The organism is Nocardia niwae NBRC 108934 = DSM 45340, from assembly GCF_001613465.1.
GTDB lineage: Bacteria > Actinomycetota > Actinomycetes > Mycobacteriales > Mycobacteriaceae > Nocardia > Nocardia niwae.
Genome location: NZ_BDCK01000028.1, coordinates 57,672 through 109,513 on the forward strand (window position 1 = coordinate 57,672; position 51,842 = coordinate 109,513).

Consider the following 51,842-nt stretch of genomic DNA (forward strand, 5'->3'; position numbering starts at 1 on the left):
CCGCGGCCCGGCGTGAGCACACCGACGAGAAGCTGCTCTGGGTGAAACCGCCCATCCGGCCGTGGGCTTGATTGTCTACGAAAACCACACCGCTGCAAGACTTTCCACGTCTACTACGGATTTCCGTAGAGTAGAGCCATGTATCCGCCGCCCCGGCCGTCGCGATGACCGAGCGCAAGCCGCCGAAGCAGACCTTCGAATCGTGGGTCGACAAACAGATCCGCGAGGCGGCCGAGCGCGGCGAATTCGACAACCTGTCCGGCACCGGCAAGCCGATTCCCGGAGCGGGCACGGCCTACGACGAGGACTGGTGGCTGCGCGGATATCTGCGTCGCGAAGGCGTCGGCAGCGAGGCGCTGCTGCCACCGTCGCTGCTGTTGCGACGTGATATCGAGCACCTGCCCGACGAGGTGCGCGATGCGACCGGCGAACGCGAGGTGCGGGCGGCCGTGAGCGAACTCAACAAACGCATCGTGGACTGGCTGCGGATGCCGGAAGGGCCGTTCGTGCCGATCGCTCCGGTGAACGCGGACGACATCGTCGAGCAGTGGCGGACAGCGCGCGCGGCGGCGCGGCCGAGCCGCGAGCAGCCGAACCGCCGGATCGCCGTGCCCACGCGAGCGCAGGACGACGAGGTGACAGCTCGCCGTCGCCGGTGGTGGCGCCGATGGCGGGGACACGACAGCGAAACCGGGTAGCGCGGCGCCCGCGCTCACGCGCCGAGTTCGGTCACCTGCTCCACCTCGGCGATCACCTTCTCCGCCAGCGCGCGCAGCACCTGAGCCTCGTGCGCGGTCATCGGCTCCACGAAGACGCGACGGACCAGATCGACGTGGTTCGGGGCGGCCCGCTCCAGCGCCACGCGCCCTTCCGGCGTGAGTTGCACGATGATGCCGCGCGCATCCTCCTCGGCGGGCCGCCGCTCGACCAGGCCGCGCGCGTCCATCCTGGCCAGATGCTTGGACAACCGGCTCTTCTCCCAGCACACCTCGGCGGCCAGTTCCTTGGCGCGCAGACAGCCGTTCGGGGCGGCGGACAACGCCACCATCAGCTCGTAGTCCGCCAGAGACAGGCCGTCCTCGGCCAGCCCGGCGGAAATCGCCCCGTCCAAACGCTGGCGCAGCCGCACATAGGCCTGCCAGGTCGCCTGCTCGTCGTCACTCAACCACCGGACCATGGGAATGAAGTGTAGTCATCGTTGGTTGACATGGACACCAACTCCCTCAGGAGGTTCCGATGCCCGCCGTCACCGTCCCCGACATCATGGTCCTGCCACGCCTGCCACGCCCCGACGCGACCCTGCGCGAGCGGCCGGTCCGCAGCGTGGCCACCGCGCACAAACAGCGTGAGGGCGCGGGATTCGAGGTGCGCAGGCCGTTCCCCAGCATGGATCTGCGCACGGCCGACCCCTTCATCCTGCTCGACCAGATGGGCCCGGTCGCCTACGAGCCGCACGAGGCGAAAGGTGCGCCCTGGCATCCGCACCGGGGCTTCGAGACGGTCACCTACATGCTCGACGGCACCATGGTGCACCACGACTCACACGGCGGCGGCGGCGTCATCGGCGAGGGCGACACCCAGTGGATGACCGCGGGCTCGGGCATCCTGCACGACGAGGTGCCACCGGAGGAGATGGTCGCCTCGGGCGGGTGGTTCCACGGCGTCCAGCTCTGGGTGAACCTGCCGCGCGCACTGAAGTTCGCCGCCCCGCGCTACCAAGACCTGCGCGCTCGCGAGTTGACCCTGGTGAGTTCGCACGACGGCGGAGCGCTGGTGCGGCTCATCGCCGGGGAGGTCGGCGGGTTCACCGGTCCCGGATCGACCTACACGCCGATCGCGTACGCCCACGCGTCGATCACGCCCGGCGGAATCCTGGAAACACCGTGGCCGCAGGAGTTCACGGCGATGGCCTACGTGCTCTCCGGCAGCGGCGCCGTCGGCGCGGAACGCAGGCCGCTGCGCGAGGGACAGCTGGCCGTCTTCGGACGGGGCGACGCGATCAGCGTGACAGCCGATGCGCGCCAAGACAATCGGACCGGAGCGCTGGAAGTGCTGCTACTCGGCGGACAGCCGATCCGGGAACCGGTCGTGCAGTACGGGCCGTTCGTGATGAACACCCGCGCCGAGATCATCCAAGCGATGGAGGACTACCAGGCCGGACGCATGGGAAACATCCCCGCGGAGCACATCCGCGGCGCGGAGACGACCGCCTGAGCGACGAGAATGGGTGTGATCCCCTAATGCCCTAGTTCCATCCCCCCGAGGTTGACAAGAGAGCGGCCCGTCACAACAGTGGATGCGGCGTCCGGTCGGGCGCCCATCCACCGCAGCAACCACATAGAGGAATACATGAACGTTCGCCGGCTCTCCGTCAGCGCGGCTGTCGCGGGATTGACCTTTCTCGCGGCTCCCGCCGCCCTAGCCGCCCCTCCGTCCGGATCCGCCGGAACCGGCTCCTCCGCCGTCGACACCGGCTCCGCCGCGACCGGTTCGGCCGGTCTGTCGCAGACCGGTTCGGCCGGTGGCGCCTTCGCCAACTGCGACGACGCCCGTAACGCCGGCCGCGCGCCGCTGTTCCGCGGCGAGCCGGGCTACGGCCCGCACCTGGATCCCGACGGCGACGGCTTCGCCTGCCCGACGGTCTGAACCGACCGCGAAACGACGACACCCGGTGGGCGATGCCACACCGGGTGTCGTCGTTTTCCAGCTCAGCGGAAGATTTTGAGCAGCACCAGCCCGACCACCAGCGCGGCGGCGCCGATCAGGCTGTATTTCACCTTCGGCTCGTTCAGCTTCCCGACCACGATCTGCTTGGTGTCGTCCGCGATGCGATGCGGGTCCGCGCGTACCGCGAGTTCGTCGAGCGTGCTCGCCAGCCGAGTGCGGGCGGCCTCGATCTCCTGCTCGATCCGCTCGGTATCCCTTGCCACGTTCCACCCTCCTGTTGTCGATTGCCGCGCCCGGTGCACGAATCACGCCGCATGCTCGGCCGTCCGTGCGGCACCCGGGGCTCGCGGACGAGTCTATCCGCCGCCACGCCGCCTCAACCGGCCGCGCGAGGATCTCCGGTCATCCCCTTCGGATACCGTGCTGGAGGTGACCACCAACCAACGGCTCTCCCCGGGCGACACCGCCCCCGAGTTCACGCTCCCCGACGCCGACGGCAAGAACGTCTCGCTGTCGGACTACCGCGGTCGCAAAGTGATCGTGTACTTCTACCCCGCCGCGAGCACGCCCGGCTGCACCAAGCAAGCCTGCGATTTCCGCGACAATCTGGCCGACCTGGACGGCGCCGGCATCGACGTGGTTGGCATCTCGCCGGACAAACCAGCCAAGCTGGCCAAGTTCCGCGACGCGGAACAGCTGACCTTCCCGCTGCTGTCGGATCCCGACCGCGCCGTGCTCACCGCCTGGGGCGCGTACGGCGAGAAGACCATGTACGGCAAGACGGTCGTCGGCGTCATCCGCTCGACCTTCCTGGTGGACGAAGCGGGCAAGATCGCCGTGGCGCAGTACAACGTCCGCGCGACCGGCCACGTCGCCAAATTGCGCCGCGACCTGTCGGTGTAGCGGCGAAAAGCCCGGCGCCACACGGGCGCCGGGCCGAGGGTCGAGCTGGGCTCGGGGGGCTCAGGCCTGCCAGACCTGCTGGGCCGCCCATTGCGCCATCAGGCGGAGATGCTCGTCCCACCAGTCGGCGGCTTCCGGGGTGAACGCGGCGGGCGGCGGCGCCTCGCCGGGGAACAGCAGCGCGCCGTCGGGCGCCCCCACCTTGCGATCGGACGGGACCCCGGTACCCGGCACCAACGGCTCCGGGCCCTCGGTCGCCGCCCCATCCGTGGCGTCGGCGGCGACCAGCGGCAGCGGAAGATTTCGCGGGGCGACGCCCCAGCTGTGCTGTGGAAGCTGCACCCCGGCCGTGGAGGCGTCGAACCCGGAGCCGAGTGGCCCGTCCGCCTCGGTATCCGCGGGTTCGACGGGCTCGACCGCATGCCCGGCACCGGTGCCCTCGATCCGGGCGTCCGCCACGACGACGGTCGGCGTCGGCCGTGCGGGATCGTTCAACAGATAGCTTCCGCCGACGACCATCCCGCTGGCCAGCACACCGGCCGCCGCGAACACCGCCACGCCGCCACGCCCCCGCTGCGGCTCGCTCACCGGCCCGGCGTAGCCGTCCTGCTCCAACCGCGCGCTCAACGCAGCCCCGGCAGCGGACGCGAAAGCTCCGACCGTACAAGGGATCACCGGCGCCCCGAACGTCTCGACCGCGGTCAGCACCGCCGACCCGGCGCCCGCCGAACCGATCAATGCCACCGCGTCGGGCCGCGCGGCGGCCGCCTCCAGCTGATCCCACGTGGCCGCGACGCCCATGCCCAGCGACCGCGGCGTCGCCCGGCCCGCTTGCCCCACCGCGGCGAGCACCCGGCGGCGGCCGCGGTCGACCAGGGTGAACGCGTGGTACCCCGGCACCACCTCGCAGATCAGCAAGTTGTCGTAAGCATCGAGCCAGGTCATCATGCTCGCCACGCTCAGGTGGGCCGATTTCACCGACACCATCGAGGCGCTGTGCCACGGCCCGGCCGCCAGCCGGGTCACGATGGCGCGCCGCTCCGCCGGGTCCCGGTAGGCGACCGCCACGCCGCCGATCTCCCGCTCCGAGCCCAACCCAGCGGCCAGCGCGCCGAGCGCGGTCTCGACCGCCGCGGCCACCTCCGCTTTACCGTCCCCGTCCGTTCGCTCCACCCGGCGCAGCAGCACCCGGTCGGCCAGCTTCTTGCCGTCGGCCAGCGCCACCGCGTGCACGGCACCGCGTTCGGTCGAAACGCCGAGAGTCACCACAGATTCAGCCACCACTGATCACGCCTTCCCTCTGTGCATTGACCGAGCTCATGTGCTTGCCGAAAGCCATGAGCCCCATGGATTCCCCTGCTCGGAACACACGTCGCGATGCACGCGCGCTCGGTATGTGTTCGACACCACATCGGTTACGGATGGGTTGCGGAAATCGAGTCACCGAGACGCGAACGACGGATGCGCGTATCGCACGCTTGTCCCTACCGTTAGCCTGGATGCGTGGAAGTACGCGCGGAGGCCAGGTCGAAGCACCGTCTGGACCCTGCGTTGGAGCTGCAGGACGACCCACAGGAGCTCATGCCGCGACGCCGGCCGACGCAGGAACGCAGCAAACGAAAGTTCGACGCCCTACTCCAGGCGTCCAGGGAACTGCTCGTCGAGGTCGGGTTCGAGTCGTTCACCTGTGAAGAGGTGGCGGCCAGGGCGGAGGTGCCGATCGGCACGCTGTATCAGTTCTTCGCCAACAAGTACGTCATCGTCTGCGAGCTGAATCGCCAAGACCTGGTTGCCGTTTCCCAGGAGCTGGCCGACTTCCACGGCGAGATCCCGTCGCTGGACTGGCTGCGGCACATGAACCAGTTCGTCGACCACCTGGCCAACCTCTGGATGACCGACCCGTCCCGGCGGGAAGTGTGGCTCGCCATGCAGTCCACGCCGTCCACCCGGGCCACCGGCGCGATCCACGAGAAGCAGTTCGCCGAAGTCGTGTCGCAGATGCTGCGGCCGCTCACCCCGCGCACCCCGCGGGCGCGGCGCACCATGATGGCCGAAGTGCTGGTGCACGTGGTCTATTCGATGCTCAACTTCTCGGTGCAGGACGAACAGAGCAGCGCCGAAGCGGTCGCCGAGCTCAAACGGCTCATGGTCGCCTACCTGCTCGTCGCGGAGAAGGAATCGCGCACCGGCAGCGAACGATGACGGTGGTCCCGGCGGGCGCCGGGACCACCGCGCGGCTCATCCGGCGCTGTCGCGGCCCTCGATGAGGTCTGCCAGTTCGCCCGGGTCTTCCAGCACCACCATCGCGGCGGCGGTGTCGCCGTCGTGGGTCAGCGACAGGTGAACCCGTACCCGGGGCAGGAATTCGGCGGCCAGGCCGTGCAGCTTGATGCTCGGCCTGCCCCACGCGTCGTTGACCACCTCGATCAGCGGATAGGGGTTGTCCCCGATCTGCGGGCGGCGGGCGAACCGGGACGATGCCCAGGCTTTGAGCACCGCCTCCTTCGCCGCCCACCGCGCCGCGTAGCTGCGCGCCGGGTCGGTCCCTTTGCTCTGGCAGTAGCGCCGCTCTCCCGCGGTGAAACTTTCCCGGAGCATGGTCGTTCCCGCGCGTTCGAGCTGTTCGGCGAACTCGGAGATGGTCACCAAGTCCAAGCCGATACCGAGGATCGTCATAGGCGGGCAGCCTACGACGTGCTCGGCGAGCCCGCGCGCGGACCCGGCGCGGCGAGTTGCCCCGCCGCGCTTCCGGTTACGCGCATCCGATGCCGTTCGCCCGGTAGGCGCCGTCCTGCGCCAGGCGCGCCTCCGGCGAGAGCAGCACGTCTGCCTCCAGCTCCCGGGCCCGCTTGGCCGGGGTGCCGTCCCCGCCGAGCCTCCGATCCGCGGGACGCTCGTACAGCGGCGCGCCGCCGCACATCGCCTCCACGAACCGCTGCCGGCCGGACAGCTGACGCTCCTGCGCCCTGCGCTGGTACTCCTCGCGCTGCTCCGGCTCGATGGCCTGGATGAACGCCTCCGGATGCACGACCGCCAGCAGACCGTTCACATGGCCGAAGCCGAGTGAGGTCACCAGACCGGCCTTGAGCGGAAGGCGATCACCCAGCCGCAGCGGCTCGCGCAGCCACACCAGGTGTGGGAAGGCCTGCATCTTCTCGTCGACGCAGTCGAGGCTGCGGTTCGGCGGGATGACGCCCTGCTCCAGCACCTGGCACAGGCCGATGAGCTGGAAGGCGGCCGCACCGCCCTTGGCGTGGCCGGTGAGGCTCTTCTGCGAGACGACGAACAGCGGAGCGCCGTCCGAGCGTCCGATGGCCGTGGCGAGGCGCTCGTGCAGCTCCGACTCGTTCGGGTCGTTGGCGGCCGTCGAGGTGTCGTGCTTGGACACCACGGCGATCTCGTCCGGGGTAACGCCCAGCTTGCGCAGCTCGGCCGCCAGCCTGGACTCCCTGCCGCCGCGACCGGCGCCGAGTGCGCCGAGGCCCGGGGCCGGGATGGAGGTGTGCACGCCGTCCGCGAAGGACTGCGCGTAGGCCACCACGCCCAGCACCGGCAGGCCCATCTCCAGCGCGACGCTGCCGCGCGCCAGCAGGACCGTTCCGCCACCCTGCGATTCGATGAACCCGCCGCGACGGCGGTCGTTGGCGCGGGAGAAGTACCGGTCGCTGATGCCCTTGGCGCTCATCGCCGCCGAATCCGCGGTGGCCGACATGTCACCGAAGCCGACGATGCCCTCGATGCCGAGGTCGTCGTAGCCGCCGGCCACGACCAGATCGGCCTTGCCGAGCCGGATCTTGTCGACGCCCTCCTCGACCGACACCGCGGCGGTGGCGCAGGCCGCCACCGGGTGCACCATCGCGCCGTAGCTGCCGACGTAGGACTGCACCACGTGCGCCAGCGCCACGTTCGGCAGCGCCTCCTGGAGGATGTCGTTCGGGCGCGACTCACCGAGCAGGTTGTCGATGTACAGCGAGCGCATCGAGGACATGCCGCCCATACCGGTGCCCTGCGTATTGGCGACCAGCGAGGGATGCACCCAGCTCATCAGCTCCGCCGGGCTGAACCCGGAGCCGATGAACGCGTCCACCGTGCAGACGACGTTCCACAGCGCGACCCGGTCCACCGAGGCGGCCATGTCGGGCGAGATGCCCCAGATGGTGGGGTCCCAGCCGGTCGGGATCTGGCCGCCGACGGTGCGCGAGAGCTTGGCCCGGCGCGGCACGCGGATCTCGGTGCCCGCCTTGCGCGTCACGGTCCAGTCGCCCGAGTCGGCGACCGGCGTGATCACCGTGTGCTCCGGATCGGCGGCGTGGAAGGCGCGGGCCTCGGCCTCGCCGCCCACCGTGAACGACAGGTCCTGGTCGAGGAAGACCGAGGTCATCAGCGGGGCAGAGTTGTCGGTCATGGCGCCGTCGTCTTCGTAGCGGCGCACACCGCAGCGGGCGACCACGGCGTCGTGGTAGCGCTCGGCCAGCTCGTGCTCGGGCACGTAGTCACCGGACGCGGCGTCGTACCAGCCCGGCTTCGGGTCGTTCTCCCAAGTGACCATGCCGGTGGTCCAGGCGAGCTCCAGCACGCCCGCCGCCGACAGCTCGTCGGAGACCTCCATCTCGAAGCGGGTGCGCGCCGAGCCGTACGGGCCCAGCTCGCCCGCGCCGACGATGACCACCATGTCGGCCGGATCCGCGGTCACCTCGCCCCACTCGGGCACCGGCAGCGCCCAGGTCACGGTCGGCGGCGCGGGCAGCGCGGCGATCGTGCGACCGGCGTCGTCCTCGGTGTCCTCCTCCGTCTGCTCCGCGGCCTGCTTGGCCAGCGCGGGCAGGTCCAGCTTCGCCCTGGCCAGCCCACCGGTCAGGTCGATCTGCTGCGGGCCGCTCGCGGTCACCTGACGGGCCCGCGAGGTGCACCACTTGAGCAGCTCGTCGGCCATCTCGGTGGTGGACCAGGTCTGCACGCCGGCCTTCTCGACCGCCTCGACCATCGGGTCGTTGTGGCCCATCAGACCGGTGCCGCGCACCCAGCCGATCAGCGCGTGCACCAGCGTGACCCGGGCCGACCACGACTTCTCGGCCCGCCACTTGGCGACCACCGCGTCCAGCGCCGCCTTCGACTCGCCATAGGCGCCGTCGCCGCCGAACATGCCGCGGTTGGGCGAACCCGGCAGCACCACATGCAGTTTCGCGTCCACGTCGTACTCGGCGCCCAGCTTGGACAGCCCGCCGATCAGCCGTTCGACCGACCAGAGCAGCACGCGCATCTCCATTTCGGCGCGCGCGCCCGCGTCGGCGAGATCACCGGCCACCCGTGGCGCCGCGAACGGCAGCAGCAGGGTGGGGGTCATCGCGTCCTTGATCTTGATCTTCGCGCCGCCCGCGCTGTCGACCTGCTCGGTGCCGATCCAGTCGATCAGGGCGTCGACGTCCTGGTAGGACGCCATGTTCGCGGGCACCACCCACAGCGCCGCGCCGTGGCGGGCGTTGTCGCGGTACAGCTTGCGGTAGAAGGCGAGGCGCTCGTCGTTCAGCGACGAGGTGGTGACCACCACCGTGGCGCCACCACTGAGCAGCCTGCCGGTCGCCGCCGCGGCGATAGATCCCTTGCTGGCGCCGGTGATCACCGCGATGTCCGAGGACCACAGGCCCGGCTCTTCGGTGCTCAGCGCCGCCTCGGCGATGCGCTCGTACAGGCCTGCGAGCACCGAGCGCGCCTCGTGCATCGCGCGCTTGCGCCACCAATTCGCATGGGCGGCAACAGCCTCGCCCGCCCCGAGGAATCCGGTGACCGGCCCGTTCGCGCTGCCCGAGTCGTCGGCCAGCCACAGCCGGGCCAGATCCTCGCGCGCCGTGGCCCACCGGTCGTCCAGCAGGACGACCTTGCGAGCGTCGAACGCGGGCGCGACCAGACGCGGCCAATCCGAGCCGAGCTCGGCCGACACCAGGTCGACCAGAGAGTCCTCGGTCGCCTCCGGTGCGGAGACCCGCTCGGACAGGCCGAGCTGTTCGAGCACGACCCGCGCGGCCGTGGCCAGCACGCCGTCACGTCCGGTGATCTGCTCGGTGAACTCGCCCAGCGCGGCGGCGTCGACGGTCGCACCGCCGCCACCGCCCGCGGAGGGCAGCGACACCGCGACGCCGCGACGGGCCGCGACGGCCTGCACGGCGGCGTCGACGGCCGCGTCGACGGAGGCGGCGTCACTCAGCGCGCCGGAGACCAGCCCGCCCAGGTCGCCACCGCGCACACTGGTGCCTTCCCTGGTGCCGAGCGACACTTCGGCGGTCACGTGGCTGGCCCACCCGTCACCGAGTTCCCAGACCTTCGTGACCCGCTCGGCGATGGCGGCCGGACGCTTGCCGGACGGACCGAACACCTTGCGCAGGTGGTCGCCGATGGCGTCGGTGAGCACCGTGCCGAACGGACGGTAGGTGCGGGCGAGCCGCTCCACCGTCGCGGACAGCGCGCCCATGTCGGCGTCGGCCGCACCGTCGATCGCGCCGAGCGAGAGTTCGGCGCCGAGGTCGACGAGCAGCTGGTTGCGCCGCGACGACACACCGTCGCACAGGCCCTCGATGGTGTCCACCGGGCCGATCTGGTCCAGCCGGAGCTTGGTCCACAGCGCGATCAGCACGCGCGTGGCGTCGGCGGCGGTGAACGCGATGTCGTCCGGACGCGGGCCGCCCGAGCTCGGGGTGGGCGCGGCCACGGGGGCTGCGGCGACGGCCGCTGCCGGAGCAGCGGCGGCCGCGGGCTCCTCGATCGGCTCGTCCACCGGCGCGGGGTCGGTGTCGGTCGCGTAGACGATGGCCGCCTCGCGCTCGATGTTGAGCACCTCGACGGTGGCGCCGCCGAACGCGGGCAGCTTCAGCGTCTGGGAGGCCAGGTTGGCCACCGTCGGCGTGGCGCCGAGACCGATCTCGACGAACCGCTCGATTCCGAGGCCGCCCTGCGCGGGGTCGGTGAACAGCAGGTCCTGGGTCTCGATCCAGCGCACCGGGCTGGCGAACTGCCAGGCGAGCAACTCGATCAGCACCACGCGGCACAGCTCGGTCGGCCGCGCCGCCCAGCTGTCGAAGTCGGCCAGCACGGCGGCGAGCGGCTCGGACGGCACCAGATCCGCGATCTCCTGGACGAACGCCCGCTCCAGCGAGAACAGCCTCGGCACCAGGTTCGGAATGTAGCGGCCGACCAGCACCTCGGGGCGCAGATCCACCGGCAGCAGCTGCTCGAGCTTCTGCCGGAACTCCGGGACGCCCTTGCGCAGCACCGTCGAGTGGAACGGCACATCGATGCCGGGGACCAGGATGAACGCCCGCTTGCCGCCGAATTCGGCACGGCGGCGGTCGATCTCCTCCTCCAGCGCGTCGAGCCCGGCCACCGTGCCCGCGATCGCGTACTGCGATCCGCGCAGGTTCAGGTTGACCACCTCGAGGAACTCCCCGACCCGCTCGCCGACTTCGTTGACGAAGCCGACGACCTCCGCGTCGGGCAGCCCGATCTGCGAGGGCCGGATCGCTGCCATCCGGTAATCACTGCGCCCCTGCGCGTCCCGCGGCACCAGCTCGTGCATCGCGGACCCGCGCTGGAACACCACCTCGAGCACCGCCTCCAGCGGCAGCACTCCGGCGACGGCGGCGAGCGCGTTGTACTCGCCGACCGAGTGGCCCGCCAGCAGCGCACCCTCGACGAACGCGCCTGCCTCGCGCAGCTCCGCCACCTGGGCGACACCGAGGGTCGCCATGGCGACCTGGGTGAACTGGGTGAGGTGCAGCACGCCGTCCGGGTGCCGGTGCTCGACGCCGCGCGCCTTCAGGTAGGTGGGGTTGTCGCGCACCACGGCCAGGATCGAGAAACCGAGCGCGGCACGGGTGTGCTTGTCCGCGCGGTCCCAGATCTCCTTGGCCGCCTTCGACCGGGAGCGGGCGTCCAGCCCCATCCCCTTGCGCTGGATGCCCTGTCCGGGGAAGGCGTAGACGGTCTTCGGCGCCGCGGTGCGACCGGTCGCGGTCATCACCAGTTCACCTTCGGTCCGGCAGGAGACCTCGACGATCTCGCTGCCCGCGTCGACGGCGACGCGCTCGACGCGCACATCGATCTCCGCGCCGGGGCGAACCATGCCGAGGAATCGGGTGGTCCACGCGGTGAGAGTCCGCGCGGGGACCGAAGCCGCCGGATCCACCGCGGACACGACGTGCTGCGCGGCGGCCGAGAGCCACATGCCGTGCACGATCGGACTGCCCAGCCCGGCGAGCTTCGCGGCGGAATCGCTGGTGTGGATCGGGTTGTGGTCGCCGGAGACGGTGGCGAAGGCGTGCATGGTGCGCGGCGCCACGATCGTCACGTCGCGACGACGCCTGCGCGGGGTGTCGGTGGCCGCGTCGGACACCGTGCCCGCCGCGCGCGGCGGATCGGTGAGTTCGCCCGCGCCGGTACGCCCGCGAATCGCGAAACGTTCGGTGAGGGTGGCCAGCACCGGCATGGACATCCCGGTCTCGGGCTTGTCCAGCATGGCGGTGATCCGCACGTGCACCTCGACGACGCGGCCGAGGTCGGTGTCCAGGGTCTCCCCGGCCTCCGCGCGCACCGCCAGCACACTGGTCTCCGCGGGCAGCTCGCCGGCGAGGTGCACCTGGTGGTCCAGGTGGACCAGGTCGAGCATGCCTTCGATGACGCTCTCGTCCTTCGCGGTGCGGGTCGCGCCGAGCACCGCGAACACGGCGGGCCAGCAGGCGCCGACCAGCACGTCCGGCACGGTGCGGCCGAGCGTGCTCAGCGCGGCGGGCAGGCCGGAGCCGGTGACTCCCGCGTGGTCGGCGATCAGATCCGGCGTCCAGGCCAGGTTCACATGCGCGACCTTGCCCTTGACCTCCGGCAGATCCTGGCCCGCGGCGACCGCGAGCAGCGCGGACATGGCCTCGTCGGCGTCGGCCTCGGTGACGACCGGGGCTCCACCGTTGTAGATCGAGGTGGGCACGGTGATCCGGATGCGTACCGCGTTGCCCGCCAGCAGCGGAACGGTCAGTTCCAGGTAGGCGTGCTCCGGCTCGGGGCCGGTGGTCTCGGCCAGCGTGGCGCCGGTGGGCGGGTGCACCGCGCCCTTGCCGTCGACGACCCATTCGGACAGGTCGCCGAGCCGGTGCACCGGGCTGATCGTGGTGCGCCCGGCCCACTGCACGTCGGGAGCGGCGAGCACGGCGTCGATCGGGCCGCTGGTGATACCCGCCGTGCGGCGCGCGTCCACGGCCGCGGGCGCCACGCCCGCACGCACCAGGGAGTACGCGGTGTCCTGTTCGAAACGGTCGAGCAGCTCGCCGACCGGCTCGTCTACCCGGGTGATGCCCGCGACCGAGACGGTGCCGGGAATGACGCACACCTGATCGGCCGAGTAGCGCGGATCGTGCGCCTGCCACAGCGAGTCCGAGCGCCACCAGCGGCGCACGTCCGCGTCCACGACCGGCACGAAGTTCACCGGCTTGCCCGGGGTCTTGCACAGCGCGATGAAGAACGGGACGTCGGCGGGGTGCAGCAACGTCTGCGCCGTGGCGGGGTAGGCGTCCTTCAGGGCGCACAGCGCCGCGACCGGGTCCTCGAAGTCGTCGTCGCTCGCGAACAGCGTCGGGATCTCGCCGCGGTCGGCCGGGTGCAGCCGGGATTCGGTGCGGCGCATCATTTCCGCGAACCGGTCACGCCAGGTGATGTCCAGCCACACCGAGCGGGTGGCCTCGGCGATCGCGTCGCCCAGGTCGCTGCCGCAATCGAAGTCCTTGCGGCGGTCCAGCCCGACCGCCAGCTCGACGTAGCGCTCCAGCCAGTCCTGGTAGGTCATGGTGGCCAGGTCGCCGAAGTACGGCTTGGCGGTGGCGTTCAGCGCCGCGATGATCTCGTCGCGGCGGGTGGCGACCGCGTCGGCGTCACCGGCCACCTCGTCCAGCAGACGCCCGGTGCGCGAGGCGGCGTTGTCGATCTCGTGGATGTCGGCGCCCAGCTGGCTGCGGCCCGAGGCCATGCCGCCGGACGCGGTGCCCGCACCGACCCAGTCGGGAGTGCCGGGGGTGTCCACCAGCAGTTGCTTGACCTCTGGCGCGGTGGTGGCTTCCAGCGTCGCCATGGCCGCCGTGCCGACCAGCACGCCGTCCAGCGGCATCACCGGGTAGCCGTGCCGAACCGCCCACTGGCCGGTGAGGTATTCCGTCGCCCGCTCGGGCGTACCGATGCCGCCGCCGACGCAGACCACCACGTTGGCGCGGTTGCGCAGCTCCGCGTAGGTGTCCAGCAGCAGGTCGTCGAGGTCCTCCCAGGAGTGGTGGCCACCGGCCTTACCGCCCTCGATGTGTATGATCACCGGGTAGTCCGGAACCTCGTCGGCGATCCGCAGCACGGCCCGGATCTGGGCGACGGTGCCCGGTTTGAACGCGACGTGGGCGATGCCCGCCTCGGTGAGTTCCTTGATCAGCGCGACCGCTTCCTCCAGCTCCGGGATGCCCGCGGTCACGATGACGCCGTCGAACGGGGCGCCCGCCGCACGGGAGCGCTGCACCAGCCGCTTGCCGCCCAGCTGCAGCTTCCACAGGTACGGATCGAGGAACAAGGAGTTGAACTGCACCGAACGACCCGGGTGCAGCAGCTTCTGCAGCTCGGCCACCCGGTCGGCGAAGATCTGCTCGGTCACCTGTCCGCCGCCGGCCAGCTCCGCCCAGTGGCCCGCGTTCGCCGCGGCCGCGACGATCTTCGCGTCGACCGTGGTGGGGGTCATGCCCGCGAGCAGGATCGGCGAGCGTCCGGTCAGCTTGGTGAAGGCGGTCTCGACCACGATGCGCCCATTGGGCAACCGCACCGGGCGCGGCGCGAACGCCGACCAGGGGGCTGCGGGCTCCGGCGCGGCGCCCGGGGTGAGCAGGCTGCGCTGTCCGGCGCGGGTGGCGGCCGCGACGATGCCCAGGCCGGTGCCCTTCAACGTGCCCGAGGTGACGCGCGACAGCAGGTCGCCCGGGCCCAGGTCCAGAATCCACTGCGCGCCAGCGGCGATCACGCCCTCGACGGCCTCCACCCAGTCGATCGGATCGACGAGGATCTGCCGCGCCAACCGGCCCGCCAGCTCGGTGTCCAGGCCGCACTGGTTCGCCCAGCTGCTCACCAGGTCGACGGTGTCGGCCAGCGCCGGGTGGTGGAACGCCACGTCGACGGCCACGTCCTCGAAGACCGGAGCGAACACCGAGCCACCGCGCGTCTTGGCGTCGCGCTCGCGCGCCTGCTCGTCATGGATCTGCGCGCACCGCTGGCGCACCCGCTCCAGCTGCGCGGGCGGCCCGGAGAGCACCGCGCGCCGACGTCCGTTGCGGATCGAGACCACCACGCTCGTGGCGGGATCGGCTCCCTCGCACACCTCGGCCACGACGGCGCGCAGCTGCTCGGGATCGACATTGGACACCGCGACCATCGGTGAGCGCTCGCCCACCGGCATCAGCCCGCGCCGGCGCGCCACCAAACCCGCTGCGGCGCCGATCATCTGAGCCACCGCGAGCAGCTCCGCGTCCCGGGCGCCGCCGGCTTCGACCGCCGCGGCGGCGAGCAGGCCCTGCGAATGTCCGACGATCGCGACCGGCGCGTGCTCGGCCGGATCCAGGCCTTGCAATCGCAGCGCCCGCACGGCCGCCACCTGCGTCAGCAGCACACCGGGCATGGACACCGCGGCCGACCGCAGCACCGGCTCGGACGGAGCCGCCGAGGTCTCGCCCTCGTCGGTGTCGGCGAGTTCGTTCTCCAGCATCCAGCCGATCGGGTCGAAGCCGACCGGGCGCACCACCAACAACTGCGCCGCCACCGGCTCGAGCAGCGTGGCCGCCTCGTTGACCAGCGCGGTCAGCTCCGGCTCCAGCGCACTGTCGCGCCCGATCTCCTCCAGCTCGCTCAGCCACTGGGCACCCTGGCCCCCGAAGGCGAGCGCGTACGGAACGCCGCCGAGCAGACGATCCAACAGCGGCGACCGCGCCCCATCCGACGCGGCCTTCCCGGCGGCGGCAACCGCCTTCGTGCTCTGTCCGGCCTCGGTCTTGGTGCTCTCGTTGATCGTCAAGACGCTTCGACTTCCTTCTCCATGCGACATGCCTCGGCGACACGCCGGTCCCTACCGGTTCACGAGTGATCGCGGGTGATCGGCCTGATACGGGCGAGGATGGCACAAAATCATGAGGAAATCCTCACGTTTGCCTCCGGGCGTTGCCACTACTTAGGAGTATTCGTGCACTTGCGTACCAGAATGATGGTGAACATGACTCCGCCTCATGTTTGAACTCGCTGGTCCATCGGGTTACCAACGCGTACGAAACATGAGCGCCCCTCATGTTGGCCTTGTCTAAATCGTTATAATCCCAGGTAAGGTTACTGACGAGTACGCCACACCCTCCCAATGCTTCGTAATGGGCGAAACGCCCGGTAGAGTTTGGACGGTCGTACCATCAAGCGCGAGTGGCGAAATTGGCAGACGCGCCAGATTTAGGTTCTGGTGTCCACGGACGTAGGGGTTCAAGTCCCCTCTCGCGCACAAGTTCCCGTCAGTCGTGACACTTTCCCGAGCTTCGTGTCGGAGTGCGCTCGCACACACGGAGGCCACCAGTCAAAACACGCTCTGACCTGCACCGATTCCTGGAACATCTGCCAGATCGCGACACGTCTGCCGCCTGCGAAAAGTTTGCTGGCAGGGGCGGTCGGTGGTGATCGCGCCGGTCATCCCGCCGCAGTCGCCGTTGCAGGAAATCATTTACGGACCGCAGGTCACGAACCGCGTGGTCCGTCCCGCCAGCGGTGATGTCCTCTACGGCTCTGCACCGTCGGCGACGGAGGCCGCGTCCTCGGCAAGATCAGCTCGCCGCCCTCGACTGGCGGCCGGGCACCCGCCTCGGAACCGACTCGGCTCGATGCCGGAGTGCTGCCCGCTCGAAAGTCACCGGACGGTCACGCCGTCATCGCCACAGGTGGGTAGCGTTGCAGCGCTGCAAGTTCCGATTTGCATGCCCGCGGGCGCCGAGGTGTGGCCGAACTCGGCTCACGACGTGGAGGCTGCGGACGCGGCGGTGATTCCGCGCTGGCGCATCGTCCGGTCGGCGGAGCTGGCCGCACCCGGCTGATAGGTCACCAGCAGTGCGCCGACGTCGGCGCGCGGACATCTGTCGTGCACTGCGTCGAGGACATCACTGACCGAAACCACTGCGTCGGGCACCGTGTCAGTGGGCGTGTCAGGCAGGTGTCAGCCCGATATCAGCCGGACCGGCCACAGTGCTCTTATGAACAGCGCAGCGAACATGAGCAGCACCGTGAACGATTCGGCTTGGGCCGGTATGGTTCCGGTCGACGACACGGCGCTGGCCGTGACAGACACCGGCGGCACCGGCCGCCCCATCGTCTACCTCAACGGCGCCTATGCCGATCAGTCGCACTGGCGGCGCGTGATCGCCGAACTCGGCAATGGCTACCGGCACATCACCTTCGACGAGCGGGCTCGCGGCAAGTCGAAGCAGTCGGTGGACTACTCCTTCGAGGCGTGCTTGCGTGATGTCGATGCCGTCCTCGCGGCGCGTGGGGTGGCGCAACCGATTCTCGTGGGCTGGTCCTACGGGGCGGCGACCGCCGTGCACTGGGCCGATCGGAATCCGGGCCGCGTCGCGGGGGTGGTGTGTGTGGACGGCGCGATGCCGTACGGCTTGACCGGGGAGGAGGGTCGCGCGCGTATCCGGAAGCTGTTCCGCCGGATGCGGTTCGCGCTGCCGCTGGTGCGCCCGTTCGGTTTGGCCGCGCGAATGAGCGCCGACGAGCACGCCGAGGTCAACATCGAGGTCAACGAAATCAACGCCGCTATCGCGCCGGTTCTGGACCGCGTGAGCTGCCCGGTGCGGTACGTCCTGGCCACGGGCGCCAATCTCGGCGGAGGTCGGGAGGAGATGGAGCAGGTGCGGGCCTCTCTCGATCCGGTGCTCGCCCGCAACCCGAACATCCAGGTGAGTGCGAAGGTCGCGAGCAACCACTCCCACATCCTGCGAAAGGACTTCCGAGCCGTCGCCGAGACCGTCCGGAAAACCGCAGCGCCCCGCGCCAGATGACGGACGAGCTCGATCCCCGATGCCGGTCAGCGGCACGCGCCGCCGCTGACCGCATAGCCCGAGGGAATCGGGAACGCGGATTTCATTGCGCCCGAGAAGGGAGGCGGGTGGCGCAGCCATGCGACGGCGGCCGCGGGTCACCCGACTGATCAGGATGAACGGGAGGCCCTGTCGTTGTGACCGCGCCCGTCGATGTCGATGCTCATCGACGAAGTTCGAAGAAAATCCACCACCAACGCGTGCGTCATCATCGGTGCGGGATGCAGGGCGATATCCAGGTAGTTCAAGGCGGTTGCCAGCTTCGATCCGTCGTACAACATGGCGGGATCCCGACCCGCAGCGGCCCACATGGCCGCATCCACCGCCGTCTGACCACAGACCAGCAGCGACACCAGGTCCGCGTTCGCGGCTCCGTCGACCAACGCGAGTGAACGGGATCTCCGGCCGCGCGGAACCGCTGCGGACGCTCTGCGTTCCTCGCCCGACTTCGTCGACGCCGGTAGGGAATGGATATTTCCTTCGACTCTCGCTCGAGTAAGTTGCCGGTTCACGTGTGTCCAGAACTCACGCCATGACCGAATGTCGACCAGCCGGTGATCCACCGGCACCTTCCGCCGGCGAACGCGATCGAACAGAACCGTGAGAACCGGTTGCAGGACTTCGAAATTGGCGGGAACGTTTTTTCCCGACTTCCAATCGCTGATACGCTGCGCCGATACGGAGAAAACCCGACCCGAATGCGTGGCTTCATCGGCCCTGTGGCACGCCCAGGTGGCGAGCATGCGAAGCGATGGGCTGCCCGCCGCCACATAGAGAGCCGTGAGTCTCTTCGCGAACTCACTCCGATGAAATGACGCGCCGTTATCGCCAGTTGCCGGACTCATCCCAACCCCGTTCATACAATTGCAGGCAACCTCGCGAGCCCGACTACAGCAGGCTCGGTCAGCTCCCGTGAAGATATGTTCTTTCCGATGTTCCGAATAAGGTGTGCCGCCGGACACCGACCGGAATGCGGACCTCTCGACGATTACCTCGTGACCGAGTCGATGCCGAGACCAACGGCTCACCGATCATCCGGTCCGGCCGTGGTTACCCGAGACAGGACGCACGCCGCTCGATCAATCGGCATCGAAGGCAGAACACCCTCCGGTGACACGGCGGCGTGCGCTTGAAACGAGTCCGCGAGCGGACTACCGGGTGAGCGTCACCAGGACGCCATATGAGCAGCAGGCAACCGCTGCGTAGAAATTCGAGATCTTATATCGCAGATCATGTTCCCCCCGGAAGCTCTGGTATTTCGTTGTCGACCGCAGACCTCGAACGAACTCGCTCGACGATGCCTCGCACGCGATGGACTGCGCCCCATTTGCATTGCAATCCCCCTCGGACGTTGCGATCACTACGGCGGCGTAGACCATATTGCGGTCGACTACATATCGACTGCCTGGCCGCCGGGCACGCGAGTGTGCGCCGATGCCGTCCGTGGTTGCTCTCGCAACGCACTTCTCAGTGTCTTCGTTGTGCGCTTCAGCGTATCGACGGAGCGTCATTCGAGTCAACAGTTTCGCTGCAGCGCCACAGCGAGATTGCTTTGGAGGGGGAAGGACGTTGGCGTGCAACGTCGCTCGATGCCATGCTGGTGTGAGGGTCGACGTCCGAGCACAGGAATGTGATGACGAGCGGGCGAGACCTGTCCGAATCACATCTGAGTGAGCTGCGGCGCGGCGTGAAGACCGATCCCACCATGCGCACTGTGAGCGCGTTGGCCTGGTTCTTCGGCGTTCGCGCTGGGTATTTCACCGATCCGGTGGTAGCTGTCGAGGTCGAGCGGGAACTCGACGCCCGGGAGTCCGAGCTACGAGCCGCGCTCGAAGCCGAACGCTCCGCGCAGCTCGACGTTCTGGAAGCCAGTAAGGAGCTGCAGCGCGAACAGGCCTCGATGATGCGCGCGCTCGCCAAAGCCTTACTCGAGGGCGAAGAACGAGGATAAGAATTCGAAGGAATCGGAGTCCCGTGCTGATAGAGCCCCGCGCACCCGGATACGGGCGGTTCTTCAGGGTGTGCAGATCATCGCCGACACCTCGCCGAGTGACCCGAGTTACAGTTAAATCTGGAATGATTCCAATCTAGGTCGCGGTTGTTCCCAGCGAAGGATCCGGAAAGGAGTGCAACCATGACCGCAGCACCTCAGGCCCAGCAGCAGACCAATCGTCGTCTCGCCGACGATGTCCGAAATTTCACCGGCTCGCCTCGGCTGGCCGCCGACCTGCAGCGCGTGCTCGTCGATCTCATCGAACTGCACCTGCAAGGCAAGCAGGCGCACTGGAACGTCGTCGGAACCAACTTCCGTGACTTGCATCTGCAGCTCGACGAACTCGTCGACGCGGCCCGCGACAGCAGCGACACCATCGCAGAGCGGATGCGCGCGCTCGACCTGGTCCCCGACGGACGGTCCGACACCATCGCCGCGACGACGAGTCTGCCGCCGTTCCCCGCCCAGGAGGTGCACAGCGCCGACGTCGTCGATTTGATCACGACACGGACCTACGCGGCGATCGATACCATCCGCGCCGTGCACGACGCCGTGGACGCCGAGGACCCCACCACCAGCGACCAGCTGCACCAGGTCATCGAGTCGCTGGAGAAACTGGCGTGGATGATCAAGTCGGAGAACCGCAAAGTCTGAGCGCCGGTCACGCACCGCCCCGGCGCCGCAGCCCGGCCAGGGGACGCATTTCGCGAATCCGCAGCGAATCTCATGATTTGCGCGGCTGACCCTCCTCCAGCGCTTTCACGGCGTCGAGGTCCAGTACCGCGTTGGCGGTGCGCTCGATGATGCCGAGGCTGATCTCGTCCGGTTGGTATTTCGGCTGGATGGCGCTGTGGCCGATGGTCGCCAACCAGATGAAGTACGGGTACAGCGCCTGCTGGCGGTAGGCCAGCCACGCCGCGTCGAAATCGGGCGCCGGTGCGCCGCAGGCCGCGAGGCGGTCGAGATAGACGGCCAGCAGTTCGCGCTCCCACGCTCGCCGGTCGTGCACGGCGAGACCCGAGCCGACCACATAGGCGACGTCATAGGCCCAGCTTCCCCGCAGAACGACCTGCCAGTCGGTGAATCCCATCCGCCCGCTGGAGGTCATGTAGGTGTTGCCTATGTGACTGTCGCCGTGCAAGAACGTCTGCGCACCGGCGCCCGCGATCTCCAGAGATCGTTGCAGTGCGCGATACAGCCGGTCGTGGTCGCCCGCCAGGGCTTCCGGTAACACCGCCGCTGCCCGCCGAGCGCCGACTCGTGCGCGTTTCGACATGCCGATCAACCGGTCGAGATGTGCGAAATGCGCCTGCGGCGGCTTCAGCCACCGATGCTGCTCCAGTTCGGCATCGTTCCAGTACCGGGCGTGCCAGGTCGCCATCGTGCACAACAGATCGGCCATCTGAGCATGGTCGATCGGTGTCCGGGGCGTGCAGAACAGCGCGCCTTTGGTGCTGTCGATGTCTTCGAGCAACGAGATCGACCGGCCCGACCGATAGTCGACGGCGCTGTGGTAGCCGCGAGGCGCTTCGATGTCCAAGGCCGGCCGTAAGTGCGTGAAGAATCCCGGCTCGCCGCCGATGATTCCGGCCAGGTCCAAGGTGAGGCGCTGTTTGAAGTCGGCGGTCGTCTTGGCGAACAGCTGCTCCGGCAGATTCGCCGCGCGGCCCGCGGCGTTGTATTCCACACCGAGCTTCCAGCGGGTGGACGTGCCCGCACTCCGGTCGCGGGTCTCGAACGATTCGACTTCCGCGCCGGGGTGGCCCGCGCACAACACGGCGGTCAGCCATTCGACCGTCACCTCACGGGCCGTCACCGGGATGTCGCTCGCACTCCGGGCCCGACGCCGCGTCAGCGTTTCCTTGGTGACGTGACCACCTATGCGGGCGATTCCCCGCAGGATCTCCGATACGGGGGTGGAAGCTCTGGACGACAACGCGCATCTCCTCTGCTCGGTAATTCGACTGCTGCGCCCGCCCGAGCGTCATCGGGCACCTCCTCCGGGACGGTATGGCAGCTCGGGGCCGGGAACATCCGTCGAATCGGAAAGAAATATCCGTACGGTCTGCCTCGAGCTGCCCCGGTCGCGGCCGCCGCAGGTGCCTAAGCTCACCCCCATGAAGAAGGTCCCCGCTACGGTCTTGCTCGGTCGGGACGCCGAGCTCGAACACCTGGCGGCGCTGGCCCGCCGAGTCGCCGCGGGACAGGGCGCGGTGGCGCTCGTAGAGGGCGAGCCCGGCATCGGGAAGACGGCGCTGCTCGAGGCAGCCGCTACCGGTTTCGCGGAAGCGGGCCTGCACGTGCGTACCGGCGCCGCCAGGGAACTGCAGCGCGACGTGCCGTTCGCCGCGGTGTCCTCCTGGCTGGCCGTCGACGGCGCCGCGCCCCGCGGCGGTCCGGATCCGAGCCGCCCGCTGCGGCACAGCGCGGATCGCGCGGGCGACGCCGCGGCGACCCACGAGTTCGCCGTCACCGAGGCGATTTTGGAACGCGTCGACGCTTGGTGCGCCGGCGCTCCGGTGGCGCTGATCGTGGACGACATCCATTGGGCGGACCCGTCGAGCCTGTCGGTACTGCGGCGGCTCTGTGCCCTCGTCGACGCGCAACCGCTACTGGTGGTGCTCGCGAGCCGCCCGCTGCCCACGGACCCGGCGTTCGCCGCACTGTCGGCCGAACTCGTGGAACGGCAGGCCCCGACGATCCGGCTCGGTGCGCTGACCGGCCCGGCCGCGGCGGGGCTCGTGCGGCACCTGGTCGGCGCTCCCCCGGGCCCGGGACTGCTGCGAATGGTGGCGGGTGCTCGCGGAAATCCGTTGCACATCACCGAACTGGTGGCCGCATTGCTGCGTGCACGGGCGATCGGGGTGATCGCCGAAATCGCCGCTCCGGCAGTGCCGGACGCCGGCCAACCGCCGTCCGCCTCGCTGTCGGAGGCGATCACCCAGCGGCTGGAACTGCTTTCGGGTCCCACGCGGGACGTGCTGCCGATGGCCGCTGCCCTGGGACCCGTCCTCAATGTCGGGGAACTGGCGGCGGTGCTGGACATCCCGCTCCTGGACGTCTGGCGGGCGGTCACCGAGGCGGTGGATGGCGGGCTGCTCATGCGGATGGATTCGGAGCTGGTGTTCCGCCACGACCTCGTGCGCGATGTGCTGGCCGATCAGTTGCCCGTTTCGTTGCGCTCGGATCTGCTGCGCAGGGCCGGCCAGGTCCTGCAAGCGACCGACGCGCCGATCGAGCGTGTCGCGTACTACCTGTCGGCGGGCGGCCACGAACTGGACCGGACGAGCCTCGACTGGCTGCGGGCCGTCGCGGGCAAGCTGATCGTGCGAGCGCCCGAGCTGGCGGTGCAACTGCTGAGCCGCGCCGCCGCCGCGACCGAACTCGACGGCGCCGTGCGCGACGTGCTGATCCGCTGGCACACCCGGGCACTGCTGTGGAACGGCCGCGCCGCCGACGCCGAAGACGTGGTGCGCACCGCGCTGCGCGCTCGACCGGACGACCACGATGTGGAACTGACGTGGCTGCTGGTCCAGGTCTGCCAGTCCCAGGGCCGGTTGGCCGACGCCGTGGCGGTCGCGGAGACGGCGCTGTCCACCATGGATCTGCGCGCCGAGGACGCGGGCCGGCTCCTGGGCATGTGCGGACTGGACAACTTCTTCCTCGAGCGTTTCGAGGCGGCGGAGCAGGCCGGCCTGCGGGCCGCGTCGATGGGGCAGATCACCGGTAACCCGCTGGCGACCGGATATGGTCTCATGGCGCTGGGCGCGGTGCGCTACACCCAGGGCTACCTCGACGAGGCGCTGGATCTGAGCACCCGGATTCTCACCGTCTTCGGGGACGGCACCGGACCGGACCAGTTCGATCCGTACGTGCTGTACGCGCACTGCCTGATCGAACTCGATCGGCTCGCCGACGCCGAAGCGACACTGCGGACGGCCATCGGGCACAACCGCCGGATGCACGGTGTCTACCTGTCGCCCAACTTGCTCGCGAAAGCGCGGCTGTATCTGCTCGACGGTCGCTGGGACGACGCGCTGGCCGAATGCGCGGCGAGCGTGGAGGCGTCCGATGTCCTCGGGTACGCGCCCGTCGCCCACTGTCTGGCGGCACTCATCGGCATTCACCGCGGCACGTTCGTGCCGGACCCCGCGGACATTCCCGTGCCGGACGACCGCTTGGGCAGCTCCGGATACGCGCAGCTGCACCCCTGGGTCGAGGCGCTGACGCACGAGGCGCGCGGCCGCCCGCGGCGAGCGCTGGAACTTCTCGTCGACGCCCATCAGCGGCTGGCCGATGGCCTGACCGCGTCCACCCTGCACTACATCTTCCCGGACATCGCTCGGCTGGCCGCGGAGGTCGGGGACGACGATGCGGCGCGCACGGTGGTCGCGGGCGCGGACGAACTGCTGGCGCGGCAGCAGACCGCGAGCCGCACCGGAACGGCGCTGCTCTGCCGAGGTCTGGCGGCAGCCGATCCGGAAACCTTGGCCGCGGCCGCCGACGCGTTCCAGCGGGCCGGGTGGCCCCTGTACGAAGCGCAGACCTACGAGAACGCGGCCGTGCTGCTCGCCGCTTCGGGACGAGAGGCAGAGGCCCGCGGCGCGCTGGACACGGCGCTGGGGCTCTACGGTCGCCTGGGCGCGTCGTGGGACAGTGCCCGCGCGGCCGCGCGCGTGCGCCCGCACGGTATCCGGCTGGGCGTGCGAGGTCCGCGCAACCGACCCAAGACCGGCTGGGCGGCACTGACGGAGACGGAGCGCAAGGTCGCCGCGCTGGTGACCGAGGGCTGCTCCAATTCGGATATAGCAGCGCAGATGTTCTTGTCCCGCCGCACGATCCAGTCCCATGTGTCCAGCATCCTGACCAAACTCGGCCTACGCTCACGGCGCGAGATCGCCGCCGCCATGCCGCGTTCGGTGCTGCCGTGAGCGTGGACCGGCCTGCGCTCACAACGAGGTGGCTTCGCTGGCGTGCCTGCGGCGAGGAGGGCTTCACCGGTGCGCGCGCCACTCGGCTATCGCCTGCCCGATCTCGGTTGCCGGGGGCTCCTGGTAGAGCCACTCACGGGCGAGGCGATGCCAATTGTTGGTCACTCGTAATCGGCCGAGCACGGCGAAGGTGAACAGGTCCGCGCGGCGGGAGAAGACGTGCTCCGGCGGCAGCGACTGATGCCGCATCCCACGGAACTCGGCGGCTCGCGGGTCGACCGCGAGGATCACGGCGCCGGTGGCGACGTCGGGAGTGATGGTGATCTCCTCGTCGAGCAGATGCCAGCCCGCCGCGGCCCATACATAGTCGAGGCATTCCTGTGTGGTGACGCCCGCTTCCGGGTCGATGATGCCCCGTCCCACCCACGCCTCGTACAGGTCGTCGGCGCGATGTTCCCCGGCCGCACGCAGGCACGAGCGCTCGAAATCGACATGCACCGGGTCCATGCGGTCGTAGAGCCCGAAATCCACGAAGGCCAGCCGTCCGTCGTCCGCGAGCAGGATGTTCCCCGGATGTGGATCACCGCAGAATTCGTTGTCGCAGAACAGCGAACTGATGTAGAAGCGGTAGATCAATTCCCCGAGCCGGTCGCGCTCGGCCCCGGGCAGATCCCGGATCTGCTGGAAGCTTCTGCCCTCGACGAACTCGGTCACGAGAACCTTTCTCGTGCAGTGCTCTTCGATGCTGTCGGGCACCATGATGAACGGATGATCGCGGTAGCGCGAAGCCACCCGGTGCTGGGTCCTGGCTTCGCGTGGGTAGTCGAGTTCGTTGCCGATGTTGCGGGCGATCTCCTCCAGCACGGCGCTGTCGGCAGCGCTGGGCAGGATGGATTTCCACAGCTTGCTGAGCACTTCCAGATTGCGCATGTCCGCGTGGATGGCCTCGTCCACGCCCGGGTATTGGACCTTGACCGCGACGGTGCGCCCGTCGTGCAGCCGTGCCCGGTATACCTGCCCGATCGACGCCGCCGCGATCGGTGTCTCGTCGAATTCGGCGAAGATTCGCGCCGGTGGCCCGAGATCGTCCTCGATGACCTTCAGCATCGCCGCGAACGGCACCACCGGAGCTCGGTCGCACAATTCGGCCAGTTTGGTGCGGAACAGCTCTCGATGCGATGGCGGAATGAGATCGACGTCCAGCACCGACAACATCTGGCCCAGCTTCATCGCCGCGCCTTTCATGCTGCCGAGCACCGTGACCAGCTGCTGCGCCGTGGTCAGCGTGGAACGTTCGGCGAGTACCCGCCGGGCTTCCTCGGTTCTGCCGACCATCGACAACCGGGCTCCGACACCGCGGACGGCTTGCCCCGCCGCCATTCTGCCCAGCCGGCCGCCCCTGGCCAAACGTCCTTTGGGCACTCGATCTGCCACCGCATGCACCTCCGTGAGCATCCGCGGCGTATGTCACACGAGCGGAGATTGTCGGCACTTCGAAGCCGGTTGTCGAGTGCCGATAGCGCCGGGCTCAGCGCGCGGCCAATCGCCGGATCTCGGCTTGCGGCCGTTCGGCGCCGCCATTGGTCCAGATGATCAATGCCGAGTGCAGGTACCACAGTCCTCGTGCGTCGGAGGGGTCCAGACCGGTGAGTTCCGCGATTCGTCGTAGCCGGTAATCGACGGTGTTCGGATGCACATTCAGCCGCCGAGCGGTGCGCTGGCGATTCAATTCGTTGCCGATGTGAATCCTGAGCGTCTCCACCAGATCGGGATAATCCATCAGCGGCGCGAGCTGGGTGCCCAGGACATCGCGGCCGATGCCCGGGCGAGTCAGCTGATATTGGAGCGCCAGCTCGGTGAATCTGTACACGCCGGGTCCGTGTCCGAGTTGTTCGACCGTGTCGAGCAACTCGTGGGCCTGCACAGCGGCGGCGGCGACCTGGTGCGGGTCGGCGGGGACGACCGTGGCGGTGATCGGCACGCGCGCCGCGTGCGAGAGTTTGTCGACCACGGCATCCAGATCGGGTGCGCCGGAGCGGGTGGCGGGGATGAGGATCGTTCCTCCGTCCACCGAGAGCAGCGACAGGGCTTGGCCGTCGAACAGATCGGCGAGGCCGGACTGCAGACGGCGGAGTTTACGCCGCGCGACGACTTGGCCATCGAGCTGGGGAAGGCTCTCGTCGGGATGCGCCGGTATCGCGACGGCGAGCACCATGTAGGTATCCGCGATCGGTATGCCGGATTCGCGCGCCATCGCCGAGGTCGCATGACCGCCCAGCAGCGCGGAGGTCAGTGTGAGCACCGCGGTTCGGTCTTCGGCCGCACCGGCTTTGCATTCCCGCACATAGGCTTTGCCGATCGTCGCGGTGATCAGGCTCAGCAACTCGAGCGTGGCGGCGGTGCCGGAGACGATGTCGACGCGATCCGAGGCGCTCTTCTCGGCGAACAGCAGCTCCAGGCCGAACTTGAATCCCACATGAACCGTATGAAGGATCGCGTCGATGGAGATTCCTTGCCGAGCCCACGCCGCTGCCGCGGTCAACAGGCCCTCGGTGCGGTCGACCGAAGCCTGCCCGCTCAACCGCTGACCAGCCCACTCCAGGCACATCCGGACCACCGCGGGGATCGTCGCGTCGGCTGGGCCGCCCGGCAGGACGGCGGAATCCTTCAGGTGCCGCACGATCTTCCTGGTCACCGCGTCGGTGTCGCGCAGAGGTGACCGCACCGGCCGCGCCGTATCCGGTTCGAAGTGGGCGATTCTGCCGATCGTCACGGGTGACCTCCTCGTCGCCGTCGAGCCACGGTTTCGTCGGACCCGCCTCCCCCGCTGTCCGCTCCGTCAAACGGTAAACCGCACGACAACTCAGCTGCTACTCCTCTTTCGACACCCTCCGGACACCCGCTGGAAAGGAAACGGACCAGCAAAAACAACGAGCTACTGTCCGATTCGGGAAGCTGCACGCCCCCAGATACATGACCAGGTGCTCACTTTTGCGGAGAGGATTTCATACGGCCGCGGCGCGCGCCTCGGCCTCCATCCATGCCCCGATCATCCGCCCCGTCATCTCGATCGCCTCCCTGCGCGCGCCACTGTCGACCTCGAGCGCCGACGCGCGCAGCACTGCCGCGAAGCCGGTGTTGATGATGACGAACGTCATCACGTCGTACCGGTGGTCGTCGCCCGGACCGAGCACCTGGATCAGCATCACCTTGACCAGCAGGCGAAGCCGCGGCTCGAATTCGGGGATCCCGCTGCTGTAGAACTGCACTCCCGCCACGAGCGCGCGCACCAACTTCGCGTTGGCCACCAACTCCTCGGTGATGACCTCGAGGATTTCGGTGACGATCTGCTGCACGGGCTTGCCCGACAGGTCGAACACGCGCTGGGTGAAGCGCCGCTCGACCGTTTCGAGCAACCGCTCGAGCAGTTCGTCCACCAGGACCGCCCGGTCGGCGAAGTACCGGTAGACCGTGCCGATACTGACACCGGCCTCCGCCGCGATCCGGTTCGTCGAGGTATCGGCGATACCGCGCTCACCGAACAACCGCGCGGCGGTATCCAGAATGTGCTCCCTCGTCGCCTTCGCCCGCTCCTGAGTCGGACGACGACGTTGGCCGACAGCCTTCGGCGGCACCACACCCTCCCGCTCCACAACCAAAACTGAGCGGCGCTCATCTTAGCCGGAGCGAAGGGCGTCTCGATATGCGAATTCTCGGAAACGGTGATCTCGCCGACGAATCCCGCCGGGCCGGTCACCACTGCCCGGCACGGCCTCCCCTGCGGCCGGCTCGATCAGCCCGACGCAGTGCCTGGCCGCCGCCGGGATGGACTTCTTTCATCGCGCGGAAGTCTCCGGCCCCAGTCCGGACGGTCGCCGGACTCGAGTTTCGTCTGTTCCAGGCGCCTGGCCGGTGAGACGTCCGGTCCGGCTCATCCCGAGGACCATCGAGCCCAGGCCGAGCAGCAGCGCCAGCGCGCCGGTGACGACGTTGTTCCAGATCGTCGATGTGGTATCGACGTCACCGCTGACAACCCAAGGGGCGAGAATCGCCCAGAGGCCGATCAGGGGTGCGGCCCACACGATGCCGTGCGTTCGCCCGTATACCGAGGCGAATCCGAGGGCCAACATCGCCAGCGCGATCCCGCAGACGAGGTTGTTGACGGTCAAGGTCGAGAACCCGTTGAACCCGACGACCCACGGAGAGATCGCGAGATACAGCCCGGTCAAGAACAGCAACCCGGTGACCGCCTGAGCGTCCGGCGCCTCCGAAGCACGCTCGTACTTCTCGCGCAGCTCCACGATGTCGGGATGCCGACTCATCATGGTTTCACTACTCATGTTGTCCACCACCCTTCAGACGAAGTGGCGAATCGAAGCTCTCGAGCCGCACGGCCCGCTCGGTCGTGGAAGGCGGCCCGGGGCACGCCACTCACCCGTACGTCATTTTACCGGTGCGCCGCCACCGCAGCGTGGTGCAACTGATCGATGCACCGAGCGGCCGAGGAGACGCTAGCGCTGCTCGCCGCCGCCACGCCTCCGGAGGAGCTGCGGTGACCGGCCCACCTCATCAGCGCGCTGGACGACGCGGCCGTCCTGCCGCAAGCCGGGTGAGTGGGTGTCACGCCGCGGCAGCAAGAACGGCGTGGCGAGGAGCAGGAGGCCGGCCAGTGCTATCGCCGCACGCGGCCCGGTGAGTCGAGCCAGGAGTCCCCACGACACAGTGAGCGCGGCGATGCCGAGGCTGCCGGTGATCGACCAGGCGGCGAGGACGCGCGCCTGACGGTCGGCGTCGACGTTGCGCAACCGGTAGGCGGCGAAGACGGAATTGAAGAGGCTCACGCAGACGATCAGCCCGAATTCGGTGAATATCACGATCACGAGCCCGGCCACGCCCGGCTGGATGAACGCGAGCCCCACAGGCCAGCAGGCGCGTAGCGTGCCGAAGGCTCGCAGCACCACCTGTTCGCCCCAGCGGGATACGACTCGGCGGGCGAGGCGTGACCCGATCAGGCCGCCGAGACAGGGAACGGCGAAAGCCAGCCCGTACTCCCAGACCGGAAACCGCAACTCGGCGAGCATCAGCACCGACAACAGCGGCTCCGCGGCCATGATCAGCCCGTTGACCAGAACGGTGTTGAGGAAGAGCGGACGCAGCGTGTCGTGGGTCAGGAGGTATCGCCACCCCTCGGCGATGTCGCTCCATCGACGCGTCCGGACCGCCCGCGGGGCCGGGGGCCGCTCGGGATCCCGGATGGCGGTGAGGCCGAGCGCCGAGAGGAGGTAGCTCGCCGCGTCTACCGCAATGGTCGTCACCGGCCCCAGCAGCCCGATGGCGGCGCCGCCGACCGGCGGCCCGAGGACGGTGGCCGACCAGGTGGTGGACTCGAAACGACTGGTGGCCAGCAGAAGCCGATCGGCGGGGACGATGGTCTTCAGGTAGGCGCCACTGGCGGCGGTGAACGCGATCTTCGCTGCCGCGGCGACGATGGCGACCAGGAGAAGTTGCGCGAAGGTCAGCACACCCCGCCAGTAGGCGAACGGTATGGAGGCCAATGCCGCGAACCGGACGACGTCCATGGCGATCATGACCGGCCGCTTGGCGCGGAACTCCATCCACGGCCCGAGCGGAACCGCCAGCAGCGCGCCGATCGCGAGTCCGGCGGACGACAGAACCGCCACCTCCGCCGAACCCGCGTTCAGCACCGTGATGGCGACGACCGAGAACGCCCCGAACCCGAGTCCGGTCCCATAGGCGCTGACCGCGTAGGAGGCCCACAACCATCCGAACGATCGCCCGAGATTCGAACTCGACATATCCGGCACCCGCTTCCCGTGAACAGCCTTGCAATGTCCGGGGATTGAACCCGGTCGAGGGGCATCGGCACCAACAACGGATCGCCGGAAACCACAACTGATCGTTGTGGACGCAGGCCGTTGCCTTCGCACCGAAGCGGAGCGGACTTCGCACACCTGGAGTCCTAGCGGATAGCATGCTAACTTGCTAGCATCACCTCGTGGGTGAGGAAGTGAAGCAGTTCAACGTCTACCTGCCGATCGAACTGATCAAGCAGGTCAAATTTCGGGCGATCGAGTCGGAAATGTCGTTGTCGGCGCTGGTGACCGCCGCGCTGCGCGCCTATCTCGACGACGAACCGAACGCACCGTCAGGAGAGGATCGATAATGACCACCGAGGGCATCGAGGCCGTGTTCCTGGAGACCCACAACTGGGGCCGGATGGCGAAATTCCTGCAGGGGGTGGGATTCACGGTCGAGTTCGAGACCGATCACCACTCCGGCCAGTTCCGCAACGGTGACGGCCCCTACGTCTTCGTCGCCGAGGTGCCGGAGTCGCAGCCCGCACGCACCCGACTTGTGCTGAAGGTCGCGAGCGCCGAGGAGCGTCCGGGCGAGGGCGTCGAGATCGTCACCGGCTTCGAGCCGACCCACTACGGGACCCAGGAAATGACCGTCCACGACCCCGACGGACGGGCGTGGAGCCTGCAGGCGCCGGGCAAGGAGTAAGCAGTGGCACACGAGACCCTCACTCCGGACAGCACCGCGGTCCGGGTTGCACTATGGCGCGCGATACATGTCCTGGACGACGCGCCCCCGCACGTGTTCGACGACCGCGTCGGCCTGCGCCTGGCCGCTCCGGAGGACGGCTGGCGGCAGCGCCCGGACATGGAACCGCACACCACCGCACCGATGCGCGCCGGAATAGTCTCGCGCGCACGTTTTCTCGAGGATCTGCTCGCCGAGCAGGCGCAGCGCGGCGTGGATCAGTACGTCGTGCTCGGCGCCGGGCTGGACACCTTCGCGCAGCGCAGGCCCGACCTCGCCGCACGATTCACCGTCTTCGAGGTCGATCAGCCCGGCCCGCAGGCATGGAAACGGCAGCGGCTCACCGAACTCGGCTTCGACATACCGCCGTGGCTGCGGCTGGTGCCGGTCGACTTCGAGGTGGACGCGTGGTGGCAGCGGCTGCTCGAAGCCGGCTTCGATCCCACCCGCCCGGCGCTGGTCGCCTCTGCCGGTGTCTCGATGTATCTGACTCGCGAGGCGAACATCGCGACGCTGCGACAATTGTCGACGCTCGCGCCGGGCTCCACCCTGGCCACCACATTCCTGCTGCCGCTCGAACTGGTCGACCCCGACGAGCAGCGACTGCGCCGGTTCGCCGAAGAAGGCGCCCGCCGCTCCGGCACCCCCTTCCTCAGCTTCTTCCGGCCCGGCGACTTGGTGCGGCTGGCCCGGGACGCCGGGTTCCCCGCCGCCCGGCACATCTCCGCAGCGGAGCTGACCGCCCGCTACTTCGCCGACCGCACCGACGGCTTGCGACCCGCCGAATCGGAGCAGATCGTCGTCGCGACAACCTGATCCCCAAGCACACGGGACCTTCGCGTTCACCGAGCCACAGCACAGCTCTGAGCACGGAGCCGGCTATTTTTCGCAGCCGCATGAGTTCTCGTGGGCGTGCTGAGGAAAGATGATGCCCATGACCGCATCTCGACTGTTTCGTTCGTTGGTGGGTGCCGTGCCCGCGGTGCTCGCCGTCGTCAGCTTCACCGCGGCCGGAGGGGCCGCGACGGCCCAGGCCGCGCCCGGTATTCCTGGGGTACCCGGCGTGGTGCAACGCCTGCAGATCGCACCCGGCCAGAACGGCACCGAGGCCACCGGCAACGTCGCGCAGGGCAAGTCCGACAGCTACTCCATCGCCACGGCGCCGGGGCAGCGTCTGAGCTTCGACGTGAGCGGCAACGCCCGCGTCTCGGTGGCCCCGCTGATCGGGCCGCAGGTCGCGAACGAGGTCCCGCACGCCGATCTGGTGGCCGACGGCAACGACTACCAGGTCGTCGTCTCCTCCGCCGACGGCGGGCCCGCCGGTTACACCTTGAAGGTCACCCTCGTCTGACGCTCGCTCGACTCCGCCTGCCGGCCTGACGTGTCACGACCGCCGGGCCGGCGGGCTGCTCGTCACCGCATGACGGACGCCATTCGCAGTCCCGCGACGTCGCAGTGCCGTTGGGCACACGAGGGCGAACAGCGGCGTACGGCCGAGATCTGCGCACTATGGTGGGGCGATGCCGCTCGAACCAGGTGACCAGTTTGCGGGATTCGTCGTGCGAGCCCGGCTGGGGCACGGGGGCAGCAGCGAGGTGTATCTGGCCGAGGACCCGGAATGGTCGCGGCCGGTGTCACTGAAGATCCTCGGGCCGGAAGACAGCCGGTCGCCGGAGGCGCGCGCACGATTCGTGCACGAGTTCGACATCCTGTCGGCGCTGCGGCACCCCGACATCGTGCGGATGTACACGCACGGCGAAACCGACGGCAGGCTGTGGTCGGCCCACGAGTACGTGGCGGGCGCGACGGTGTCGACGTTGGTGCCCTCGCCGCATCGGCGCCCGGACCTGCGGCAGGTGCTCCACGTGCTGACCCATGTCGCGGCCGGTTTGGACTTCACGCACGCCAACGGCGTGGTCCATCTCGACGTGAAACCGGCGAACGTGCTGGTCGGGACGGACGAACCGGCGACGGTGAAGATCTCCGACTTCGATTCGGCCCGATGGCTGCACCGGCCCGAGCCGCCGTTGGCCAGTCACGGGTTCGTCGTCGTATCGGTTCCGTACGCCGCGCCGGAACTGCTGCGAGCGGACACGGTGTCCCCGGCGACGGACCAGTACGCGCTGGCCTGTTCGGCCGTCGAACTGCTCACCGGCCACACGCCGTTCTCCCGCGCGAACCTCATGGCGACCGCCGAGGCGCAACTCCACGAACCGCCCCCGCGGCTGGCCGGCCGCCACCGCTGGATCCCGCCCGAAGTCGACGTGATCCTGCACCGGTCGCTCGCGAAGGATCCCGCCGACCGCTACGACTCGTGCGCCGAGCCCATCCGCCTGCTCACCGAGGCTCTCCGCGACGTCGACCCCCGCCCCCTCGCTCCCCTGTTGAACCGCTGGAAAGCGACCCGATCGCAACTGCTGAATGCCACCCTCGGACGGATCGGCGGCAAAGTCACCTTCGGCTCCACCCCGAGGTAGTGCGCATGATTTGCCGGTTTCCTTGCGAGGAGCCGGTGCCGCGGTCACGCTGAAAGGTATGCGGACCCGCGATATCGAGGTCGGGTGCACCTATATGGTGCTGGTCCCGCAGCGCCTGCCACGCAGTCGGTACCCCGACTGCGACCAGCCGGGCTCCCTCACTTGGGCGTGGTCGTGGCTGCGCGGCGGCCGGTTCCGGCTCACCGTCACCGGTATCGACCACAGCAGCGAGCCGATCACCGTCGAAGGCCTGCGGATCACCGCGAACTCGCGCATCGCGGTGGTCCTGACCGCCGAGCAAGCTCAGGATCTCGGTTTGCCGGTCGGCGTGTTCCGGGTGCGCGGGACCTTGTTCGACGGTGAGGACCGGCCGGTGCGCCTGCCCGAGGTCGAACCACTCCGAGTCCCGGCCCGCTGGCTGCGACCGGTCGAGCAGCCCTGCTTCACGCACCGCGATATCGACTGCTTCCCCTACCTCTGAGGCGACGAACGGCCCGCACCGGAACAGAACTATCGTTTCCGCCCGGGCGGCGCGGAGCAATGGACCCGGGGACGACCCCACGCGTTCTTCGCGTCCTGCGAGCGCCTCGCATCGAACAGCGTCAGGCGGATCTTCCCCGAGATGTCGAGATCCACTTCTTCGGCCGGATCGGTCATCGACTTCTCGGCGGTGAACGCGTCCCGGTCGTCGACCCGCACCACGAATCGCCCGACACCGGCGGACGACGGTGAATCCGAGTCCTTGCCGATCCAGACCGAGAACCGATCGCACTGCCCGCCGATCGTCCACGTGGCGCGGTTCATCGGATCGGAGGCGCTCGACGGATAGAAGCCCACGATGCTGCTGGGAAAGGACACGGCTCCGATCCGGATGGGATCGACCGGATCGAACCCGTTCGCCCAGCTGACCGATTGATACTCGACCAGGTCGTACCACCCGTCGCTGGAGGGAGCCAGCGCGGCCGAGGTCGCCGAAGGGGCGGGACGGACGGACGACGTCGTGGTCGCCGCCGCCGACGTGGTCGGCGTCGCCTGCGGCGTATTCGTCACCGACGGTCCGATCGCGGACACCCGAGTCGTCTCCGTGGCGGCGGGCAGGGCGGACGGTTCGTCACCGCGGATCCGGTCGAGAAACGACAACGCGCCGTCGAGATTGGCGAGCCCGACTACCACGAGGGCGACGACACCGAATGCAGCAACCCACAGGGGCTTTTCTTTGACGAAGTTCACGAAGACTCCAGCTTTGTCGACTGAACGGGGAGCAGCCGAAAGCGCTCGCCGGGGAAAATCATAGAGCGGCGGACGCCGATCCTCATCATTTCGCTTTTTCGATTTCTGTACGAACGATGGATACCGTTCCGAAGGAGATTATGTTCCGCCGGGGTCGCCCGAGCCCAGGAGCGACCTCGGTCGCATGTTTCCGGCAATCAATTCGCCGGGCGAAACACATCCGGATCGGTCTGTTTATTTCCGGCGCGCGGTTTGCGCGAAACGCCGCCTCCCGGATGATCCCACCCGGCCATCACCGGAGACGGCAGTCCCGAGTTATTCTCGTCGAGCGCGGATCAGCCGTGTCCCGGCCGCGCTGCGGTCGACACGAGACCGGGTCGCGCGCAGGGACTTCGATGAGGAGGTGCTCGGATGAGCACGGACGACCAAGCGGTCGACACCGCGCCCGGCGGCGACCCTGTCGCACCCCGGGTGTTCGTTTCCTATTCCCACGATTCGGACGAGCACAAAGAGTCGGTGCGGCGGTTCTGTACATTCCTCCGCGAAACTGCGGGCGTGGATGCGCACCTGGACGTCTGGTATGACGACGGGCGGCGCGATTGGTCACTGTGGGCCATCGACCAGCTCACCGAAGCCGACTTCATTCTGATCATCGCCTCACCCGAATACAAACGCCGCGCGGACGGCGCCGCACCGGCGGATGAAGGGCGTGGAGCGCAGTTCGAGGCCGCGATCATCCGCGACAATCTCACCAGGAATTTGCGAAAAGAAACCAGGCGCGTACTCCCGGTCGTACTGCCGGGCCGATCCGTGGACGAAATTCCCACCTTTCTGGCCGCGCATTCGACCACCCGATATGAGGTGGAGGAGTTCACGCTCGACGGCATCGCCGATCTGCTGATCGCGTTCACCGGCATACCGAAGTACCCGATGCCGACGCGCGCCCGGTTCGTCGGATCGCCCTTCGCGAGCCGGACGCAGGCTCCGAGCGCGTCCGCCGCGACCTCGTCTCCGCAGGCGCCGGGCGTGTCTACCGCCACCTCGTCTGCGCCGCGGAAGCGACTGCTCACCGCGGCCCTGCAGCCGGTGACCCGCGGCCCCGACCTCTACTTCGGCAGCGCGGACTTGAACGGCGAGCACTACGGCGACAGCATCCTGCACCGCTGCTCGATGTTCTGCGGTGATCCGCGCAGTGCGATCGAGTACAACCTGGGCCGGGAATTCCGCTTCTTCGAGGCGACGGTCGGCGTCCTCGACGATGCCGAGGACGCCGGTCAGATCGGTTACTTCCAGGTTTTCCTGGACAACGATCCGCAGAAGCTGGTCCGCGCGACGCACGGCGACCCAGGACACATCCGATACGAAGTGAGCGGGGTACTCCGGTTGCGGCTCGTCGCGTACCGACCCGATACCGTCGCCAGTCCCATGCTGGCGGGTGCGATGCTCGTCGGCGGTCGCCGCGCCAAGTTACCGGCTCTCGCGTGGGGCGATCCGACCCTCGTGCGCTGACGCCGGATTCGTGGCTTCGGCGCCCGGGCAGCGGCGCCGGTCAGAAGGTCACCGTGGTCGATCGGTGGGTCGCGTCGAGCAGATCGACCGCCACTTGGCCGCCCGCGTATTCGGCGACCAGTTTCGCCAGTTCGACCGCGATCGCCATCGCGTCCACGTCCGGCAGGTCCGGCAGGACGTCCACGTTGTAGAGCAGATTCCGCGAATCCGGCTTGATCGCAGTGTGCTCCGACTGCCGCCACACCCAGCGGCGCGTGAGGACCGTGCTGCCCTCGGCGAGGATCACTTCCCCGGCGATCGGCCGCTCCGAGGTCGTCGAACCGAAAGCGGAGAAGGTCTCGCCGCCGGTCGCCAGGCGCAGCATGATGTCGCCGTCGACGTCGTCGAGCGCATGGCCGCCGATGGGGACGAGATGACGCAGACTGATGACGGTCCCGATGTCGATGAGACGGCCGAGCGACGACAGCGAGCCGCGGATCGCCCTCCGGGCCAGCGCCTCCACCGACGGGCGGAAGTCGCTGGGCCGGGCTCCGAAGGCCCGGAAGGCCTCGCGCCAGGGATGGATGCGGCGGTCGGCCGCGATGGCGGTGATGTCGATGGATTCCTGCAGGTCCGCGCAGGCTCGCTGCAACGCCGCGACCAGCGGCGGCTGGGACTCGCCGTTGCGGACGTTGCGGGCGACGAGAACGCCGACCCGGTAGGAGGGATGTCGCTCGAACACGGCGTCGTCGACGGTGTAGCGGACGGTCCTGCCGAGGAATTGCGGCGTCGGGTTCTCGGTGTTCACGTGGTTTCCTCCGGTTCTGTTGGTGTGGGCATGGTCGGGTCCACCGGGAATACCGGGAGGACCTTGCAGGAATCGGCTCTCGTGCACGCGCCGTCGGAGAGCCGGTAGGCATGGGCATGGGCGAGACAGGTGACCACCCCGAGGCCGAAATCCGGCAGGCCGCGGCGCGTGAGGTCGGCACCTTTGTGCGGGCAGAACCGCTCGACGGCGAAGGATTTCGCGCCGCTGCGGAAGATGGCGTAGTGGCGTCCGTTCGCGGTCGCCTGGAACGTGTCGGGCCATACCGCTCGCGGCGCGCGTCGAACGGAATCAGGGTCGAACTCGATGGCCTCGCCGGAAGTGTTCATGCTCCGTACTCCCGGCTCGCTCTGCGCTGTTCGGCGAGGTCACGCAGGACCTCCACGGCGGGCACCAGATCCATGTGGCCGGGCAGCTCGGTGCGATTCGCGTGCGAGAGCAGCGAGGGTTCGGTTCCGCCGACCTTGGCGGCGGCGATGAGGATGTGGTGTTCGACGTCCTGGATCTCGATTTCGGTGAACACGGCGTGCGCGGACCGCAACACCGCCGATCCACGAACCGGCGTGGCGGCCAAAGCGACGCGCAGGACATCGATCGCCCGGCGCAGCCGGTGATAGTCCAGGTTCTGCGTGCCGGAGAACCCGGTCTCGCGTCCGCTGAGGACGGCCATCGAGGGGCGGACGTGCCGCAGATAGATCTCCGCGGGGAAGGCTCCGGCGAACCACATCGCGGCAGTGGTAGCGCGCAGGTAGCGCGCGGCGGCGAGGAGGGCATCGGCGGTCGCGCTGTCGTCACCGGCGACGGCGCTCGCTTGCGCGCGCTGGATCTCGGCGAGACAGAACACCGTCGACAGGTTGAACAGGTGATGCCCGATAATCCAACGGTATTCGGCCCGGACCTCGACGGCGGCATCGGCGAACGGCCGGCCCGCGACGCGCGACACCGTTTCGCGCACGGTCACCGACGTCGTCGCACACCATGCCAGCATCGCGCCGATCGCGTCGAGCGCGCTGATGCTCTCGTCCAAGGCGATCGGGGCGGTGGACATCTCGGCCAGCACCGCCGCGCAGGTGATCACGATCTGTGCGGCCAGCACGTCGCGGGGCAATTCGGCCACCCGCACGAATCCGAAGTAGCGGTCGTAGTCGATGCTTCCCTCGACTTCGGACGTGGTCTCCACCTGGGCGACGACCGGAACACCGGCCGGAATCAGTGCGGCGAGCTCGGCTGCGGCGGCGGCCAATGCCGCCGAGACGGCGGAGGGGGTGGGCATCTCGTCGCGCAGCCGCTGGGTGAGCGCGCGCAGTCGAGCGGTGACCGGCGACAGCGCCGGATTCCGCGGCCGGCCGAAGTCCGCGGCGGGCTCCGGCAGCACCGACGTGAGAGGCAGGACGAGGGAAGGGCACGACAAGCTCGGATACTTGCCGTCGGTATCATCCCGAGTCGTCCTGTCGTGCCGACGGCGAATGGTCATAATCTGGGGCACCGGTTCTCTCGCCTTCGTCTCTTGGCTGCGGCGGCGCGGTTCGCAACAATTGATGCGCCTGGCGTTCGCCAGTTTCCAGCCGACTGATCCGATACGGGAGGGGTTGCGTGATGGCGGTCGGATCGCAACCCGCAACTCCGCCGAACCGCGTGCCGCGAGAGGCGGCCGCAGGCGCCGAGGTTGCAGGCCCGGCGGCGAGCAGGCGAGCCTTCGGCCGGGAACTGCGGCGGTGGCGCGAGTTTCGCGGCTTGTCGCAGGCCGAGCTCGGCAACCTCGTGCACTGCGACAAATCGGTGATCAGCCGCATCGAGGCCGGACAGCGACCGGTGTCCCCGAACTTCATCGCCTCCTGCGAGCGCGAACTGGCCACCGGCGGAGCCCTGCTCGCGCAAGCACCCGCGCCGAAAGAGAATCGCGCGGCGCAGCCCGTGTCACTGGCCGAGCTGGGGCTGCCGCCCTCGCCGAGGCTCGTCGGCCGCGCGGCGCAGCTCGCCAGGATCCTCGCGGTGCTGGCGGGGGACCCGGCACAGCGCAATTCCGCGCAGATCTGCATGATCCGGGGCATGCCGGGGGTCGGCAAGACCGCACTCGCCCTGCACGCCGCCCACCAGCTGATGTCCGTCTTCACGGACGGATGCGTCTACCGCGATCTGGGTGGGGACACGACCGGTGTCAGCCCGACGCGCCCGGAGGACCTGCTGGAATGGCTGCTGCGGCATCTCCAGGTCGACGCCAAGGCGATACCGGTGGGGCTCGCGGACCGGGCAGCGCTGTATCGCGGGCGCACCCGCGGCAAACGCATCCTGCTGGTGCTGGACAACGTGCGGCACAGCGATCAGGTCATGTCCGTGCTCCCGTCCGAGGCCGGTTGCGCGGTGATCGTCAACACCCGGCATCGGCTGGCCTCCGTCGATGCCGCTGTCCACATCGACCTGAACCCGCTCACCCACGCCGACGCCCGGGACCTGTTGCTGCAGACCGCCACGCCGAACGCCGCGCCCGGCCAACCCGCGGCCGAGGAGGTCGAGCAGATCGTCGAGCGGTGCGGCAACCTACCGCTGGCCATTCACATCGCGGCGAGCATGTACCGCCGTAAACCGCACCTCGGGTATCGCGGCGTGCTCGAGCAGCTCACCACTCACGCCGAAGGCATCGCTACCTTCTCGGACGGCGACCGCAGTGTCGCCGCGGTTCTGCGTACGGCACTGGCGGAACTCGGCGACTCCGAGCGCCGGCTGTTCCGGCTGCTGTCGGTGCACCCGGGCCGGCGGTACACCCCCGAGGTGGCCGCGGCGCTGGCGGGCACAACCGTACGCGTGGGCAGGCAACGACTCGACGCACTCTGGGACCGCCATCTCCTCCTCGCCGGAGACGGCGAGGGCTACGGCATCCACGATCTGCTGCGTGAGCTGTCCGCCGACGAGGCCACCGCACTCTCCGAAGCCGAGCGCGGCGCGGCGTTACGGCGTGTCCTCGCGCTCTACCTCAGGACCGCCGACGCCGCCGATGCGCTGATCGCACCGCATCGCAACCGGGTGCCGTTGCCCGGCGACATCGGCGACGACGTCGTCGCGCGATTCGCCGACCCGGCCGCGGCGCTGGAATGGCTCGACGCCGAAGAGCCCGCGCTGGTCGCCCTCGCCCGGGCCGCCAGGGCGTATCGACACGACGAATACGGTTGCCACCTCGCGCACATCCTGCGCGGCTATTTCTTCCACACCCGCCGCTGCGACCCCTGGATAACGACCCACGAGGACGCTCTCGCGTGCGCTCGCCGCTCGGGCGACCGTTGGTGGGAGGCCACCACCTCCAACAATCTGGGACTGGCGTTCGCCATGCGGAACGACCTCGACCGCGCCTGCGAGCAGTATCGGCACGCGCTGGCCCTGCTCACCGAATTGGGCGACGACATCGGCGCCAGTCACACGCGGGGCCATCAAGCCTGGATCCATTACCTGCGCGGGCAGTACACCGAGGCGGTCGAGCAAGCGCGCGCCGCGCTGGCGGTCTATCAGCAGCACGGCATGCGCCGCAACGCCGCCATCATGATGCGCGAGATCGGTTGCTCGCTGGCCGCGCTGAACCAGGCCGGGGAAGCGGCCGAGCACCTCGAACCCGCGATCGCCGAATTCGCCTCGCTCGGTTTGGATCTCGACATGAGTATGGCGCTCAACTGCCTCGGGGAGATTCGTCTGCGCGGCGATCCGGCCGACGCGTCGGCGCGGTTCGGCGCGGCGCGGAGAAAGGCACGGGCGTGCGGCAGCCGCATCGAGGAAGTGCGGGCCCTGCGCGGTCTCGGTTCCGCGGCGGCCCTGCGCGGACGTTCGAAACACGCGCGCGGGTATTGGTTGTCCGCGTTGACGCTGATGGAGCAATTCCAGCTTCCGGGCTCGGACGAGGTGCGACGGCTCGTGGCGGACCACGCGACCGGTGCTGTCCACACGGACGGCGTGCGGATCAAGTGAAGGGGTTCCATGGGCGGCGACGCGACGGAAGACCGGTACGCCTCGGACGTGGCCGACCGCTCCCACGAGTGGTATTCGCGCGCCGCGGTGAAGGCTCGGCGCTATCACCGGGAAGCCGTGGAAGCGGAACGCCGGCTGTTCCACACCGGCGCCGTGCCTTATGACGACCCGGTCGGCCGCGATCAGGTGCTGGCACAGAACATCACCAGCATCGAGCAGAAAGAGATGAGTTCCTGGCTGGAGATCGCCGGGCCGCGGCGGCACTCGCGCGGAAATCCCGCCTGATCGCAGCAGCCGCACCGAGCACGGGCCGCGCGAGAGACCCGTCGGCGCAGCGCGGCGCTCTCCACTCAGGCGGCATAGGGCGCGATGAAACGCTCGAGAGCGTCCCAGAGTTCGGCTTCGCGCCGCGGGTCGTACGACTCCTCCGACGAGCGGGCCACCCGGCCGCGGTCGACGTACGCGCCGGTCGGCGCGGCGGTGGCGCCGAGGACGACGTCGGCCAGGTAGCGACCCGCGGCCGCGCGGCTGGTCGCGAACGGGGTCAGGGTCAGTACCGGCAGAATGCGGCGCATCGCGAACCGGGACGCCGGGCCCGCGTTGCGGGCGAGGCCGGTGCCCGGGACGAACCCCGGGTTGAAACCGATGACATCGATCCCGGCCCGCAGGCGGCGCGCGTACTCGTGCACGAGGTAGACGGCGGCGAGTTTGCTCGTCGAGTACGCGGTGCGTCCGGCGGCGGTGGTACGCGGATCGGGAAACGCGCCGGGGCGGGCGAGGACGTCCGGGGGCTGCCAGACCGGACCGGGGACCATACCCAAGTTGTGCCGTAAGTCGCCGAAGTGGGTGTCGCTCACGGTGATCACGATCCGGGCCGGAGTGGCGAAGCGATCCTCGAGCAGGCGGACGAACAGATGGTTGGCGAGCACGTTGACGGCGAAGGTGGACTCGAATCCGCCGGGTCCCTCGGTGAGCGCGTTGGTGTACTGCATTCCGGCGTTGCCCACGAAACCCTGTAGCGGCGGCAGTTCGCCCCGGTCGAGGCTGCCGTGGATCTCGGCCGCGGCCGAACGCACGCTGTCGGGCGCGCCGAGGTCCACCTCGACATGCGATACCCGCCGCCCGCCCGCCCCGAGTTCGGCGGCCAGTAGCGCGCCGGTGGCGCCGCGGGCGGCGACGACGAGATGCGTGTGCGGCGACGCGTGCAGGATGCGCTCCGCGGCGACGCGGCCGATCCCGCGACTCGCTCCCGTCATCACGATGGTCGACAGCATGGGACCTCCTGCACTGCGGGGCGCCCGGCCGGGCGCCTTCGATGATCGTCGCCGCGGCCGTGCGGACCGGTGCGCGCGACGGGTGACGGTCGGCGCCATGGAGCTGGTCAGCGGACGGGCTGGTCGGCCCAGGCCTGCGGCAGCGCGGCACTCGACACGTCGGCGATCTCCTGCAAGCGCTGCGGGGGAAATCCCAAGCGGCTCAGTTGGATCAGGCCCTGGGCGACCACCACGACATTGGCGCTGACGGCCGAGAGCGTGGCTTCGTCGCAGGCTCCGGCGTCGTGCATGGCGGGGCGCAGCCGGTCGGCGACGCCCCGCTCCATGTCCGTGGTGGTCCGGGTGCCGATGGTGGTGACTTCGGGGATCCGGGTGGCGAGCTGGGCGATGCTGTTGATCATCAGGCACCCGCGCCGATCCGGCTGCGCCGCGCAGTCTTCGATGATCGCCTGGTACAGCGCGCGCACCGCGGAGCGTGCCGAACCGCCCGCCGAACCGATGGCCTCACGGACCAGCCGCGCACGGCGCTCGCAATAGCGTTCGAACGCCGCCAGGAACAGGCCGCGCTTGCTGCCGTAGGCGGCGTAGATGCTCCCGTTCCCGACGCCGGTCGCCAGCGACACGTCTTCCACCGACGTGCTGTCGAAACCCTTCGACCAGAACAGCTCGGTCGCGGCGTCGAGCAGGTTCGATTCGTCGAACTGTCGCGGCCGTCCCATGCGCTCACCGTACCAATCGGTGTGCGAGGCCGGGCACATCACTTGTTCTGGAGCCGCACCTCCACAATACTGTTGACATGTCCTACAACTTCGCCGCCCCGCCCAGCAAACGCGTGGGCATCCTGGTCTTCGACGGCGTGAAGATGCTCGACTTCGTGGGGCCCGCGGAGGTCTTCGTCGAGGCGAATCAGTCGGTGGCGGGCTACGAGGTGGTCTTGGTCTCGGCCGACGGCAAAGACGCCCAGACCTCGATCGGCGCGCGGGTCGAGGTCAGTTGCGCGGCAGCCGACGCGGGCCGCTTCGACACGGTGGTGATCCCGGGCAGCGAGCTGCCCCCGGGCAAATTCATGACGCCGGAGGTGCTTGCGGCCGCGCGGCGCCTGTCCTGCAACACGCGGCGGCTGGCATCCATCTGCAGCGGCGCGTTCGTGCTGGCCGATCTGGGCCTGTTCGACGGCAGACGCGCGACCACGCACTGGAAATTCGCCGCCGACCTCGCGCGGCGCTACCCGTCGATCGAGGTGGACCCGGACGCCATCTTCGTCCGGGACGGCAACCTCTACAGCTCCGCCGGGGTTGCCGCGGGCGTGGATCTCGCACTCGCGCTGGTCGAAGAAGATCACGGCGCCGACGTCGCGCGGCACGTGGCGCAGGCGCTGGTGGTCTACATGCAGCGCGCGGGCGGTCAATCCCAATTCTCCGCGTCGCTGAGCGGACCGCTGCCCCGCAGCCCGCTGGTCCGCGGAGTGGTGGACTTGATCTGCGCGGACCCGGCGTACCCGCACACGGTGCAGACCCTGGCCGCCCACGCGCGGGTCAGCGTCCGGCATCTGACCAGGCTGTTCCGCGCGGAACTCGAACGCTCGCCCGCGGAGTACGTCGCGTTCATCCGCTTCGGCACCGCCCGGGACATGCTGCACGCCGGGTACAGCGTGACCGAAGCCGCCATGGCCGCGGGGTACGGCACCAGCGAGGCGTTGCGCCGCGCGTTCGTGGCGCGCCTGGGCATCTCCCCGAGCAAATACCAGCAGCGCTTCCGGTCCACCGCCCCACTGGAGCAGGCGATGGAGCGGGCCGTGTCCTGATCGGAGGCATTTGTGGCCCGTGCGGAGGGGCGCGCGCAGGCGCGTCCGGACGAGACTGAGTCGGCCACAGCGCCACTCATGCGCGCTGGAGAAAGGAACGCCATGGCCGCCCCGGCAAGTCCGACCATCGTCCTGGTACACGGCGCTTTCGCCGATGCCTCGAGCTGGTCCCCCGTCACCGAACGGCTGCTCGACCAGGGCCATCGCGTCCTGGCGCCCCCGGTATTCAATCGCAGTCTCTCGGCGGACGCGGCCTACATCAAGTCGTTCGTGGAGCGGATCGACGGCCCCGTGCTGCTGGCCGGGCACTCCTACGGCGGGGCCGTCATCACCGTCGCGGGCGTCGCCGACAACGTCGTCGGCCTGGTCTACGTGTCCGGCTACGCCTTGGCGGAAGGCGAGAGTCTCGGGCAGTTGCAGGGCGGGTTCCCGGACTCCGTGCTGGCGGCCCACCTCGTCTACACGCCATATCCGATCGCAGGCGCCGAGCCCGGCACGGACGTCTCGGTCGAGATCAGCGCCTTCCCCGAGGTCTTCGCCGCGGGCCTCGACCCGGCGAAGGCCGCGGTGCTCGCGGTCTCGCAACGGCCGTTGTCGGCGATCGCGTTCACCGAGCCCGCCTCGGCGGCCGCGTGGAAGTCGAAACCGGCCTGGGGCATCGTGTCCGGCGCCGACCGCACCATCAACCCCGACGTGGAACGATTCGGCTACCGGCGAGCCGGGTTCCGCACGGTCGTGGAGATCGACGGACCACACCTGGTGATGCAGACCCACCCCGATGAAGTCGCGGCCGTCATCACCGACGCGCTCGCCGCATCCGCCTGAACCACAGCAGTTCCCACACCCCTATCAGAGAGGCACGACCATGTCAGGAAACCCGCTGGGCATCTCGCTCGAACCGGCCGCGCAGGAGTTCGTCGACGCGACCTCGCAGCCGCCGTTCCTCTACCAGCTCCCGCCCGAGGAAGGCCGCAAGGCGGTGGACGGCGTGCAGGACTCGCCGATCTTCAAGCCCGAGATCGACGAGGAGTGGATCACCGTCGAGGGCGGGCCGACCGGCTCGGTGCGGGTTCGGATCGTCAAACCGCAGGACGCCACCGGGGCGCTGCCGGTGATCGTCTACACCCACGGCGCCGGGTGGGTGTTCGGCGACGCGCACACCCACGACCGCCTGGTGCGCGACCTCGCCGTCGGCACGAACGCGGCCGTCGTGTTCCCCGAGTACGACCGATCCCCGGACGTGCGCTACCCGGTGGCCAACGAGCAGTCCTACCGAGTGGCCCAATGGGTCACCGCCCACGGCGCCGAAAAGGGCCTCGACACCTCCCGCATCGCGATCGCGGGCGACTCGGTCGGCGGCAACATGGCCATCGCGCTGACCCTGATGGCCAAGGAGCGCGGCGATGTCTCCTTCGTTCAGCAGGTGCTGTTCTACCCGGTGACCGACGCCGATTTCGACACCGGCTCCTACGAGCAGTTCGCCGAGGGCTACTTCCTCACCCGCGAGGGCATGAAGTGGTTCTGGGATCAGTACACCACCAGCGCGGACGAGCGCGCGCAGATCACGGCGTCGCCGCTGCGCGCGACCATCGAGCAGCTGGCCGGGTTGCCGCCCGCGCTGGTCATCACCGCCGAAGCCGACGTGCTGCGCGACGAGGGCGAGGCCTTCGCGGGCAAGTTGCGCGCCGCGGGCGTGCCGGTCACCCAGGTGCGCTACGGCGGGATCGTGCACGACTTCGTCATGGTCAATTCGCTGCACGACACCCATGCCGCCAAGGCGGCGGTGGCGCAGGCCGTCGCGACGCTGCGGTCCGCCCTGTACCCCGCGTGACCCGTAACCGACTATCCGATTCGGAGGAACCACACTCGTGAGCATCGAGCCCACCAGTCCGACCATCGTTCTTGTCCACGGCGCGTTCGCCGACTCCTCCAGCTGGAACGGTGTCATCGAACGGCTGCGCGCACAAGGGCATTCCGTGCTCGCGGCCGCCAATCCGCTGCGCGGCCTCGACAGTGACGCCGCCTATGTGGCCTCGGTCCTCGACACCGTGCAAGGTCCTTGCGTTCTGGTCGGACATTCCTACGGCGGCAGCGTCATCACGGTCGCCGCCGCGGGGAAGAGCAATGTCGCAGCGCTCGTCTACGTCGCCGCTTTCATTCCCGACGAGGGCGAGAGCGCGTTGCAATTGACCGACAAGTTCCCCGGATCGACGCTCGGGCCGACCACCCGGGCCGCGGCCTACCCGCTTCCGGGCGGCGACACCGGCACCGAGCTCTACATCCGGCAAGAGGAATTCCACGGGCAGTTCGCCGCCGACGTTCCCGCCACCACCGCCGAGACGATGGCGGCGACGCAGCGACCGGTCGCCCTCGACGCCTTGCAGCAGCCCGCGACCGCCACGGCTTGGCGGGACATCCGGTCGTTCGCGCTGATCACCAGCGAGGACAAGAACATTCCGGTGGAAGCGCAGCGGTTCATGGCGCAGCGTGCGGGCGCCGACATCGTCGAGGTCTCGGCCTCGCACGCGGTCTCGGTGTCCGTTCCCGACGTGGTCGCCGAGTTGATCGTCCGAGCCGCAGGGAAGTAGGCCCGAGCGGGCCGCGCGGCGAGATCGTGCCGCGCGGCCCGCTGCCTCAGAAATCGACGACAGCGGTGGCGAAGCCGTCGAGCGGTACGACGGGCTCGCCGAGCGGCGCGGCTCGCAAACCCTCGGATCCCACCTGCTCGACTGTGATCGGTACGGACGCGGAGAGGGCGACCGTCAGGGGTGCATCGAACTTGTTGATCAACAGGAGCTTTCGTCGGCCGGAAGCGGTGACGAAAGCTCGTGCGTGGACGCGTGGATCGGGGTAGGCGGTGCTGGTCACGGCCAGCTGGTCGCCGGGGCCGAAGTGCCGCAGCAGTAAGGCCAGGGCTTCGTAGCGCAGGTTGGGGGCGCCGGTTTCCCAGTCGATCAGCGAAGTGCCGGGGATCATGCCGGGATAGTCCATGAATTCGGCGATGCCGACCAGGTCGACCCCGAGCGCGACCAGCTCGACCCAGAGGTAGGACTGGATCGCGGCGCTGAGTGCCCAGTATTCATCGGGAATCTCCGGGCTCGGATTCATCACGTCGGCCGGGAAGGTGCCGATCTCGTTGATGAACGTCGCGACGTCCGGCGCGAGCCTGCGCCGGATGCCTTCGATGAACCGTGCCTGTTCCAGGAAACCATCCGCTCGCGCGAAGAAGATGTCGCGCCAGTGCGCGGCCGGCGCGTTGCCCTCGGGGCCGAACGGATTGACGATGTCCGGCTGGGCGTAGAAATGGTAGGAGAAGGCGTCGATCGGGACTCCGGGACGATGATTGGTCCGGTCCAGGAAATTCCAGTAGTACTCGGGATTACGGTGGATGTGGCTCAGCGACAATCCGACGAATTTCATGTCGGGATCCAGCGGGCGAAGACGTTCCACGATCGCGTCATAGAGCCTCGTGTAGGCCTCCGGTCCGATCCGGTGCCCGAGGTCCGGCTCGCACAGGACTTCCCAATAGGCGAAGTGGTAATGGTGCCCCGACTCGTGGCGACGCCCCAGTTCGTCGGTGAACCCGCCCGCGATATACCAGCTGGCGACACGATAGAAGTAGTCCGCCACCTCGGTGAAGGAGGGATCACGGAATTCGGTGCCCAGCTCGTAGTCCCAATGGATCTCGTCGGGGTTCTCCGCTACGGCCACCGGCTCGTCGGTACTGAACATCCAGGCCGGAATGGTCGCGAAATTCGCGACGACCGGCCTGCCTTCCGCGGCGTCCATGAAGTCCTCGACCAGGGGATCGAGCAGCTGGAAGCTCCAGGATGTCTCGGTCGCGGTGGGCGGAGCCAGCTCGGCGACGGAGATGCGCGGATGGGAATACCACGGCAGGAACCGGACGAGGTCGGCGTCGAGCGCGCGCAGCGCGGCAAAGGCTTTGTCGTGGATCGGCGAACTCCGGCGCAGCGGCGGCGCGGTCCACAGGTGCGTCGTCAGCGTGGTGCGCGAGGTGCCGGTGGTGGCGGTCCAGTCGACGTGGACCGGATTCGCGGGTGCGCTTGTCATTTCGTCTGACTCTTCTCATGGGGAGGCGGGAATCCGAGGGCGGGTAAGAGAGCTTGATCGACGATGGCCGCCCGGACGCGCTCGTCGGGCCACCGTCCGGTGTCGATCTGGTGTTTGATCACCAGCGCCTCACCGATGTCGCTCACGATCGGCGTGATCAGCGCGGAGTCGATCTGGCCCAGTGACGCGTAGTGATCGAGCACCGTTCGGGTGAACCGGCCGCCACGCAGATCGAAGACATTGCGATACAGCGCCTCGACCAGATCCGGCCGCCGCTGCCGTTCCGCGAGGATGGCGGCAGTGGCCGCTCCGGTCGGACCGGACAGCCACTGCGTCAACTGCTCCAGTGCCCGCAACAGGTCACCACGCAGGTTGCCGCCCGCAGGCGACGGCACTTCGACCGGATACGCCTGCGCCAGCGCCTCGATCAGCAATTCCTCGACCGTCGGCCAATGCCGGTAGAGCGAGGTCTTGGCGACTCCCGCGCGACGCGCGACTCCCTCCATCGCCAACCGCGCCACACCCGTCTCGGCGGCCTCGGCGATGACGGCGGCACGACAGTCGGCGTGTAACTCGAGCTGGGTGCGGCGGCCCTTTTCTCCAGGCTTTCTCGCGTTCACGGCTCATTTATAGCTACAAACTAGTAGCTAGTCAACCGTAGCTACAAACAAGTAGCTTTAAGCCGTGCTCGTGCCGCCCTATCCGCGGAGTCCCGCGGCCGTCAGTCGCAGACAGCTCCGATCGACGCCGATCCCACCAGCTTCGTGTACTTGGCCAGGACGCCGCGGGTGTAGCGGGGCGGCAAGGGTTCCCAGCCTTCCCGGCGGCCGGCCAATTCGTCGGCGTCGACCAGCAGGTCGAGGGTGCCGGAGGCGACGTCGAGGCGGATGGGATCGCCGTCGCGCACGAAGGCGATCGGTCCGGCGTCCACGGCCTCCGGTGCGACGTGCCCGACACACAGGCCGGTGGTGCCGCCGGAGAACCGTCCGTCGGTGAGCAGCAGGACGTCCTTGCCCAGGCCCGCGCCCTTGATGGCCGCCGTGATGGCGAGCATCTCGCGCATCCCGGGCCCGCCTTTCGGCCCCTCGTACCGGATGACGACCACATCGCCCGCCGCGATCGTGCCGTCTTCGAGGGCATCCATCGCCGCGCGTTCGCGGTCGAAAACCCGTGCGGTGCCGGTGAATACGTCGGAATCGAAGCCCGCCGACTTGACGACCGCGCCGTCCGGGGCGAGCGAACCGGACAGGATGGTGATGCCACCGGTCGGATGGATCGGGGCGGCCATCGCGCGGATCACCTTGCCGTCGGGGTCCGGCGGGGTGATGTCGGCCAGGTTCTCCGCCACCGTCCGTCCCGTGACGGTGAGACAGTCGCCGTGCAGCAACCCGGCGTCGAGCAAGGCCTTCATCATCACCGGCACGCCGCCGATCCGGTCCACGTCGGTCATCACGTGGTTGCCGAAGGGTTTGACGTCGGCGAGGTGCGGAACGCGGCGGCCGATGCGCGCGAAGTCGTCCAGCGAGAGGTCGACGTTCGCCTCGTGCGCGATGGCCAGCAGATGCAGCACGGCGTTGGTGGAACCACCGAACGCCATGACCACCGCGATCGCGTTCTCGAAAGCCGGTTTGGTGAGGATGTCGGCGGGCGTGATCCCCTGCCGGATCAATTCGATTACGGCCTCGCCGCTGCGGCGCGCGTAACCGTCACGCCGACGGTCGGTCGCGGGCGGGGCCGCACTGCCGGGCAGCGACATGCCCAGCGCCTCGGCCGCGCTGGCCATGGTGTTGGCGGTGTACATGCCGCCGCAAGCCCCTTCGCCGGGGCAGATCGCCCGCTCGATAGCGGCGACGTCCTCCCGGCTCATCAGCCCCCGGGCGCAGGCGCCGACCGCTTCGAAGGCGTCGATGATCGTCACCTCACGCTCGCTGCCGTCGGACAACTTGGCCACCCCGGGCAGGATCGACCCCGCGTACAAGAACACGCTCGCCAGGTTCAGCCGGGCCGCGGCCATCAGCATCCCCGGCAACGACTTGTCACACCCGGCCAGCAGCACCGAACCGTCGAGCCGCTCGGCTTGCATCACGGTCTCGACACTGTCGGCGATCACCTCCCGCGAGACCAAGGAGAAGTGCATCCCCTCGTGGCCCATGGAGATGCCGTCGGACACCGAGATGGTGCCGAACTGCATGGGAAAACCGCCACCGGAGAAGACACCGTCCTTGCAGCCCCTGGCGAGCCGGTCCAGGGACAGATTGCAGGGGGTGATCTCGTTCCACGAGGAGGCGACGCCGATCTGCGGCTTCTCCCAGTCCGCGTCGCCCATGCCGACCGCGCGCAGCATCCCGCGCGCGGCGGTCTTCTCCAGGCCGTCGGTGACGTCGCGACTGCGCGGCTTGAGATCGGGGACTTTCGAATTCTCGGGCATGGTTTCCCATCATGCTCGGTTCGCTCCGATCACCGCGGCGACCACGCCGAATCCGCGCCGATCGCCGCCGCTCGTACGCCCAGAGCGTAATGCGGGGCAGATCGGCGCTCCAGGACCGTACGCTCTGCTCATGAGCGAGCACCCGAGACTGCACTCGATTCCCGGTGGACGCGACGACCGGCAGGCACCGCAGACGTCGCCGGAACCCCTGTGGCGCGAGGTGCTCGGTGAACAGTTGCGCACGCTGCGGCAGGACCGCAGCGAGACACTGGTCGAAACCGCTCGCAGGGCGGGCATTTCCCCGCAGTATCTGTCGGAGGTGGAGCGGGGGCGCAAGGAGCCGTCGAGCGAGATGATCGCCGCCCTGGCCGGCTCCCTCGGCACCACGCTGGGTGAGCTCACCGGCCAGGTGGCCGACCAGCTGCAGGCCCGGCGCCGCATCGCCCTCTTGCGGGCGCCGCGTTCCGGCACCGGGCCCACGCTCCTGGCATCCGTGGCCTAGTCACGCCGTCCCAGGATTTGGTCGACGAGGCCGTACTCGATCGCCGCCGGCGCGGTGAAGACCCGGTCGCGGTCGGTGTCGCGCCGTAACCGCTCCACGGTTTGCCCGGTGTGCCGCGACAGGATCGACTCGATCTCCGCCCGCATGCGCACCAGTTCGTCGGCCTGCAGGATCAGATCGGGAATAGTGCCCTGCCCGCGCGCGGCGGGTTGGTGCAGTACCACCCTCGCGTGCGGGAGCATGGCGCGTCGGCCGGGCTCGCCGCCCGCCAGCAGCACCGCGCCCACCGCGATCGCCTGCCCGACGCAGGTGGTCTGCACGGGCGACTGGATGTGCTGCATGGTGTCGTACACGGCGAGCATGGACGGCAGATCCCCGCCCTCACAGTTGATGTAGAGGTTGATCTCCTGCTCCGGACTCTCCGACTCCAGGTGCAGCAACTGGGCGATGAGCGCGTTCGCGACGCCCGAGTCGATCGGGGTGCCGAGGTAGACGATCCGCTCGGCGAGCAGGTGGGAGTAGATATCGGTGATCCGCTCGCCGCCGCGCGGATGCTGCGCGATCACATTGGGAATGGTGTAGGTACTCATGCTCTGTCCCTTCC

47 protein-coding genes and 1 tRNA gene (1 of these 48 only partly in view) are annotated in these 51,842 nt (G+C 68.9%); 25 read left to right on the forward strand and 23 right to left on the reverse strand.

Annotated elements, in window-relative coordinates; all coding sequences use genetic code 11:
* A protein-coding gene (locus NNI01S_RS20135; RefSeq protein WP_063021666.1) for a hypothetical protein crosses the window boundary here: on the forward strand, positions 1-71 show its 3' portion. Its footprint begins 271 nt before the window's first position; the window shows 71 of its 342 coding nt (coding positions 272-342); its start codon lies off the left edge, out of view; the stop codon is at positions 69-71.
* Between the two features lie 93 nt (positions 72-164).
* Positions 165-698 carry a DnaJ family domain-containing protein gene (locus NNI01S_RS20140; protein WP_063021667.1) on the forward strand — a complete coding sequence of 178 codons (534 nt, stop codon included), beginning with the start codon at positions 165-167 and terminating at the stop codon, positions 696-698.
* 14 nt (positions 699-712) lie between these two features.
* Here NNI01S_RS20140 and NNI01S_RS20145 read toward each other — a convergent pair whose 3' ends face one another.
* Positions 713-1,165, reverse strand: a complete 453-nt coding sequence (locus NNI01S_RS20145) for a MarR family winged helix-turn-helix transcriptional regulator (RefSeq protein WP_357992255.1) — start codon at positions 1,163-1,165, stop codon at positions 713-715.
* A gap of 71 nt (positions 1,166-1,236) precedes the next feature.
* Between NNI01S_RS20145 and NNI01S_RS20150 the strand changes: the two genes are divergently transcribed.
* Positions 1,237-2,214: a pirin family protein gene (locus tag NNI01S_RS20150; RefSeq protein WP_063021669.1), complete on the forward strand. Its 978-nt coding sequence runs from the start codon at positions 1,237-1,239 to the stop codon at positions 2,212-2,214.
* A 135-nt stretch (positions 2,215-2,349) separates the two neighbouring features.
* On the forward strand, positions 2,350-2,646 hold the full coding sequence (locus NNI01S_RS20155; RefSeq protein WP_040865425.1) for an excalibur calcium-binding domain-containing protein: 297 nt from the start codon (positions 2,350-2,352) through the stop codon (positions 2,644-2,646).
* 62 nt (positions 2,647-2,708) lie between these two features.
* Here the strand turns inward: NNI01S_RS20155 and NNI01S_RS20160 are convergent, their stop codons facing one another.
* Positions 2,709-2,930 (reverse strand): DUF3618 domain-containing protein, encoded by a 222-nt coding sequence (locus tag NNI01S_RS20160; RefSeq protein WP_040865367.1) that lies wholly within the window; start codon positions 2,928-2,930, stop codon positions 2,709-2,711.
* 166 nt (positions 2,931-3,096) lie between these two features.
* Here NNI01S_RS20160 and bcp point away from each other — a divergent pair, with 166 nt between their 5' ends.
* Positions 3,097-3,570 (forward strand): thioredoxin-dependent thiol peroxidase, encoded by a 474-nt coding sequence (gene bcp, locus NNI01S_RS20165; protein ID WP_040865424.1) that lies wholly within the window; start codon positions 3,097-3,099, stop codon positions 3,568-3,570.
* A gap of 60 nt (positions 3,571-3,630) precedes the next feature.
* On the opposite strand, the gene NNI01S_RS20170 is transcribed toward bcp, so the two are convergent.
* Entirely contained in the window at positions 3,631-4,854 is a 1,224-nt protein-coding gene (locus NNI01S_RS20170) for a hypothetical protein (RefSeq protein WP_063021670.1), read from the reverse strand.
* A 297-nt stretch (positions 4,855-5,151) separates the two neighbouring features.
* Here NNI01S_RS20170 and NNI01S_RS20175 point away from each other — a divergent pair, with 297 nt between their 5' ends.
* The gene (locus NNI01S_RS20175; protein ID WP_223522150.1) at positions 5,152-5,772 is read left to right on the forward strand and encodes a TetR/AcrR family transcriptional regulator; all 621 of its coding nucleotides are present in this window, start codon (positions 5,152-5,154) and stop codon (positions 5,770-5,772) included.
* Positions 5,773-5,808: 36 nt separating this feature from the next.
* Here NNI01S_RS20175 and acpS read toward each other — a convergent pair whose 3' ends face one another.
* Both acpS and NNI01S_RS20185 read right to left on the reverse strand, forming a co-directional pair.
* The gene (acpS, locus tag NNI01S_RS20180) at positions 5,809-6,246 is read right to left on the reverse strand and encodes a holo-ACP synthase AcpS (RefSeq protein WP_043721202.1); all 438 of its coding nucleotides are present in this window, start codon (positions 6,244-6,246) and stop codon (positions 5,809-5,811) included.
* Between the two features lie 76 nt (positions 6,247-6,322).
* Positions 6,323-15,640, reverse strand: a complete 9,318-nt coding sequence (locus tag NNI01S_RS20185; protein ID WP_063021671.1) for a type I polyketide synthase — start codon at positions 15,638-15,640, stop codon at positions 6,323-6,325.
* A gap of 386 nt (positions 15,641-16,026) precedes the next feature.
* On the opposite strand from NNI01S_RS20185, the gene NNI01S_RS20190 reads away from it, so the two are divergent.
* A tRNA-Leu gene (locus NNI01S_RS20190) sits at positions 16,027-16,108 on the forward strand.
* A 501-nt stretch (positions 16,109-16,609) separates the two neighbouring features.
* On the opposite strand, the gene NNI01S_RS34635 is transcribed toward NNI01S_RS20190, so the two are convergent.
* A complete protein-coding gene (locus tag NNI01S_RS34635; protein ID WP_157114878.1) occupies positions 16,610-16,783 on the reverse strand; it encodes a hypothetical protein in 174 nt (57 codons plus the stop codon).
* A gap of 64 nt (positions 16,784-16,847) precedes the next feature.
* On the opposite strand from NNI01S_RS34635, the gene NNI01S_RS20195 reads away from it, so the two are divergent.
* A complete protein-coding gene (locus NNI01S_RS20195; protein WP_245676289.1) occupies positions 16,848-17,660 on the forward strand; it encodes an alpha/beta fold hydrolase in 813 nt (270 codons plus the stop codon).
* A 149-nt stretch (positions 17,661-17,809) separates the two neighbouring features.
* Here the strand turns inward: NNI01S_RS20195 and NNI01S_RS20200 are convergent, their stop codons facing one another.
* Positions 17,810-18,544, reverse strand: a complete 735-nt coding sequence (locus NNI01S_RS20200; RefSeq protein WP_169813001.1) for a hypothetical protein — start codon at positions 18,542-18,544, stop codon at positions 17,810-17,812.
* A 788-nt stretch (positions 18,545-19,332) separates the two neighbouring features.
* Here NNI01S_RS20200 and NNI01S_RS20205 point away from each other — a divergent pair.
* Positions 19,333-19,650 (forward strand): hypothetical protein, encoded by a 318-nt coding sequence (locus NNI01S_RS20205; RefSeq protein WP_063021673.1) that lies wholly within the window; start codon positions 19,333-19,335, stop codon positions 19,648-19,650.
* A 183-nt stretch (positions 19,651-19,833) separates the two neighbouring features.
* Positions 19,834-20,346 carry a Dps family protein gene (locus NNI01S_RS20210; RefSeq protein WP_063021674.1) on the forward strand — a complete coding sequence of 171 codons (513 nt, stop codon included), beginning with the start codon at positions 19,834-19,836 and terminating at the stop codon, positions 20,344-20,346.
* Positions 20,347-20,416: 70 nt separating this feature from the next.
* On the opposite strand, the gene NNI01S_RS20215 is transcribed toward NNI01S_RS20210, so the two are convergent.
* Positions 20,417-21,628 carry an aminoglycoside phosphotransferase family protein gene (locus NNI01S_RS20215; protein WP_245676290.1) on the reverse strand — a complete coding sequence of 404 codons (1,212 nt, stop codon included), beginning with the start codon at positions 21,626-21,628 and terminating at the stop codon, positions 20,417-20,419.
* 181 nt (positions 21,629-21,809) lie between these two features.
* Between NNI01S_RS20215 and NNI01S_RS20220 the strand changes: the two genes are divergently transcribed.
* On the forward strand, positions 21,810-24,623 hold the full coding sequence (locus NNI01S_RS20220; RefSeq protein WP_063021676.1) for a helix-turn-helix transcriptional regulator: 2,814 nt from the start codon (positions 21,810-21,812) through the stop codon (positions 24,621-24,623).
* 63 nt (positions 24,624-24,686) lie between these two features.
* Here the strand turns inward: NNI01S_RS20220 and NNI01S_RS20225 are convergent, their stop codons facing one another.
* From NNI01S_RS20225 to NNI01S_RS20245, 5 genes are all read right to left on the reverse strand, one after another.
* Complete coding sequence (locus tag NNI01S_RS20225; protein ID WP_063021707.1) at positions 24,687-26,057, reverse strand: ABC1 kinase family protein; 1,371 nt, start codon at positions 26,055-26,057, stop codon at positions 24,687-24,689.
* Positions 26,058-26,151: 94 nt separating this feature from the next.
* Positions 26,152-27,396, reverse strand: coding sequence for a PucR family transcriptional regulator (locus NNI01S_RS20230; RefSeq protein ID WP_063021677.1), 1,245 nt, complete (start codon positions 27,394-27,396; stop codon positions 26,152-26,154).
* Between the two features lie 232 nt (positions 27,397-27,628).
* Positions 27,629-28,258 (reverse strand): TetR/AcrR family transcriptional regulator, encoded by a 630-nt coding sequence (locus tag NNI01S_RS20235; protein ID WP_063021708.1) that lies wholly within the window; start codon positions 28,256-28,258, stop codon positions 27,629-27,631.
* 201 nt (positions 28,259-28,459) lie between these two features.
* Positions 28,460-28,963, reverse strand: coding sequence for an SPW repeat protein (locus NNI01S_RS20240; protein WP_084489060.1), 504 nt, complete (start codon positions 28,961-28,963; stop codon positions 28,460-28,462).
* 171 nt (positions 28,964-29,134) lie between these two features.
* Positions 29,135-30,439 carry an MFS transporter gene (locus NNI01S_RS20245; protein ID WP_063021678.1) on the reverse strand — a complete coding sequence of 435 codons (1,305 nt, stop codon included), beginning with the start codon at positions 30,437-30,439 and terminating at the stop codon, positions 29,135-29,137.
* A gap of 200 nt (positions 30,440-30,639) precedes the next feature.
* On the opposite strand from NNI01S_RS20245, the gene NNI01S_RS20250 reads away from it, so the two are divergent.
* The 6 genes from NNI01S_RS20250 (at position 30,640) to NNI01S_RS20275 (ending at position 34,145) form a co-directional block, all read left to right on the forward strand.
* Positions 30,640-30,807: a ribbon-helix-helix domain-containing protein gene (locus tag NNI01S_RS20250; protein WP_063021679.1), complete on the forward strand. Its 168-nt coding sequence runs from the start codon at positions 30,640-30,642 to the stop codon at positions 30,805-30,807.
* Positions 30,807-31,148 (forward strand): hypothetical protein, encoded by a 342-nt coding sequence (locus NNI01S_RS20255; RefSeq protein WP_063021680.1) that lies wholly within the window; start codon positions 30,807-30,809, stop codon positions 31,146-31,148. The genes NNI01S_RS20250 and NNI01S_RS20255 overlap by 1 nt, the downstream gene beginning before the upstream one ends.
* A 3-nt stretch (positions 31,149-31,151) precedes the next feature.
* The gene (locus NNI01S_RS20260; RefSeq protein ID WP_063021681.1) at positions 31,152-32,003 is read left to right on the forward strand and encodes a class I SAM-dependent methyltransferase; all 852 of its coding nucleotides are present in this window, start codon (positions 31,152-31,154) and stop codon (positions 32,001-32,003) included.
* A gap of 118 nt (positions 32,004-32,121) precedes the next feature.
* Entirely contained in the window at positions 32,122-32,538 is a 417-nt protein-coding gene (locus tag NNI01S_RS20265; RefSeq protein WP_157114880.1) for a hypothetical protein, read from the forward strand.
* Between the two features lie 169 nt (positions 32,539-32,707).
* Entirely contained in the window at positions 32,708-33,664 is a 957-nt protein-coding gene (locus NNI01S_RS20270; protein WP_063021683.1) for a serine/threonine-protein kinase, read from the forward strand.
* Positions 33,665-33,722: 58 nt separating this feature from the next.
* Positions 33,723-34,145: a cupredoxin domain-containing protein gene (locus NNI01S_RS20275; protein WP_063021684.1), complete on the forward strand. Its 423-nt coding sequence runs from the start codon at positions 33,723-33,725 to the stop codon at positions 34,143-34,145.
* A gap of 29 nt (positions 34,146-34,174) precedes the next feature.
* On the opposite strand, the gene NNI01S_RS20280 is transcribed toward NNI01S_RS20275, so the two are convergent.
* Complete coding sequence (locus NNI01S_RS20280) at positions 34,175-34,894, reverse strand: NPCBM/NEW2 domain-containing protein (protein ID WP_063021685.1); 720 nt, start codon at positions 34,892-34,894, stop codon at positions 34,175-34,177.
* A 411-nt stretch (positions 34,895-35,305) separates the two neighbouring features.
* Between NNI01S_RS20280 and NNI01S_RS20285 the strand changes: the two genes are divergently transcribed.
* A complete protein-coding gene (locus tag NNI01S_RS20285) occupies positions 35,306-36,403 on the forward strand; it encodes an SEFIR domain-containing protein (RefSeq protein ID WP_063021686.1) in 1,098 nt (365 codons plus the stop codon).
* Positions 36,404-36,443: 40 nt separating this feature from the next.
* Here the strand turns inward: NNI01S_RS20285 and NNI01S_RS20290 are convergent, their stop codons facing one another.
* The 3 genes from NNI01S_RS20290 to NNI01S_RS20300 are packed head-to-tail and all read right to left on the reverse strand — an operon-like array spanning position 36,444 to position 38,619.
* A complete protein-coding gene (locus NNI01S_RS20290) occupies positions 36,444-37,190 on the reverse strand; it encodes a B3/B4 domain-containing protein (protein ID WP_063021687.1) in 747 nt (248 codons plus the stop codon).
* Entirely contained in the window at positions 37,187-37,537 is a 351-nt protein-coding gene (locus NNI01S_RS35425; protein WP_063021688.1) for a Rieske (2Fe-2S) protein, read from the reverse strand. The genes NNI01S_RS20290 and NNI01S_RS35425 overlap by 4 nt, the downstream gene beginning before the upstream one ends.
* Complete coding sequence (locus tag NNI01S_RS20300) at positions 37,534-38,619, reverse strand: 3-methyl-L-tyrosine peroxygenase-related protein (RefSeq protein WP_157114881.1); 1,086 nt, start codon at positions 38,617-38,619, stop codon at positions 37,534-37,536. The genes NNI01S_RS35425 and NNI01S_RS20300 overlap by 4 nt, the downstream gene beginning before the upstream one ends.
* Before the next feature lie 185 nt (positions 38,620-38,804).
* On the opposite strand from NNI01S_RS20300, the gene NNI01S_RS20305 reads away from it, so the two are divergent.
* Both NNI01S_RS20305 and NNI01S_RS20310 read left to right on the forward strand, forming a co-directional pair.
* Complete coding sequence (locus NNI01S_RS20305) at positions 38,805-41,159, forward strand: helix-turn-helix domain-containing protein (protein WP_063021690.1); 2,355 nt, start codon at positions 38,805-38,807, stop codon at positions 41,157-41,159.
* Positions 41,160-41,168: 9 nt separating this feature from the next.
* Positions 41,169-41,444 carry a hypothetical protein gene (locus NNI01S_RS20310; RefSeq protein WP_063021691.1) on the forward strand — a complete coding sequence of 92 codons (276 nt, stop codon included), beginning with the start codon at positions 41,169-41,171 and terminating at the stop codon, positions 41,442-41,444.
* 65 nt (positions 41,445-41,509) lie between these two features.
* Here the strand turns inward: NNI01S_RS20310 and NNI01S_RS20315 are convergent, their stop codons facing one another.
* Both NNI01S_RS20315 and NNI01S_RS20320 read right to left on the reverse strand, forming a co-directional pair.
* The gene (locus NNI01S_RS20315) at positions 41,510-42,433 is read right to left on the reverse strand and encodes an SDR family NAD(P)-dependent oxidoreductase (protein ID WP_063021692.1); all 924 of its coding nucleotides are present in this window, start codon (positions 42,431-42,433) and stop codon (positions 41,510-41,512) included.
* Positions 42,434-42,540: 107 nt separating this feature from the next.
* Positions 42,541-43,152, reverse strand: coding sequence for a TetR/AcrR family transcriptional regulator (locus NNI01S_RS20320; RefSeq protein ID WP_063021693.1), 612 nt, complete (start codon positions 43,150-43,152; stop codon positions 42,541-42,543).
* A 77-nt stretch (positions 43,153-43,229) separates the two neighbouring features.
* Between NNI01S_RS20320 and NNI01S_RS20325 the strand changes: the two genes are divergently transcribed.
* From NNI01S_RS20325 to NNI01S_RS20340, 4 genes are all read left to right on the forward strand, one after another.
* Positions 43,230-44,237: a GlxA family transcriptional regulator gene (locus NNI01S_RS20325; RefSeq protein ID WP_063021694.1), complete on the forward strand. Its 1,008-nt coding sequence runs from the start codon at positions 43,230-43,232 to the stop codon at positions 44,235-44,237.
* A 102-nt stretch (positions 44,238-44,339) separates the two neighbouring features.
* Positions 44,340-45,062: an alpha/beta fold hydrolase gene (locus NNI01S_RS20330; RefSeq protein ID WP_063021695.1), complete on the forward strand. Its 723-nt coding sequence runs from the start codon at positions 44,340-44,342 to the stop codon at positions 45,060-45,062.
* Between the two features lie 40 nt (positions 45,063-45,102).
* Complete coding sequence (locus NNI01S_RS20335) at positions 45,103-46,068, forward strand: alpha/beta hydrolase (protein WP_063021696.1); 966 nt, start codon at positions 45,103-45,105, stop codon at positions 46,066-46,068.
* Between the two features lie 37 nt (positions 46,069-46,105).
* A complete protein-coding gene (locus tag NNI01S_RS20340; RefSeq protein WP_218019225.1) occupies positions 46,106-46,825 on the forward strand; it encodes an alpha/beta fold hydrolase in 720 nt (239 codons plus the stop codon).
* A 46-nt stretch (positions 46,826-46,871) separates the two neighbouring features.
* Here the strand turns inward: NNI01S_RS20340 and NNI01S_RS36100 are convergent, their stop codons facing one another.
* The 3 genes from NNI01S_RS36100 to ilvD all read right to left on the reverse strand — a co-directional run bounded on the left by NNI01S_RS36100 (position 46,872) and on the right by ilvD (position 50,736).
* Entirely contained in the window at positions 46,872-48,308 is a 1,437-nt protein-coding gene (locus NNI01S_RS36100; protein WP_063021697.1) for a hypothetical protein, read from the reverse strand.
* On the reverse strand, positions 48,305-48,928 hold the full coding sequence (locus NNI01S_RS20350) for a TetR/AcrR family transcriptional regulator (protein ID WP_063021698.1): 624 nt from the start codon (positions 48,926-48,928) through the stop codon (positions 48,305-48,307). Before NNI01S_RS20350 ends, NNI01S_RS36100 begins: the two co-directional genes overlap by 4 nt.
* A gap of 101 nt (positions 48,929-49,029) precedes the next feature.
* A complete protein-coding gene (ilvD, locus tag NNI01S_RS20355) occupies positions 49,030-50,736 on the reverse strand; it encodes a dihydroxy-acid dehydratase (RefSeq protein WP_063021699.1) in 1,707 nt (568 codons plus the stop codon).
* Positions 50,737-50,866: 130 nt separating this feature from the next.
* Here ilvD and NNI01S_RS20360 point away from each other — a divergent pair, with 130 nt between their 5' ends.
* Positions 50,867-51,238, forward strand: coding sequence for a helix-turn-helix domain-containing protein (locus tag NNI01S_RS20360; protein WP_084489052.1), 372 nt, complete (start codon positions 50,867-50,869; stop codon positions 51,236-51,238).
* Here NNI01S_RS20360 and NNI01S_RS20365 read toward each other — a convergent pair.
* Positions 51,235-51,828, reverse strand: coding sequence for a ClpP family protease (locus tag NNI01S_RS20365; RefSeq protein WP_063021700.1), 594 nt, complete (start codon positions 51,826-51,828; stop codon positions 51,235-51,237). The genes NNI01S_RS20360 and NNI01S_RS20365 overlap by 4 nt on opposite strands.
* Positions 51,829-51,842 lie beyond the last annotated feature (14 nt).

Excerpts from the sequence above, each read along its gene's own strand:
- NNI01S_RS20320 (WP_063021693.1), bottom strand. The coding sequence starts at position 43,152 with ATGGGACGGCCGCGACAGTTCGACGAATCGAACCTGCTCGACGCCGCG.
- NNI01S_RS20175 (WP_223522150.1), top strand. The coding sequence starts at position 5,152 with ATGCCGCGACGCCGGCCGACGCAGGAACGCAGCAAACGAAAGTTCGAC.
- NNI01S_RS20210 (WP_063021674.1), top strand. The coding sequence starts at position 19,834 with ATGACCGCAGCACCTCAGGCCCAGCAGCAGACCAATCGTCGTCTCGCC.
- ilvD (WP_063021699.1), bottom strand. The coding sequence starts at position 50,736 with ATGCCCGAGAATTCGAAAGTCCCCGATCTCAAGCCGCGCAGTCGCGAC.
- NNI01S_RS20365 (WP_063021700.1), bottom strand. The coding sequence starts at position 51,828 with ATGAGTACCTACACCATTCCCAATGTGATCGCGCAGCATCCGCGCGGC.
- NNI01S_RS20245 (WP_063021678.1), bottom strand. The coding sequence starts at position 30,439 with ATGTCGAGTTCGAATCTCGGGCGATCGTTCGGATGGTTGTGGGCCTCC.
- NNI01S_RS20335 (WP_063021696.1), top strand. The coding sequence starts at position 45,103 with ATGTCAGGAAACCCGCTGGGCATCTCGCTCGAACCGGCCGCGCAGGAG.
- NNI01S_RS20330 (WP_063021695.1), top strand. The coding sequence starts at position 44,340 with ATGGCCGCCCCGGCAAGTCCGACCATCGTCCTGGTACACGGCGCTTTC.
- NNI01S_RS35425 (WP_063021688.1), bottom strand. The coding sequence starts at position 37,537 with ATGAACACTTCCGGCGAGGCCATCGAGTTCGACCCTGATTCCGTTCGA.
- NNI01S_RS20150 (WP_063021669.1), top strand. The coding sequence starts at position 1,237 with ATGCCCGCCGTCACCGTCCCCGACATCATGGTCCTGCCACGCCTGCCA.
- NNI01S_RS20140 (WP_063021667.1), top strand. The coding sequence starts at position 165 with ATGACCGAGCGCAAGCCGCCGAAGCAGACCTTCGAATCGTGGGTCGAC.
- NNI01S_RS20200 (WP_169813001.1), bottom strand. The coding sequence starts at position 18,544 with ATGAGTCCGGCAACTGGCGATAACGGCGCGTCATTTCATCGGAGTGAG.
- NNI01S_RS20275 (WP_063021684.1), top strand. The coding sequence starts at position 33,723 with ATGCGGACCCGCGATATCGAGGTCGGGTGCACCTATATGGTGCTGGTC.
- NNI01S_RS20155 (WP_040865425.1), top strand. The coding sequence starts at position 2,350 with ATGAACGTTCGCCGGCTCTCCGTCAGCGCGGCTGTCGCGGGATTGACC.
- NNI01S_RS20305 (WP_063021690.1), top strand. The coding sequence starts at position 38,805 with ATGGCGGTCGGATCGCAACCCGCAACTCCGCCGAACCGCGTGCCGCGA.
- NNI01S_RS20240 (WP_084489060.1), bottom strand. The coding sequence starts at position 28,963 with ATGAGTAGTGAAACCATGATGAGTCGGCATCCCGACATCGTGGAGCTG.
- NNI01S_RS20265 (WP_157114880.1), top strand. The coding sequence starts at position 32,122 with ATGACCGCATCTCGACTGTTTCGTTCGTTGGTGGGTGCCGTGCCCGCG.
- NNI01S_RS20195 (WP_245676289.1), top strand. The coding sequence starts at position 16,848 with ATGAACAGCGCAGCGAACATGAGCAGCACCGTGAACGATTCGGCTTGG.
- NNI01S_RS36100 (WP_063021697.1), bottom strand. The coding sequence starts at position 48,308 with ATGACAAGCGCACCCGCGAATCCGGTCCACGTCGACTGGACCGCCACC.
- NNI01S_RS20360 (WP_084489052.1), top strand. The coding sequence starts at position 50,867 with ATGAGCGAGCACCCGAGACTGCACTCGATTCCCGGTGGACGCGACGAC.
- NNI01S_RS20310 (WP_063021691.1), top strand. The coding sequence starts at position 41,169 with ATGGGCGGCGACGCGACGGAAGACCGGTACGCCTCGGACGTGGCCGAC.
- NNI01S_RS20270 (WP_063021683.1), top strand. The coding sequence starts at position 32,708 with ATGCCGCTCGAACCAGGTGACCAGTTTGCGGGATTCGTCGTGCGAGCC.
- NNI01S_RS20285 (WP_063021686.1), top strand. The coding sequence starts at position 35,306 with ATGAGCACGGACGACCAAGCGGTCGACACCGCGCCCGGCGGCGACCCT.
- NNI01S_RS20315 (WP_063021692.1), bottom strand. The coding sequence starts at position 42,433 with ATGCTGTCGACCATCGTGATGACGGGAGCGAGTCGCGGGATCGGCCGC.
- acpS (WP_043721202.1), bottom strand. The coding sequence starts at position 6,246 with ATGACGATCCTCGGTATCGGCTTGGACTTGGTGACCATCTCCGAGTTC.
- NNI01S_RS20205 (WP_063021673.1), top strand. The coding sequence starts at position 19,333 with ATGACGAGCGGGCGAGACCTGTCCGAATCACATCTGAGTGAGCTGCGG.
- NNI01S_RS20255 (WP_063021680.1), top strand. The coding sequence starts at position 30,807 with ATGACCACCGAGGGCATCGAGGCCGTGTTCCTGGAGACCCACAACTGG.
- NNI01S_RS20325 (WP_063021694.1), top strand. The coding sequence starts at position 43,230 with ATGTCCTACAACTTCGCCGCCCCGCCCAGCAAACGCGTGGGCATCCTG.
- NNI01S_RS20220 (WP_063021676.1), top strand. The coding sequence starts at position 21,810 with ATGAAGAAGGTCCCCGCTACGGTCTTGCTCGGTCGGGACGCCGAGCTC.